We start from the raw sequence: 56,584 nt of genomic DNA, 5'->3' as shown, positions 1-56,584 counted from the left end.
CGCGAACTGGAGGAGGAGGGCCTGCTGCGCGCCGCCCACGGCCGCATCACCGTCCTGAAGCCGGATGCGCTCGGCCAATACGACGCTTGATCGGTGAGGGCTGTATCGGTGACCGCTGTCCGAATTGGCGGCGGATATCAAAGCGCCGACACGCGCAAAGCGCACACAACAGCTTCAGAATAAAGGCAAATGGCCGCCTTGTCTGTCAAGCGTCTTGTTGATCCGCCTTGCTTTTCGTGGAACCCTCCCCACCATAACAATCCGTCGCGGGGAGGCGGCGGGAGAAGTGGCACGTGATGCCGCGATGGGAGGAGAATGGTTTGGCGCAGGCGCATCCTTCGCCCGACACGTTTGCCAAATTCCTGCTGCTGAACGCCGAGCGCTTTCGCGGCCGCCCGGCCATGCGGCACAAGGACTACGGCATCTGGCAGAGCTGGACCTGGGAAGAACAGCTCGAGGAGGTGCGTACCTTTGCCCTCGGGCTGCAGACGGCCGGGCTCAAGCGCGGCGACAAGATCGCCGTCGTCGGCGCCAATCGTCCCCGGCTCTACTGGACCTTCGCCGCGGCCCAGTCGCTCGGCGCGGTGCCGGTGCCGGTCTACGCGGATTCGGTGGCCGAGGAGATGGCCTATGTGCTCGACCATGCGGAGGTGAAATACGCCGTCGTCGAGGACCAGGAGCAGGTGGACAAACTGCTGTCCATCGCCGAGAAGGCGCCGCACCTGAAGGAAATCGTCTATGACGAGCCGCGGGGCCTGGGCGACTACGACCACACGCATCTGCATGCCTATTCAAGCCTTTGCGAGGCCGGGCTGAAACGCCTTTCGCAGGAGCCCGGCGCGGCGGCACTCTGGCTTTCCGAGGTGGAGAAGGGGAGAGGGGCTGACCTTGCCGTCATGCTCTACACCTCCGGCACCACCGGCCGGCCCAAGGGGGTGATGCTGTCGAACGACAATCTCGTGCGCTCGGCGCTCAACGGCAACGCCTTCGACAACCTCACCGAGAACGAGAGCATCATCGCCTACCTGCCGCTCGCCTGGGTGGGCGACCATCTCTTCTCCTACGCCCAGTCCTATACGGCCGGCTTCTCGGTCGCCTGCCCGGAAAGCGCGGAGACGGTGAACGAGGATCGCCGCGAGATCGCGCCGACCTATTTCTTCGCTCCGCCGCGCGTCTTCGAAACCCTGTTGACGGCGATCATGGTGCGCATGGAGGATGCCGGACGGGCGAAGAAGTGGATGTTCGACCACTTCCTGGCGCATGCGCGTGAGGTTGGCGAGCCGCTCCTGAACGGCGAGACCGTCGGCCTTTGGGACCGCACCAAATACGCGCTGGGCGAGTTCCTCGTCTACGGGCCACTCAAGAATCGGCTGGGGCTTTCGCGGATGCGTGTCGGCTACACGGCGGGCGAGGCGATCGGCCCGGAACTCTTCAGCTTCTACCGCTCGATCGGCCTCAACCTGAAGCAGCTCTATGGCCAGACGGAAGCCACGGTCTACATCACCGCCCAACCGGACGGTAGGATCCGGCCGGATACGGTGGGGCTCCCCTCGCCGGAGGTGGAGATCAGGGTCGACGAGAACGGCGAGGTGCTCTACCGCTCGCCCGGCGTCTTCATGGGCTACTACAAGAACGAGGAGGCGACGCGCGATACCAAGACGGCGGACGGCTGGGTGCATACGGGTGACGCAGGCTTCTTCGACCGCGACGGGCAGTTGAAAATCATCGACCGCGCCAAGGATGTCGGCAAATTCGCCTCCGGCGCCCTGTTCGCGCCGAAATACATCGAGAATGCGCTGAAGTTCTTCCCCGACATCAAGGAGGCGGTCGCCTTCGGCCACGGGCGCGACTTCTGCGCCGCCTTCATCAACATCGACCTCGCCGCCGTCGGAAGCTGGGCCGAGCGCAACAATATCGCCTACGCCTCCTATCAGGAGCTTGCCGGCCACGACCGCGTCTACCGGATCATCGCCGCTCACGTGGCGGAGGCCAACCGGCGCCTTGCCGCAGAGCCGCTGATGGCCGCCTCCCAGATTCGCCGCTTCCTCGTCCTCCACAAGGAACTCGACGCCGACGACGGCGAATTGACGCGCACGCAGAAGGTACGCCGCAGCTATATCGCCGAGCGCTACGGCGAATTGATCGAGGCGCTCTACGACGGCTCGACGGAGAAATATGTGGAGACGGAGGTCACCTACGAGGACGGCCGCAAGGGCGTGCTGCGCGCCACGGTGCGCATCGCCGACGCCGAGGTGTTCCCGGCGGCGGCGGAAACCGTGCGGGAGGCGGCGGAATGAACCAGGGGCCGACCCTTTATCGCGTCGTCCCGCTTCCCGTGGTCTCAGGCCGCGTTGCGGACGGAAATCACGATCTCCTTGCCGAGCGCGGTCAGCGCCGTCTCAAGCAAGGGAAGCTTGGTCGGGTGGTCCGGGTCAAGAATGCGATACGGCTCGGTCTCCGGTTTGCCCAGGCGACGGGCGAACTCAACCTTCGAGATGCCTGCCGCATTGAATGCCTCAATGACGGCAAGCTTGAGCGCCGTCCTTGCGTCAACCGGTATCGCATGAAGGCCTTTTCCGCTTGCCGCCGGGGCAGGCAAAGGCAGACCTTTGGCCAGGTAGCCGCGCAGTGCCATGCCGAGAGCGTCTACTGCGCTGGCACGCGCGTCGGCGAGGTTGTCGCCTTGAGTGATCGCTTCCGGCACATCCGGAAAGGTCACGATGTAGCCATCGTCCGGGTCCGCCTGAAACTCGGCGGCGTAGATATAGTCCATGCTCGTCTCCTTCCGCTTTCCCGCCGACATGGAGCGACGTTATTCGATTCCCAACTGTTTCCTGATGAGCGTTACGTAACCCGGCCTCAGTTCTCCCGCCTTTACCGTGGTCTAGCGATCGCCGAAATAGACCCGACAGTGGGATCCCTTGCCGTGACCAGAGATCACCTCAAAGCGCTTGCCAGATCTTCTGGCCAGCCTTCGAAGCTCCCGGATCAGCGCCTCCCGCTTCATCCGCCCGTCCCCCATTCGAGGATGAATATCTCGCATTTTTGCGAGGCAAGCAAGTGTAATCTATACCGGCAAGAAAGGCGTTCTCAGCATGGGGAGGCCCTGCAATGAACGAGCGGCCCGACCACGTGATGCTGACGGCGCCCGACGACGGTATCGCCAGGGGCGACGTGCTCCTGGAGGCCAAGAACATCTCGCTCGCCTTCGGCGGCGTGAAGGCGCTCACGGACATCTCACTGAACATCCTGAAGGGTGAGATCCGGGCCATCATCGGGCCCAATGGCGCCGGCAAAACGTCGATGCTCAACGTCGTCAACGGCTTCTATACGCCGCAGCACGGCTCGATCGTCTTCCGCGGGCGCGAGCGGCGCGCCATGAAGCCGCATCATGCGGTGGGGCAGGGGATCGCCCGCACCTTCCAGAACGTGGCGCTGTTCAAGGGCATGTCGACGCTCGACAACATCATGGCCGGCCGCTCGGTGATGATGAAGCGGCATATCGGCTGGCAGATGCTGTGGCACGGCCCTGCGCTCAGGGAAGAGATCGTCCACCGCGAGACGGTCGAGGAGATCATCGACTTCCTGGAGATCCAGCACATCCGCCACACGCCGGTGGGCAAATTGCCCTACGGCCTGCAAAAGCGTGTGGAGCTCGGCCGGGCGCTCGCCATGGAGCCGAGCCTGCTTCTTCTCGACGAGCCGATGGCCGGCATGAACCTCGAGGAAAAGGAAGACATGAGCCGGTTCATCATCGACGTGAACCAGCAGCGCGGTACCACCATCGCCCTTATCGAGCACGACATGGGCGTGGTGATGGACCTGTCGGACCGGGTGGCGGTTCTGGATTACGGAAAGAAAATTGCTGACGGTACGCCGGATGCGGTGAAGAATGACCAGGGGGTCATCGACGCCTATCTGGGCGTGCCCCATTGAGGAAGGAAGAATGATGTACGATCTCGCCCTTACGCCGCTGGTCTCGCTGATAGCCGGCATCCTCATCCTGATCATGCCGCGGCTTTTGAACTACATCGTCGCCTTCTACCTCATCATCATCGGCCTCATCGGGCTGTTTCCGGGGCTGATGGGGTGAGCGGCCGGATGTCGGGACAGGGAGCCGGGCCATGGATTTTCTGAACGCCATCTTCGTCCAGCCCTTCGCCGACATGGCGGCTGCGCCGGATTTCCTGCTCCAGGTCGTGTGGGAGGGCCTCGTCGGCGGTGTGCTCTACGCGCTCATCGCGCTTGGGTTCGTGCTCATCTACAAGTCCTCGCGCATCTTCAACTTCGCGCAAGGCATCATGGTCGTCTTTGCGGCTCTCACGCTGGTAGGCCTCACCGAGAAGGGCGTGCCGGCGCTTCTCGCCCTGCCGCTCACGCTCCTCGTCATGCTCGTGCTGGCGGTCACCATCGAGCGCGCCGTTCTGCGCCCGTTGGTCAACCAGCCCGACATCATCCTGTTCATGGCCACCATCGGCATCACGCTGTTCCTCATCGGCTTCGGCGAAATCATCTTCGGCGGCGAAAACAAGGTGATGATCACGCGCGAGCTGATGATCCCCACCGACAGTATCACACTGGATCTCTTCGGCGGCTTCGTCTCCATCGAGCAGAAGGACCTCACCTCCGTCATCGGTGCGGTGCTCCTGGTCGCCGCCCTCCTTCTCTTCCTCAACAGGACGAAGACCGGCCGCGCCATCCGGGCGCTCGGCGACGACCATCAGGCAGCGCTTTCGGTCGGCATCTCGCTGTCCACCATCTGGGTGGTGGTCTGGTTCATCGCCGGCGTCATCGCGCTTGCCACCGGCATTGCCTGGGGGGCGCGGGCCGGCGTCTCCTTCGCGCTCGAGGTCATCGCCTACAAGGCGCTGCCCGTGCTCATGCTGGGAGGTCTGGAAAGCGTCATGGGCGCCATCATCGGCGGCCTCGCCATCGGCATTCTGGAAAAGCTGTTCGAGGTCTACTGGGGCCAGCCGCTCATGGGCGGCAACACGGAAGCCTGGTTCGCCTACGTGGTGGCGCTGATCGTGCTCCTGTTCCGGCCGCAGGGGCTGTTCGGCGAGCGCATTATCGAGAGGGTGTGAGGGGATGTCGAGTGTTGCCGCAACGAGCCCCTGTGGCACCGCGCTCGACGGGAGAGGTTAGCCCATGCTCTATCGCACCGCCGGCCAGTTCAAGACCAGCTACGCGGCAGACCACGCGCTCTTCCCCGTGCGCCAGGATGCCATCCTTTTGGGCGTCGTCCTTATCCTCGCCTTCGTCGTCTTCCCGCTGACGGCGAGCGAGTTTGCCTTCCGGGCGCTGCTCATCCCGGTGCTTATCTACGCGCTCGCGGCTCTCGGCCTCAACATCCTCACAGGCTATGCGGGCCAGCTCTCGCTCGGCACCGGCGCCTTCATGGGCGTCGGCGCGTATGCCTGCTATAAGCTCATCACCCTCTTCCCGGAGATGAACATCGTTGTCGCCATCGCGCTGTCGGGCTTCTTCTCCGCCGGCGTCGGCGCCCTCTTCGGCCTGCCCTCGCTGAGGATCAAGGGCTTCTACCTCGCCATCGCCACGCTGGCCGCCCAGTTCTTTCTCGTCTGGCTGTTCCAGAAATGGGACTGGCTCTACAACTACAGCGCCTCCGGCGCCATCCACGTGCCCAATATCAGCATGTTCGGCATCACCGTTGCCGGCCCGCGCGCGGCTGCCATCACCCAGTACTACTTCGTGCTCGCCATTGTCTGCGTCGTCACCTTCTTCGCCATCAACATCACGCGCGGGCGCATCGGGCGCATGTGGAAGGCGGTGCGGGACATGGATATCGCAGCCGAGCTCGTCGGCATCAACCTGATGCGCGCGAAGCTCACGGCCTTTTTCGTGTCGTCCTACATCGTCGGCGTTTCCGGCGCGCTCTTCGTCTTCCTGTGGCGCGGCGCGGCGGAGGCCAACCTGTTCGACATCCCGTTGTCGTTCCGCGTGCTGTTCATCGCCATTATCGGCGGGCTGGGCTCGATCCTCGGCAACTATCTGGGCGCCATCCTCATCGTCGCGCTGCCGGTCATCATCAGCGCCGTCCCGGCCATGCTCGGCTTGCCGCTGGCGTCGGCGACGGTGGAGCATCTTAATGTGATGATCATCGGCGTGCTCATCATCACTTTCCTGATCGTCGAGCCGCACGGGCTGGCGCGGTTCTGGGCGGTCATCAGGGAGAAGCTGATACTATGGCCGTTCCCACACTGAGGAGGCCATAATACCAAAGGGCCGGTTCGCCCTTTCCACAGCGGAAGAACGAACAAGTGGAGGAGACGAAATGAAGAAAATGATGAAGACTGCAGCCTTGTCGGCGGCGCTCGCCGCGGGCGTCGCCCTTGCCCTGCCTGCAAGCGCGCAGGAGGATTCGATCTATATCCCCAACCTGTCGTACCGTACCGGGCCCTTCGCGGCCACGGGCACGCCGCTGATGAACGGCCAGCGCGACTACATCACCTTGCTCAACGAACGCGACGGCGGGCTCAACGGCGTCGAGCTCACCTATGACGAGTGCGAGACCGGCTACAACACCGAGAAGGGGGTGGAGTGCTACGAGAGGACCAAGGAGAATGCCGTCGTCACACAACCCTGGTCCACCGGCATCACCCTGCAGGTGCTGCCGAAGTCCAATGTCGACGAAATCCCCATCCTCGCCCCCGGCTACGGCTTTTCGCCCATGGCCGACGGCAAGGTGTTCCAGTGGGCCTTCAACCCGCCGTCCTCCTACTGGGACGGTGCGTCCATGATCCTCAAGCACATATCCGAAGGCGATCTGGACAATCTCAACGGCAAGAAGATCGCGCTCCTGCATCTCGACCATCCATACGGCAAGGAGCCGATCCCGCTACTTCAAGCATTGGCCGAGCAGCACGGCTTCACGCTCCTGCCCATCCCGGTCGGCCTCACCGAGATGCAGAATCAGTCGGCGCAGTGGCTGCAGATCCGCCGCGAGCGGCCGGATTTCGTGCTCATGTGGGGCTGGGGCGCGATGAATGCCGGCGCTGTCACGGAAGCGGCCAAGACCCGCTATCCGATGGATCAGTTCATCGGCATCTGGTGGTCCGGCCACGATGGCGACCTGAAGCTGATCGGCGAAGAGGGCAAGGGCTACCGCTCCATCTCTTGGAGTGTGCCTGTGCCCGACTCCCAGCTCGTCCAGGACATCAGGCAGTATGTGGTGGAGCCCGGCAAGTCGCTGATCGAGAACGAGAGCGAGCTTGACTCGGTGTTCTACCAGCGCGGCCTGATGATCTCCGCCATGCTGGTCGAGGCCATCCGTGCCGCGCAGGAGGAGTTCGACACGCAGGCGCCGGACGCCGAGCAAGTACGCTGGGGCCTGGAGAACCTCAATATGGACGAGGCCCGCCTCGAAGAACTGGGCGCCACCGGCATGCTGGTGCCCTTCAAGACCTCTTGCGCCGACCACACCGGTCATGGCGGTGCCTGGATGCTGGAGTGGGACGGTGAGAAGTTCGTCAAGGTCTCCGACCTCATCACGCCGGACCGCGAAGCCATCGAGCCGCTGGAAAAGCAGGAGGCCGAAGCCTATGCCGCGGCCAACGCGCCGTGGCCGGTCAACGAAGAGTGCGAGATGTAGGAATGCGGTACATAACCGCCCGTCATCCCGGAAGCCGAAGCGAAGCGGAGGCTGTCCGGGGCCCATTCCGGAACATGGAAGACTCACGGAATGGGTCCCGGCTCGCGGGAGCTAAAGCTCCCTTGGCCGGGATGATTGCGCGTGTGAGGTAGCGAGCGATGATGACCACCTCCGCAGCTGTACCAGCGCAAGAACCCGACAACCTCATCCTCGAGGTCAACAACATCGAGGTCATCTACGACCGCGTCATCCTGGTGCTCAAGGGTGTCTCGCTGTCAGTGCCGAAGGGCGGCATCACCGCCCTTCTCGGCGCCAACGGCGCCGGCAAGACGACCACGCTCAAGGCCATCTCCAATCTGCTTCACGCCGAGCGCGGCGAGGTGACGAAGGGCAACATCGTCTTCGACGGCGCACAGGTGCACAACCTGTCGCCCAACGACCTGGTGCGGCGCGGCTGTATCCAGGTGATGGAGGGGCGGCACTGCTTCGGCCATCTCTCGGTGGAGGACAATCTCCTGACCGGCGCCTTCACTCGCCGCGACGGCCAGACGGCGATCCGCGAGGACCTGGAGCTCGTCTACACCTACTTCCCGCGGCTGAAGGAGCGGCGCGGCAGCCAGGCCGGCTACACCTCGGGCGGCGAGCAGCAGATGACAGCCATCGGCCGGGCGCTGATGAGCCGGCCGAAGATGATCCTGCTCGACGAGCCATCGATGGGGCTTGCCCCGCAGCTCGTCGAAGAGATCTTCGAGATCGTCAAGCAGCTCAACGAGGAGAGGAACGTGTCCTTCCTGCTTGCCGAGCAGAACACAAACGTGGCGCTGCGCTATGCCAAATACGGCTATATCCTCGAATCGGGCCGCATCGTGCTCGACGGCGAGGCGCGGGCGCTGCGCGAGAACGAGGACGTGAAGGAGTTCTATCTCGGCATCGGCGGCGAAGGCCGGCGCTCCTTCCGCAATGTCAAGCACTACAAGCGCAGGAAGCGCTGGCTCTCGTAAGTCTATTCTCGCTCGCCGAAATATTTCGCCCGCAGCGTTTCCAGCGCGCCGCTCTCGTGCTCGCCGATGATCTCCACCGTGAGCGGCCGCGTCAGCTCGCTCGTGTGCTGCAGGCCGAAGCCGTATTTGTCCGGGGCGAAGATGCGGCCGACCACGGTGACCGGCAGATCCGGGTGTTGGAGGGCGTAATATTCCAGCACCGGCGCATCGGCGATCACCGCCTCGATCCTGCCGTCGATGAGCGCCGCCACGGCCCCTTCGATCTCCCGGTAGGAGCGCACGGCGATCCCGTTCTCCTCGGCGTATTCCTCGGCCACGCTGCCGGTGAAGACGCCGACGGTCTTGCCCGGCAGGTCGTCAATACTGTTGATCCGGTTGGTGAGCGACAGCGTCGTCATGACGCTGGTGACCGAGGATGTGAGATAGGCGAGCACGGCAATCCCGCAAACCAGCCACAGGGCCTGCCACACGCGCCCGATCCAGCCGAACAGGTTCTTGCGCGCCGCCGGCTTGCCGGAGGTGGCGACGGACATCACCGAATAGAAGCTCTCGGCCAGCCCGTCGCGCCAGCGGCGCGGGAAGTCCTTGTCGAACAGCCGGTCGAACAGGGTCAGCAGCACCGTGGCAACGACGATGACGAAGGCAAGCCAGGCATAGGCCCTGAGGTGGCCCGATTCCCGCAGGCCGGCGACGACGTCCCAGAAGCCGGCCCCCTGGTCCTCGTTGACCATCAGCCGCAGCCCCGCGTCGTACCAGGGATGGGTGAAGTCGATGCGCTGGGCGCGCCTTTCGGTGATCGTCAGGTTGGTCAGGGCGACGTCGAGATCACCGTCGGCCGTCGCCTGGACGAGATCCCTGATCGTGGGGGTCTCCTCGTAGTCGAACTGGAGATCGAGCCCCGAGGCAACACGCTCCCACAGCTCGACCGCCATGCCTGTGAAACGGTCGCCCTCCTTCATAACAAATGGCGGGCTGACATAGAGACCGACCTTCAGCGGCTGGCGAGACAGCGGTGCGTCTTCCTCCTGAGCGCGCAGGCCGCCGGTCGCCAACAGGCTGACCACGAAGGCCAGTGCGAACACCGCAAGAGTGCTCCTTTGCCATGAAACAAGTGCCGCAGGGTTCACTGTTTCGCCCCTCGTCTTCCAAAACAGGCCAATCAAACCCCGTTCTGCCTGATCAATAAAGACGTGCTGTGGATTCTTTTGTGGGAAGTGAGGAGTGCGATTGAAACCCTGCGCCTACCCGGCCTTCGCCTGCGTGCAGCTCGTAACGATAGCGGAAGCAGATATCTCGTGCTCGCCCGCGACAGAGAATCGAGCTGCCTCCAGATTGCGGCGCAGTTTCTTTTGAAGCTCGATGACGCTGCTGCCGGCGGGCGGTTGGTAGAACAGATACAGCGTTCCTCGCGGCGCCAGTAGGCGTCTCACCACCTCCAGTTCCCGTGCCGGCTTCATCCAGAAGACGTTGACGTTGACGGCGAAGATCTTGCCGAAGCGCTCCTCAAGCCGCAATCCCACCAGCGGCGCCGTCAGGATGCGCGCCCGGCCGGTCTCGACATGGGCGCGGTTCCTCTCAACTGCGCGTTCGGTCATCTTGGTCGAGCGGTCGATAGCGGTGATGTTCGCCGCGGGGCAGGCCTTGCAGATCATCTCCACGGAGACGCCGTTGCCGCAGCCGATTTCCAGGAGCCGGTCGCCGGGCGACAACCCCATCGTCTCGATCACCGGGCGAAACCGATCGCGCCCGGCGGCTTGCCAGCCGGTTGTCGGCTTCGCCATTCAGGCGCCCTCGAAGGTGGGGTTGGGGTAAAGCTCACCGAGCGGCAGGATTTCGACCATCACTTCATCCGCGCTTCCAAACCGTTACATCCAACGTACCAATTTCGCGAGCCAGGACATAGGGTGGCATGCGTCCATGCGGCCCATTGCCCTTGGGCGGCGTTTTCGCTATTCCCCTTGCCAGTCTTCATCCCGAGGGGGTATGCGATGGCAGAGAAACAGCCGGATGGACCGGCAGAAAAGGGTGCGGAAATGGACTACGCGGAACACGAACGCACCTACAGCCTCTTCCTGACGATTGCCAAATACACCTGCCTGGTGGTCGCCGCCACGCTGATTGCGATGGCCTTCGGCTTCTTCACCGCGGCAGGCTTCATCTCCAGCCTCATCCTCTTCATTCTCATCTGCGCGCTCGGCGTCTGGATGCTGCGCTGACGCGCGGCGCGCGGGTCCACCCGCGCTGGGGGATGTCCAACGACAAGGATACGACGGTGGGACAGACGATTTTCGTGCCCAGGGAGGTCGCCGGCAACGAGCCGCGCGTGGCGGTCTCGCCCGACACGGTGAAGCGGCTTGTCGGCCTCGGCTTCGGTGTGACGGTCGAAAAGGACGCCGGCAGCCTCTCGCGCATTCCGGACGAGGATTTCAGACAAGCCGGGGCGGCGATCGGCCAGGCGGCGGACGCCGCCAAGGCCGACGTGGTGCTGAAGCTGCGCCGCCCGACGGCCGCCGAGCTGAAAACCTACAGACAAGGCGCCGTCGTTATCGCCACCATGGATCCCTACGGCAACGAGGCCGAGGTGGCGGCGATGGCGAAAGCCGGCATCACGGCATTTGCCATGGAGTTCATGCCGCGCATAACGCGTGCCCAGTCGATGGACGTCTTGTCGAGCCAGGCGAACCTAGCCGGCTACCGCGCCGTCATCGATGCAGCGGCCGAATACGACCGGGCATTGCCGATGATGATGACGGCCGCGGGCACCGTGCCGGCGGCCAAGGTGTTCGTCATGGGCGCCGGTGTTGCCGGCCTGCAGGCCATTGCCACGGCGCGCCGTCTCGGCGCCGTGGTGACGGCGACCGACGTGCGCGCGGCGGCGGGCGAGCAGGTCGCCTCCCTCGGCGCCAAGTTCATCATGACCGACGCACTGAAGGACGCCTCGGGCGAAGGCGGCTATGCGCGCGAGCTGACGGACGACGAGAAAAAAGCTCAAGCAGAGCTCGTCGCCGACCACATCGCCAAGCAGGACATCGTCATCACCACCGCCCTCATTCCCGGCCGGCCGGCGCCGCGCCTGGTGTCGGCTCAGATGGTGAAGTCCATGCGGCCGGGCTCCGTCGTTGTCGATCTCGCGGTGGAGCGCGGCGGCAACGTCGAGGGCGCGAAGGCCGGCGAGGTCGTCACCACGGCAAACGGTGTCAAGATCCTCGGCCATCTCAACGTGCCGGGCCGTGTCGCCGCTTCCGCCTCGCTGCTCTACGCGCGCAACCTCTTCGCCTTCCTGGAGACGATGGTCGACAAGGAGAAACAAGCGCTCGCCATCGATTTCGAGGACGAGCTGGTGAAGGCCACCATGCTCACCCGTGACGGCGCGGTGGTGCACCCGAACTTTGCCGGCTCTGCCAAGGGTGCCGAGCCGGCACCCAAAGCTGCACCCAAGAAGGCGCCGGCGCGGCGCAAGGCAGCGGCCAAGCCCGCTTCGCCGGAGCTTAAGCAAGGCGAGCCCGCTTCCGGGACGGCCGCTGGCACGGGGGGCGCCAAGCGCACGTCGTCAGCTTCAGCCAGGAAGCCCGCCACGCGCAAATCCGGGGGAGAAGCCTGATGGAAAACACTGTCGAACAGGCGCTCGAGCAGCTCGAGCGCGCCACCGCGGGCGTGCGCGCCGCCTTGGAGAACATGGAAGCGGCCGATGCCGCCGGCGCGCTCGCGCATGGCGCGACGGGCGGGGCCATCGACCCCTTCGTCTTCCGCTTCGCAATTTTCGTGCTGGCAATCTTCGTCGGCTATTATGTCGTGTGGTCCGTGACCCCGGCGCTGCACACACCGCTGATGTCGGTCACCAATGCCATCTCCTCGGTCATCGTCGTCGGCGCGCTTCTGGCAGTCGGCATCTCTGCTTCCGGGCTTGCCACCGGCTTCGGCTTCGTTGCGCTGATGCTTTCAGCAGTCAACATCTTCGGCGGCTTCCTCGTCACCCAGCGGATGCTGGCGATGTACAAGAAGAAGGACAAGTGACGTGAGCGCCAATCTTGCATCCTTCCTCTATCTCGTCTCCGGCATCCTCTTCATCCTGGCGCTGAGGGGGCTCTCGCACCCGACAACCAGCCGCCAGGGCAATTTCTACGGCATGGTTGGCATGGGGATCGCCATCCTGACGACGCTGGCCTTCGCCACGCCGTCGCTAGGCGGCTTTCTGCTCATCGTCCTGGGGCTGGCCATCGGCGGCTCGGTCGGCGCGGTGATCGCCCGGCGAATCCAGATGACGAAGATGCCGCAGCTCGTCGCTGCCTTCCACTCGCTCGTCGGGCTTGCCGCCGTCATGGTTGCGGCCGCCGCGCTCTATTCGCCGGAAAGCTTCGACATCGGCACGCTCGGTGCCATCCATGGGCAGGCGCTGGTCGAGATGTCGCTGGGCGTCGCCATCGGTGCCGTCACCTTCACCGGCTCCATCATCGCTTTCCTGAAGCTCGACGGCCGCATGTCGGGCAAGCCGATCCTTCTGCCCATGCGGCATGCGGTCAATGCCGGCATCGGCATCGCGCTGGTCATTCTTATCGCCATGCTGGTGATGGGGCAGAGCCACACGGTCTTCTGGCTCATCGTTCTTCTGTCGCTGACGCTCGGCGTGCTCATCATCATCCCCATCGGCGGCGCCGATATGCCGGTGGTGGTCTCGATGCTCAACTCCTACTCGGGGTGGGCAGCGGCCGGCATCGGCTTTACGCTCGGCAATTTGGCGCTCATCATCACCGGCGCGCTGGTCGGCTCCTCCGGCGCGATCCTCTCCTACATCATGTGCAAGGGCATGAACCGCTCCTTCATCTCCGTCATCCTCGGCGGCTTTGGCGGCGAGACAGCGGTGGCGGCGGATGACGGTATCGAGCGTACGGTCAAGCAGGGGTCGGCGGACGATGCGGCCTACCTGATGCAGAATGCGCAGAAGGTCATCATCGTGCCCGGCTACGGCATGGCTGTCGCCCAGGCGCAGCACGCGCTGCGCGAGATGGCCGACAAGCTGAAGGCCGCCGGCGTCGAGGTGAAATACGCCATCCACCCGGTGGCCGGTCGCATGCCGGGCCACATGAACGTGCTGCTCGCCGAAGCACAGGTGCCGTACGACGAGGTTTTCGAGCTGGAGGACATCAACTCCGAGTTCGCCCAGGCCGACGTCGCCTATGTCATCGGCGCCAACGACGTGACGAACCCGGCGGCCCGCGACGACAAGACCTCGCCCATCTACGGCATGCCGATCCTGGAAGTTGACAAGGCCCGCACCTGCCTCTTCGTCAAGCGCTCGCTCGGCTCCGGCTACGCCGGCATCGACAACACGCTGTTCTACAAGGACGGCACGATGATGCTCCTGGGCGACGCCAAGAAGATGACGGAAGACATCGTCAAGGCGCTGGAGAGCTGAGTGCGGCTCAAACAGGATTGAAAGCCCGGCCGTTGCGGCCGGGCTTTTTTGTTGACATCGCCGCTTCCTGATATACATATGAAAAATGTATATCAATGGAGGTCGGACATGCGTGTTTCCAAATGGGGCAACAGTCTTGCCATCCGCCTTCCTTCCTCGGTGGTCCAGCTTTTGGAGTTGAAGGAAGGTGACGAGATAGATCTCCATGCGGAGGGCCTGCGCTCTCTGGCAATAGCCAAGAAGCCCGACCGCAAGGCGCTCCTGCAGCGCCTTCAGCAGTTTCGCGGACGTCTGCCTGCCGACTTTCGCTTCGACCGGGACGAATTGAATGCTCGGTAGAGCAGACAAGAGCCCGTCTGCTTTCATCGATACCAACGTAATCCTCTATCTCGCCTCCGATGACCGCCAAAAGGCGCAGCGGGCGGAAGATATCGTCGGCCGTGGCGGTGTCATTAGCATTCAAGTGCTGAACGAGATCGCCAATGCGGGGCGGCGTAAGATGCGTTTGAGCTGGGATGAGGTGCAACTGTTCATCGAGAGCGTACGGGGCCTTTTGCAGGTCGAGGATTTAACGCTGCGCATTCACCAGAATGGGTTGGAGCTGGCACAACGCTACGGATTATCTGTCTATGACGGGCTTATCGTAGCGTCGGCGCTCGACAGCGGTTGTTCCGTTCTGTGGTCGGAAGACATGCAGGATGGTCTGCATGTCGAAGGTCTGCTGCGTGTCACCAACCCCTTCCGGGGGCTGTGAGGCACATCCCACCGCCGGCGGCGGGGAAGCCGCCGGTCCCCTATCAATGTCTACAACGCCGTCGAGCGCAACTGGAACTCGCTGACGCCGACCGCCAGGTTCAGACCAGTCTGCGCCTGCAGGCTCAGTGGCTGCAGGATCAGGTTCTTGTAGGTTCCGCTCCACAGCGCGTTGGCGCCGCCGCCGATGCCTGCGGTAACCTCGGCGCTTGCGCCCACATAGTCGTCTTCAAGCGCGCCGGGCGCGTATGGGTCGGTCGTGGTGGGCGCCATCACCAGCCAGCGCATCACGCGCTCGCCCGTGACCCCAGCCTCGAGGCCGAACCTGTTGACGACGCCGACATAGCTCTCCGGCGGGCGGGTATCGTCCGCCGGCTGGAAGGTGCAGGAAAGCTCCTTGGAGGTCACAATCGCGATATCCATGCCGCCTTCGATGATGCAGTCGAGGATGCCGACCTCGGTGCGTTGGGCGGCGGCAGGCAAGGCGCTCGCCGACACGGCGAAGACCGCGGCGAGCGCCGCAAGTGCGCGTTTCTTCATTGCTCGAATTCCCGTTCCGTTTCTGGGGCCAAAACAGAACGGAAGCGGGAATGGTTCCCAGTGGTGCGATCCTGACAGATGGTACCCATCTGTCAGGATCACTAGGCGCGTCAGGCGGATCCGCGCGTGCGCGCCACACCCTCACGGGCCGGTACATATTCAGGGTCGAGCTGCAGGGCGCGCGCATAGGAACGTGCCGCCCGATCGTTCTCGCCTCGCCGCTCGAAAATCAGCGCCTGGTTGGCCCAGCTTTCGGCAACGCTCTCGTCCAGCCGGATGGCGGTGTTGAAGTCGGAGAAGGCGTTCTCCTCGTCGCCGAGGGCAAGATAGGAAAGGCCGCGTCCGTTGTAGCCGTAGGGCTCGCCGGGGGCGAGCGAGATGGCCATGGCGAAGTCCTCCAGCGCGAACTGGTGCTGGCCGCTCGCCTGGTAGAGCAGGCCGCGCCGGTGATAGGCGCGCGGGTCGGTGGTGTCGAGCTGGATGGCCTGCTCGAAGTCGCGGAAGGCCTCGCTCGTACGGCCTGCCTGGCGGTAGATCTCGCCGCGGCCGATATAGGCGGTATCGTAGCGCGGGTTGAGCTCGATCGCCTTGTTGTAGTCGGCCAGCGCCTTCCCCTGGTCGCCCATGTACCGGTGGATCAGCGCCCGGTTGGCGTAGGCCTGGTGCGAGTTCGGGGCAAGCGCGATCGCCTGGTCGAAGTCCTTCAGCGCCTCGCGGTAGCGCCCGGCCCGGCCATAAGCGGCGCCGCGCACGTTGTAGGCGTCGGGATCGTTCGGCGTGCGCTCGATGACGGCCGTCAGCGAGCCGATATTCTCGGCCGAACCCTGCGCGGTGTCGATCTGGGCAAGACTGTCCACCGCGTCGCCAGCCGACTGGCAGGCGGCGAGCGGCAGGAGTGCCGCCAGTGCCAGTGCCGCCAGTCCCCTGTGGCGCGTCATTCTGCTCAAGATCATCACATCAGCCATCGATTCCGCTGTCCGTTCCTGCTCGGGCGCGGCCGCATCGCCGCAATAAAAAAGGCGGCGGCGATCTCTCCATCGCGCCACCTTCGCATTCAAGCGGGGAAAAGGACGAAATTAAGGGCACTCAGCGTGCCGCTACCCGTCCGCCCCCGATGATGCCTTCACGCTGTGCGCGCTTGCGCGCCAGCTTGCGCGCGCGGCGCACAGCCTCGGCCTTTTCACGCGCGCGCTTCTCCGAAGGCTTCTCATAATGCCCGCGCATCTTCATCTCGCGGAAAATACCTTCGCGCTGCATCTTCTTCTTCAGCGCGCGAAGCGCCTGGTCAACATTGTTGTCGCGGACGAGTACCTGCACTTGGGCTTCCTGTCAAAAACGTTGATATATAGCGGCATCGAACCTCTTGGCGCTTGCCAGGCTCAATACCCAATCCCCCGCGGCAGACATCTCCCGCAGGATGCGGGCTGATAGCAGAATATCCGCGGCTTGTCGAGTGACTTTGTGGCGAAGTGTAGATCCGCGGGGAGGGCGGCCGCGGGCAAGCGGCCGCCGCCGAATGACGTTTACGTCCGGTTGATCGACACGCCGCCGTCGGCCAGCATGGCGGCCCCCGTAACGAAGCTTGCGGCATCCGAAGCGAGGAAGAGCGCGGCACGGGCGATCTCCTCCGGCCTCGCCACGCGCTTCAGCGCGTGCAGCCCTTCCACGAACGCCCATTCCTCGGGCGTCTTGAAGGTCGCCGCCGGCGTGTCGGTGCCGCCCGGCAGCAGCGCGTTGACGCGGATGCCGCTCGGCCCGTGCTCCGCCGCAAGGGCCTGCGTCAGGCCGACCAGCCCCGCCTTGGACGCGGCGTAGGCCGTCATGCCGGGCATGCCGACCGTATGGCCGACGAAGCTCGAGGTGAAGATCAGCGCACCACCGCTACGCTCCAGCATGGCTGGAATCTGATGCTTGGCGGCGAGAAAGGCGGCGGTGAGGTTGACGTTCAGCACCTCCTCCCAGTCCGCGCGCGCAAGCTCCGGCGCGGGCGCCATCCGCCCGACGATGCCTGCATTGTTGAAGGCGATGTCGAGCCCGCCGAAGCGCGCAACCGCATGCGCCACCAGCGCCGCCGCATGGGCCTCGTCGGCCACGTCGCCGGGCAGGGCCTCGGCCTCGCCGCCTGCCTCGCGGATCTCCGCCACCAGCGAGCCGAGCTCGGCCTTGCGCCGCGCGCTGGCGACCACCTTCGCGCCTTCCTCGGCGAAGAGCTTTGCCGCCGCCCGGCCGATGCCGGAGCTGGCGCCGGTGACGATGGCAACCTTGTCGGTCAGTGAAAACATGGTTCATCCTTTCGCGGTTTCCGTGCCGGGCCTGGCGCCGGCACGGCGGCTTGCTCGCAAAAGACAGAGGGTGCAGCCACCCGAAACCGGATGAGCCGTCACGCCGCAAAACGGCAAACGCCGTCGCAATCAGCGCAAGGCGGCGGGGCCACTTTCGCTAGGGGTAGACTTCGGTTAAGGGGCATGTCGGTCGCCAACGAGGGAAGCGCATGCGCAAATATTCCGTCTTCGCCATCGCACGCGAGGCGCTGCGCGGCCACAAGGGCTGGCCCGAGCAATGGGGCTCGCCCGAGCCGAAGAAGGCCTATGACGTCGTCATCGTCGGCGCCGGCGGCCATGGGCTGGCCACTGCCTATTATCTCGCCAAGGAGCACGGCATCACCAATGTCGCGGTGCTCGAAAAAGGCTGGCTCGGCGGCGGCAACACCGGCCGCAACACCACCATCATCCGCTCCAACTATCTCTACGACGAGAGCGCCGGCATCTACGATCACGCCGTGAAACTGTGGGAAGGGCTCTCACAGGAGCTCAACTACAACGTCATGTTCTCGCAGCGCGGCGTGATGATGCTCGCCCACAACGTGCACGACGTGCAGGTCTTCAAACGCCACATCCACGCCAACCGGCTGAACGGCGTCGACAACGAATGGCTGACGCCCGAGGAGGCCAAGGCCTACTGCCCGCCGCTCAATATTTCCCGCGACGCGCGCTACCCGGTCGTGGGCGCCGCGCTGCAGCGCCGCGGCGGCACGGCACGGCACGATGCGGTCGCCTGGGGCTACGCGCGCGGCGCCTCGGCGCGCGGCGTCGACATCATCCAGAACTGCGAAGTCACCGCCATCCGCCGCGGTCCGGACGGCGCGGTGACGGGCGTGGAGACGACGCGCGGACCCATTCAGGCAAAGAAGATCGGCGTCGTTGCCGCCGGTCATTCCTCCGTGCTCATGCAGATGGCGGATGTCTCCGTACCGCTCGAATCCTACCCCCTCCAGGCGCTGGTCTCGGAGCCGGTGAAGCCCGTCTTCCCCTGCGTCGTCATGTCCAACACCGTCCATGCCTACATCTCCCAATCCGACAAGGGCGAACTCGTCATCGGTGCCGGCACGGACCAGTACACCTCCTATTCCCAGACCGGCGGCCTGCACATTGTCCAGCACACGCTCGACGCCATCTGCGAGATGTTCCCCATCTTCACGCGCATGAAGATGCTGCGTTCCTGGGGCGGTATCGTCGACGTCACGCCCGACCGCTCGCCCATCCTCGCCAAGACGCCGGTCAAGGGGCTCTACGTCAATTGCGGCTGGGGCACGGGCGGCTTCAAGGCCACGCCCGGCTCGGGCCACGTCTTCGCCCACACCATCGCCCGCGATGAGCCGCACAGGATCAACGCGCCCTTCACGCTCGAGCGCTTCCGGGGCGGGCGGCTCATCGACGAGGCGGCGGCGGCCGCGGTCGCGCACTGAGGTCCTCCATGCTTCTCATTCACTGCCCCTATTGCGAAGAAGAGAGGCCGGAACTGGAGTTCCGCCACGCCGGCGAGGCGCATATCGCGCGGCCGGAGAACATCGCCGAGATCGCCGACGAGGCGTTCCAGCGCTACTTCTTCATCCGCGCCAACCCCAAGGGCGTCACCTTCGAGCGCTGGCGGCACATCCACGGCTGCGGGCGGTTCTTCAACGCGGCGCGGGATACGGTGAGCGACCGGTTCCTGATGACGTACAGGGTAGGCGAGCCGAAGCCGGATTTGAGGAAGATCGATCGGAAATGATAAGCCGAGCCCTACGTTGCCCCCCTCTGTCCTGCCGGACATCTCCCCCACGAGGGGGGAGATTGTGCCGGCCGCTTGCTTCGGCGCTTCGTCTGCGACGTTGCCGATTGGCGAAAGCCTTTGTGACGGCCGATCTCCCCCCTCGTGGGGGAGATGTCCGGCAGGACAGAGGGGCGCGCGAAGGGGCGGTGACCTCGGCGGGAATATTGTCATGACCCAGCCCTTCCGCCTCCCAACCGCCGGCCGTCTCGATGCCGCAGGAACCGTCAGCTTCACCTTCGACGGCAAGGCCCACGCCGGCCTTGCCGGCGATACGCTCGCCTCCGCGCTGCTCGCCAACGGCGTCCACCTCGTCGGCCGCTCTTTCAAGTACCACCGCCCGCGCGGCATCCTTTCGGCAGGGGCGGAAGAGCCCAACGCTCTCGTCGGCATCCACCGCGACCCCGCCCGCAAGACGCCCAACGTCCGCGCCACGGTGCAGGAGCTCTACGACGGCCTTGCCGCCGTGTCGCAAAACCGTTGGCCCTCGCTCGCCTTCGACGTCGGCGCGCTCAACGATCTCGGGGCTCCCTTCTTCTCCGCCGGCTTCTACTACAAGACCTTCATGTGGCCGCGCGCGGCATGGGAGCGGCTTTACGAACCCGTCATCCGCCGCGCCGCAGGCCTCGGCACCGCGCCCGACCAGCCCGATCCCGACCGCTACTCCAACCGCTTCGCCCATTGCGACGTGCTTGTCGTTGGCGGGGGTGCCGCCGGCCTTGCCGCCGCGCTCGCGGCTTCCGAGGCGGGCGCCCGCGTCATCCTCGCCGACGAGCAGGCCGAGCCTGGCGGCAGCTTGCGCTTCGAAGACGGCGCCTTCATCGACGGCAAGCCGGGATGGGAATGGGCACAGCAGACGGCGGCGCAGCTCGCCGCGCGCGACAATGTGCGGCTTCTCACCCGCACCACCGGCTTCGGCTACTACGCCCAGAACATGCTCGGCCTTGTCGAGTGCCTGACCGACCACCTCGCCGCCCCCGACCCGGAGGCCCCGCGCGAGCGTCTGTGGCAGGTGCGGGCGAAGCGTGTCGTGCTCGCCACCGGCGCTATCGAGCGGCACATGGTGTTCCCGGACAATGACCGGCCGGGCATCATGCTGGCCTCGGCCGCGCGCGCATATCTCAACCATTTCGGCGTCGCCGTCGGCCGCAGGGTTGCCGTCTACACGGCCGACGATTCTGCCTATGCCGCCGCCATCGACCTGAAGGAGAAGGGCGTCGAGATCGCCGCCCTTGTCGATCTTCGCCCCGCGCCGCAAGGCGCTCACGTGGATGAGGCCCGCGCGCTGGGTATCGAGGTGCTGGCAGGCCATGCCGTCACCGGCACGGAGGGCCGGCTGCGCGTGCACCGCGTCAACGTCGCGCCCGTCAATGGCGGCGCGCCCCGCCGGATCGAAGCGGATGCGCTCGTCACGTCCTCCGGCTGGACGCCCGCCGTCCACCTCTTCTCCCAGTCGCGCGGCAAGCTCGCGTTCAATGAGGCGACCCAGCGCTTCCTGCCCGGCCAATACGTCCAGGATGCCGTCTCCGTCGGCGCCGGCAACGGTACGACCGGACTCGGAGAGGCAATCGCGGAAGCCCTTCAGGCCGGCGGGAAGGCGGCGAAGGAGGCGGGCGTTTCAAAGGCCAGGGCAAAGGTGCCTAACCTCGAGGCCGGCTCCACCGAGAGGTGGTCCTCCGGTATGGCCGGTGCCGCCCCTGGTGCAGAAGCGGGCAGGAAGGCGATGGCCTTCGTCGACTTCCAGAACGACGTCACGGCAAAGGACATCCGCCAGGCCGTGCAGGAGGGCATGCGCTCCATCGAGCACGTCAAGCGCTTCACCACCACCGGCATGGCTACCGACCAGGGCAAGACGTCCAACCTGCACGCCCTCACCATCGCCTCGGAGATGCTGGGAAAACCCATCCCCGAAGTGGGACTCACCACCTTCCGCCCGCCCTATACGCCCGTCACCTTCGGCGCCCTCGTCGGCCACGGACGCGGCGCCCTGTTCGAGCCGACGCGGCGCACGCCCATTCACGCCTGGGCCGAGGCCCACGGCGCCGTCTTCGAGGACGTCGGCCAGTGGAAGCGGGCCTGGTATTTCCCGAGCGGCGGCGAGGACATGCACGCGGCGGTCGCCCGCGAATGCCGCACCGTGCGCCAGTCTGCCGGCATCTTCGACGCCTCCACGCTGGGCAAGATCGAGGTCGTCGGCCCGGACGCCGCCCGCTTCATGGAGCTGATGTACACGAACCCGTGGCAGAAGCTCGCCGTCGGGCGCTGCCGCTACGGCATCATGCTGCGCGAGGACGGTTTCATCTACGATGACGGCGTGGTCGGCCGGCTTGCCGAAGACCGCTTCCATGTGACAACCACCACCGGCGGCGCGCCGCGCGTGCTCCACCACATGGAGGACTATCTCCAGACCGAGTTTCCCGACTTGAAAGTCTGGCTCACCTCCACATCGGAGCAATGGGCTACAATCGCCGTGCAGGGGCCGAAGAGCCGCGACATCGTCGCCCCGCTCGTCGAGGGTATCGACCTCTCCGACGAGGCGATGCCGCACATGTCCGTCCGCGAGGGGAGGGTATGCGGCGTGCCGGCACGGCTCTTCCGCATCTCGTTCACCGGCGAGCGCGGCTTCGAGATCAACGTGCCGGCCGATTACGGCCTCTCCGTCTGGGAGGCGGTGTGGGCGGAGGGCGGGAAGCACGGCGCGTGCGCCTATGGCACGGAGACCATGCACGTGCTGCGCGCCGAAAAAGGCTTCATCATCGTCGGCCAGGACACCGACGGCACGGTGACGCCGGATGACGCCGGCCTTGCCTGGGCCATCGGCAGGAAGAAGACGGATTTCGTCGGCATCCGGGGGCTGAAGCGGCCGGACCTGACGGCGCCGGGGCGCCGCCAACTCGTCGGCCTGAAGACATTCGATCCGAAAACCGTCCTGGAGGAGGGGGCACAGATCGTCGCCGACCCGAACCAGCCCGTGCCGATGAAGATGATCGGCTTCGTCACTTCCTCCTACTGGTCGGAAAATTGCGGCCGTTCCATCGCCTTGGCGCTGGTGGAAAACGGGAGCCATCGCATGGGCGAGCGCCTCCACGTGCCCATGGAGGACGGCGCGATCGAAGTCGAGGTGGTGCCGACGGTCTTCTTCGACGAAAAGGGGGAGCGTACGAATGGCTGAGATCGCCCGCCGCATGTCCGCTCTCGAAGGCCGCGCCTACGAGGGCCCCGGCATTGCGCTTACTCCCGATCCCCCGGCCAGCCGCCTGTCGCTGCGTGCCCCCGAGGCTTCGCTTTCCGCGCTCTCGAAGGCGCTCGGCCTTACTTTGCCGGACAAGCCCAAGACGGCAGCCGCCGACGGCAGCCGCGCAGCCCTGTGGCTCGGCCCCGACGAATGGCTCGTCATCGATGAAGAATGCGCGGACCTCGCCGCGCTTTGCGCCAGCGTCTCCGCCCTTCATTCCGCCGTCGACATCTCGCATCGCAACACCGCCATCCTCGTTACCGGGGAGCGCGCCGAGGATGTGCTCGGCGCCGGTTGCCCACAGGACCTCTCACCCACGCGCTTTCCGGTTGGCGCCGCCTCGCGCACCGTCTTCGGCAAGGCCGAGATCGTCTTGTGGCGCATCGGCGAGGAAGCGTTTAGGATCGAGTGCTGGCGCTCCTTCTCCGACTACGTCTTCTCGCTGCTGGAGAAGGCGGCGCGGGAAGCCTGAGGGCTCTGCGGGAACCGGGAGAAGCCCCGCTGCGTTTCCCTTCGGTAGAAAGGATGCGATGCCCATGCTGCCTGAAAAGAAGAAGAAAGGCGTCTCGCCCGAAGATCTGGAAGAAGAGTTGGAGGAGGGGCTGGAACAGACCTTTCCCGCCAGCGATCCCGTCTCCGCTACACGCGCCTCCCGCACCGGCGCTCCCGGCGAATTCGCGACCAAGAAACCCAAGGAAGACACTGCCCACGCCCATGACGAGGAACTGGACGAGGGACTGGCGAATACATTCCCAGCCAGCGATCCCGTCTCGGTGACCTCAACCACCCATGCCGGCGGGCCGGACAGGAAAAGGTAGGGCGGCCGCATCTCCTCTTGCCGCGCCGGGCCCTTCCGCTTAACCCCGCGCCACCCTCCAGACCGCGGCGGCACCCAGTGCGGCGATCGGCACGAAGGCGGCGAACACCCATACCGCGACGTCTTCCATCGCCTCGCCGCCACCTTGGGCAAAGCCCGCCATGTTGGCGACGATACCGGAAAGGGCCGCGCCCAGGGCGAAGGCCATCTGCTGGGTGGTCGGCATGGCTGCAGAAGCCTGGTCGAGCTCGGCATCGCCTGCGGCCGCCACCACGCGGCGTATGAGGAAGCCCCATAGCATGCCGAAGCCGGCCCCTTGCGCAACGGCCATCAGCACGATCGCCCACAAGGGCCCTTCCGCCATCAACGGCCCCAGGGCGGCGATCGCAAACATCACTATCACCGCGCCGGTGCGCATGACGAGCCGTTCCGCCGCCTCACCGACGCCGGCGAACAACACCGCCGTGACGCTCCAGGCCACCGATTCGGCGGCGATGATATAGCCCGCGCCGAGGGCGGAGACGCCGTGAAGCCGGTTCAGCAAGAAGGGGCCATAGACGGTGAAGGATATGCCCCCGACGCCGAGCGCCAGATTGGCGACGAAGCCTGCGCCGAGCCGGCTGCGCATGTCGAAGGCGCGGGCGGGGAACATCCTGTCCGCCGTCCGGCGCGCGTCGCTTGCCAGGAACAGCGCGAAGAAGACGGCGCCCGCCGCCATCATGGGCAGCGCGGTCAGCGCCCTGCCGTCGACACCGGCGCCGGCCACCAGAAGCACGGCGATTGAAAGCAGCGCCAGCCGCTTCAACGGAAAGCGCTGCGGCGTGATCGCCCCGCCCGGCCGCATGAAGGCCGGCACGAGCACCGCAAGCAGCACGGCCTGGAGAGCAAAGCTCCAGAAGCCCCAGCGCCACAGGCCGAGATCGGCGAAGAAGCCGCCGATGAGCGGTCCGCAGAAGGCCGATACGCCCCACACCGCCGACATCAGCGCGATCAGCCGCGGCCACATCTCGCGCGGGAAGACCCGCTGGATCGCCACATAGGTGAGCGCCACCAGGAGCCCGCCGCCCAGCCCCTGCGCCAGGCGGCCGGCCAGCATGACGATCATCTCCGGCGCCATGGCGCTCGTCGCGCAGCCGGCAGCGTAGACGAGGGCGGCGACGATAAAGGCGCGCCTGAGGCCGACGGCGCTCGCCGCGAGCGCGGCCGCGGCGCCGGAAAGGATGGAGCCGAGCAGATAAAGCGACAGCGTCCAGCTCACCAGCCGATCGCCGCCGATCTCGGCCACCGCCGCCGGCATGGCCGTGGCCACCAGCAGCGAATCGGCCGCATGCAGCCAGATTCCAAGGCACAGAAGCGCGAATTGCGGCAGGTGCCCGGTGCGGACGATCTCCGCCCATCCGGCGTTTCCCGGCGTGGCGCTGGGCTCGGCGCTCATGCGTTCCTCCCGTCGTGCTCTATGCGATAGGCGCAGCGCCGCGCGCCAGTCAGGATATGGTCCGTGCGCGAGACCCGCACATTGCGGCCAAGCACGGCGCGGAAGACGGCAAGCTCGGAGCGGCAGAGGCCTTGGCAGGCGGTGGCCGCCGCGCAGATCGGGCAGTGGTTCTCGATCAGAAGCAGCGCGCCGTCGTCGAGCTTCTCCACCTCGGCCATATAGCCCTCGCGTCGGCGCTGGCGGGCAAGCGCTGCCACGCGGTCCTCCAGCCCGTCGCGGTCTTCAATCATTGCGCCATAGGTGGCGCGTGCGGTCTCCTCGCGTGCGGTAATCAGCCGGTCGAGCCCTTCTTCGCCGAAGACGCGGCGGATAGAGGCGATTAACTCCAGCGTCAGCTCGGAATGGCTGTCGGGAAAGCGGCCATGGCCCTCCGCCGTCAGCCGCCACAGGCGCTCGGGCCGGCCCCGCCCCTCGGTCACCTCCCGGTAGGCGACAAGCCCCGCCTCCTCCAGCCGGCCAAGCTGCTTGCGCGCGGCGACCACCGATACGTCCAGCTTTCCGGCAAGATGCTGTGCGGTCATCGCCCCCTTGGTCTTGAGAACGAAAAGGACGCGCTCGTCGGCTTTTGTCGCAGGATGGGTCGTCGTCATGGGAGGCCTCCTGCTATTAAAGAAATCATTTGGTTTCTTTAATGTCAATCCACTCCGGCACCATCCACTTCGCAAATGCCTCTTGCCAAATCGGCACTTCACATGCAGGTATTCACGCGGGGCGCTGCCATCGGACTTACAGTTCGTGAACTATTTTTCTACGGTAATCGCCACCCGGGACTTGGCGAGCGAAGGCTACGTATTCGAGCCGGCCCGCCGGGCTGCGCTGGAGCACTTCGGCGACTTCGCCCTTGCCTATTCGGTGGCGTTTCAGCCGGGACTGCTGCGCTTCGGCGACGGCGACGGCTTTCTGTCATACCGTATGGTCGGCCGCACGGCCTTCGTGCTGGCCGACCCGCTGGCCCCGCGCGAGCGCTGGGAGGCGCTGGTCGATGCTTTCGTGGCGGAAAAGCAGGACGTCACCTTCTGGCAGGTCTCCCACGCCATGGCGGAGCTGCTTTCGGCGCGCGGTTTTGCGGTCAACGAATTGGGGCTGGAAAGCTGGATCGAGCTTGACGGCTACGATTTCGCCGGTCCGAAGAGGCGCAGCTTCCGCACCGCCGAGAACCGCTTCTCGCGCAGCGGCCATCGCGTGGCGGAGGTGCCGCTTTCCACGCTCGACCCGGCCCGGGTGGACGCCATCTCGCGCGGCTGGCGCCGCACGCGCACGACCAAGAGGCGCGAGCTTTCCTTCCTCGTGCGCCCCGTCGTGCTCGACGACGAGCCGGGCGTGCGCAAGTTCTTCCTCCTCGACGCGGAAGAAAGGCCGGTGGCCTTCGCCTTTTTCGACCCGCTCTACGAGGATGGCCGCATCGTCGGCTACCTCTCGGCGACGCGCCGCTGGCTGCCGGACGCCGATCCGCTTGCAGCCTATTTCCTGGTGCGCCGCGCCATCGAGACGTTCCAGCGCGAAGGCGTGCCGCGCCTTTATTTCGGCCTCATGCCCTTCCACCGCATCGAGGACAAGGAGTTTACCAAGGACTGGCTCACCCGCCGCGCCTTCCGCTTCATCTACACCAATGGCATTGCCCAGCGCCTCGTCTACCCGACGCAGACGCTGGCCAAGCACAAGGAGAGTTACGGTGGGAAGAGCCGGCAGACCTATTGCGCCATGAACACCCAGCCTTCGCTGCCGCGCCTTTTGAAGCTCGTGCGCGCCTGCGGCGTTGTTTGAAAATGAGAAGGGCTTCCACGTCGCGGAAATTCATCCGCCTTCGTAGGCAGCCTCCAGCCCGGCGACGTCCAGCTTCACCATCTTGAGCATGGCCTCTGTAACACGCTTCACTTTCTCCGTATCCGGATCGCTCATCAGTTCGCCGAGCCGCTTGGGTACGATCTGCCAGCTCAGGCCCCAGCGGTCCCGGAGCCAGCCGCATTGCTCGATCGAGCCGCCCTCCTGCAGCGCCTCCCAGAGCCTGTCGACCTCGGCCTGGTCGTCGCATTCCACCATGATCGAGAAGCTGTGGTTGAACGGGTCGAGGGGTCCCGCCTCGATCGCCATGTAGCGCTGGTCGCCTAGGGTGAAGGCGGCGATCTTGACGCTGCCCGGAGGCCCGGATGGGGTTTCGGCAGGAAGTGTGGAGGTCCACTCGGCCGACGAACCGGGAATGAGAGAGGTGTAGAAGCGGATCGCCGCTTCCATGTCCTGTGCAAACCAAAGATGCTGCGTGACTTTCATCGGGGTCCTCCGTTTCCTTGAAAGTGCCGGCGAAGCCGGGCGTCCCAGTAGGGAACGCATTTCAAGGACGTATGAGGATGCCCGTTTCCGACTCCCTCCGCCGATGTTTAGATTCAATCGCCTACAGCGTCAGGTCGCCGTTATCCCCCCGTCGACGGCAAGAGCCTGGCCGGTCATGAAGCTGTTGCCGGGATCGGCGGCAAAGAGGATGACCTTCACCACCTCGTCCACCTCCGCCAGCCTCCGCATGGGCACGCCGCGCGTCAGGCCGGCCTCGGCCTTGTCGGTCCTGGCAGGCGTCATCTTCAGCGTTTCCGTCACCATATCCGTACGCGAGAAGGAGGGGCAGACGGCGTTCACACGGATGCCCTTGGTGGCGTATTCGGCAGCAGCGGCGCGGGTCAGGCCGATGACGCCGTGCTTGGCGGCGGTATAGGCGGCAAGGCGCGGCGCGCCGGCCAGCCCGGCGACCGAGGCGACGTTGACGATGGCGCTCTTGCGCCCGGAGGCGCGGTGCCGGCGCTCCATGGCCAGAAGCTGGTGCTTCATGGCGTAGAAGACGCCCATCAGGTCGACGTCGACGACACGGCGCGCCTCATCGGAGGGGATGAGGTGGAATTTGACGAAGGTCTGGGCGATGCCGGCGTTGTTGATGGCGATGTCGAGGCCGCCGAAGCGCTCCCGCGCCAACGCCACCAGCCGTTCCGACAGGCTCTCGTCGGTGATGTCGCCGGCCAGAAGCGCCGTCTCCGCGTCGAGCGAGGCAGCCAGCGCCTCGAGCGGCGCATCCTCAAGGTCCGACAGGACGAGGCGTGCGCCTTCGGCGGCGAGCTTGTCGGCAAGGCGTTTGCCGAACCCCCCTGTGGCGCCGGTCAAAAGCACCGTCAGACCGTCAAAACGCCTCATTCAATGTCCCCTCTCCACGTTGCGCTTTTCCCCCGGCTTACGTGAAACGAATGCGGTCATCCGCAACAGTTATCATTTGCCGCTTTGTATCCCTCACGCGGCGAGAATATGGTGGATGACAGTTTTGGCACGAATCTCATTGCCTTTTCCCGGTTTGAGATGGCGCCGTCAAGCCGGCGTCGACGTCCTTTTGGGGGCTACAGCGCCGGGCGTCCTTTAAGACGCACAAAGGGCACTGTAGGTTATTGAACCTACGCATCGTGCTTTCCGAAAACCGATTCCGATTTTCGCGCCGATGCGTTAGACCGGTTCATCGTTTCGAGGAATCGATGAACCGATCTAACTCCTTGTTTTTTCGCAATTCCGGACGGAAAACCGGTTTCCACTTTTCCTGGAATTGCTCTAGAGGCAACGGGGAGAAAAGACGCCGCCCTCACGTGGCGGTCTCGCCTGGACGGTCCGGCATGGCGAGCGTCAGCCAGCGTGCCGTCAACGCAGGCTTGAGGTTGTTCTCGATCTCGACAGTTACATCATAATGGCACTCGACGATGCCCGACGGACGCACCTTCAGTTGCGCCAGCATGAAGTGGGCGCGGATGCGCGCGCCGGATTTGACGGGATTGAGAAAGCGGACGCGGTCGAAGCCGAAATTCACGCCGGCGCTGGTTCCCTCAAGCTTCGGCACGGCCTCGAAGATCATGGTGGAAAGCAGCGACAGCGACAGGAAACCATGGGCGATGGTGCCGCCATAGGGCGTTTCGCGGGCGGCCCGCTCCGGGTCGGTGTGGATGAACTGGTGATCGTCGGTCGCCGCCGCAAACTGGTCGATCATCTCCTGCGAGACGGTGCGCCAGTTGGAAACGCCCACTTCCTCGCCCACAAGCGCCTTGGCTTCATCGATCGCAATGGTGTCGCTACGCAACAGCCGTAATCCCCTTTTTCCGGCTGGCCTCAATCCCTGAACAGCTTCATGCCGTGCTGGGCCGACTGGCCGCCGTCGATAGGCAAGATGGCACCCGTGACATAGCTGCCGGCCCGCCCGCACAGATACAGTGTCGCGCCGGCAATGTCATCCGGGGCGCCGATCCTTCCCAGGGGAACGCGCGCGCCAACCTTGGCCGCCTTCTCCTCGGTGCCGGTGGCAAACGCGGTCATGCGGCTCTGGAAGGGGCCGGGGGCCAGTGCGTTGACGGTGATGCGTTTTGCCGCGAACTCGTTTGCCAGCGTGCGCGTCAAGTGATGCACGGCCGCCTTGGAAGCGGTGTAGGAGTAGGCGCCGTCGGCGATCGGCTGGCTGCCCATGACGGAGCCGAGATTGACGACACGGGCGGGATCTTCCTCGCTCGCCGCCTTCTCAAGAAGCGGAAGCAGTTCACGCGTGAGATGGAAGAGGCCGGTGACGTTGATATTCAGCACCCGCGCCCAGGCGTGGTAGGGGAAACTTTCCAGCCGTTCGCCCCAGCTCGCGCCGGCGTTGTTGAACAGGATATCGAGCCTGTCGGTACGCTCGCCGACGGCGGCGGCAAGCTGCGTCACGCCCTCTTCGGAACCCACATCGCCGGCAAAGCCTTCGGCCGAGCCGGGGACGTCCAGCTCGTTCAGTTCCCTGGCCATGGCGGCGCACTGCTCGCCGCGGCGCGAGGCGATCATGACATGGGCGCCGGCGCGCACCATCGCGCTCGCCGCCATGCGGCCGATGCCGGAGGCTCCCCCCGTGACCAATGCTGTTTTGCCGGCGAGCGAAAAAAGCTCTTCGAAGATCGTCATCCCACCCTCTTCCTGGCGCAGCGCAAAGCCGGCGCACAGTCTGTCTACCCAGCACGTTTTGTAAAGTCCCGCACTACCGGGATTCGGGGGCAGAGGTGGATGCAGCGTGGGTGAGCTCGCGCTCGAGGCGGGCTTCCTCCTCCACCTTGGGGGTGATGAAGCGGCCGAGAAGCAGATAGGCCACCGGCGTGAGGTAGAGTGTGGAGAGCGCCGAGAGCCCCAGCCCGCCGACGATCACCCAGCCGAGCGCAATGCGTGCCTCGGCGCCCGCGCCGGTCGCCAGCACCAGAGGCACGCCGCCGACCACGGTACAGATCATGGTCATGGCTACCGGCCGCAGGCGGATGAGGGAGGCCTGCTCGATCGCCTCGCGTACGTTCAGTCCGCGATCGCGCAGCTGGTTGGCGAACTCGACGATGAGGATGCCGTTCTTGGCCATGATGCCAACAAGCAGCACCAGGCCGATCTGGCTGTAGACGTTGAGGCTCGTGCCGGACAGGAGCAGGGCGAAGACCGCGCACGCGAGCCCCAGCGGCACCGTGGCCATGATGATGAAGGCGCTGACGAAGCTCTCGAACTGGGCTGCCAGGACGAGCAGGATGATGACCACGGCAAAGCCGAAGATGGTCAGCATGCTGTTGGCCGTTTCGCCCAGCGTCGCGGCTTCGGCCAGCGGGATGATGCGGGCGCCCGGCGGCAGGTGTGGTTCGGCGATCTCTTTCGCCGTCTCCAGGGCGGCGCCGAGCGGAAAGTCGTCGGCCAGTCCGGAGGTCACCTGCACGACGCGCATCTGCTCCTCGCGCGTGAGGGAGGGCGGCACCGCTTCCTCGCGCAGCGACGTGATGGTTGAAACGGGAACGAAGCGCCCGTCGCCCGTCCTGACGAAGATATTCTCGAGATCCGTCGGATCGTTGATCGGATCCGTCGTCGACAGGAGCTTCACGTCGAAGCTCTTGTCGTCGATGAAGAGGGAGCCGATCTCGCGCCCGTCGAGCAGGGCCTGGATGGACTCGCCCAAGCCTGCGATCTCGATGCCGAGATCGGAGGCGCGCTGGCGGTCGATCTCCACCTTCAACTGCGGCTGGGTGGCATCCTGCGACAGGCGCGGGCTGTCGAAGCGAGGATCCTCCTCCATGTCCGCGACGATGGCCATGGCCGCCTCGGTCAGGCGGTCGTAGTTGTACCCCGCCACGGCAAATTGCAGGCCGCTGCCTGAGCCGCGGATGCCGAGGCTATTGGGCTGGAAGGCGAAGGCGCGCACGCCGGGCACGCGGGCCGCCAGCGCGTTCACCTCGTCCAGGATCTCCTGCTGGCTGCGCTCGCGCTCCTCCCACGGGGCTAACGCCAGCACGAGAAAGCCGCGATTGGAGCCACCCATGCCGACGATGGAGAAGGTGCTGCGGATTTCGCCGCGCTCGCGCAGCGGCTCGATCAGCGTTTCGATCCGGCGCATGTTCCCGGTCAGATAGTCGAGGCTCACCCCTTGCGGCGCGGAAACGCGCATGAAGGCCACCGACCGGTCCTCGCTCGGCGTGAGTTCGGATTTGACGGAGCCGAACAGGCCATAGGCGGCGGCCGCGAAAAGCACGGAGACGAGCAGGATCACGGCCGGCGCGTCGAGGCAGAAATGCAAAGTCCTCGCGTAAAGCCGGGAGAGACCCTCGCCGAAGCGCGCCATGGGGCTCGGCGGTGCTGCCTCGTGCTCGGTGCTGCGCTCGCCCGAGGCGAGCATGCGCGAGGCGAGCATCGGGCATAGCGACAGTGCGACGATGGACGACAGGAAGACGGCGATCGCCAGCACGAAACCGAACTCGCGAAACAGGCCGCCGGCCTGGCCGGGCAGGAAGGAGAGCGGCACGAAGACCGCCACCAGCACGGCCGTGGTGGCGACGACGGCGAAGAACACCTCCTGCGTGCCGAGCACGGCGGCCGCGCGCGGGCCCATGCCCTGGTTGCGCCGGCGCACGATGTTTTCCAGGACGACGATGGCGTCGTCGACGACGAGGCCGGTGGCGAGCACGAGCGCGAGCAGGGTGAGGATGTTGATGGAAAAGCCCGTCAGGTAGATGGCCGCCACCGTGCCGATCAAGGCCACGGGAATGGCGACGCCGGGAATGATGGTGGCGCGCACGTCGCGCAGGAACAGGTAGATGACGAGAAGCACGATCGTCACGGCGATGCCGAGCGCGATCTCCACCTCGTGGATGGCGCCGTTGATGAAGATGGCGTCGTCGCTGGTGACGGCGATCTCCATGCCCTCGGGCAGGATCGGCTTGATCTCCTCCACCGCTTGGCGCACGCCGGAGGAGATGTCGAGCGTGTTCGACTGGGCCTGGCGGACGATGCCGAGCCCGATGCCCGTCCTGCCGTTGGAGCGCAGCCGACTTTCGCCCAGGTCGGGACCAAGTGTAACGACGGCGACGTCGCCCAGGTGCACGTTGCGCGAAAGCTGGATGGCCTCGAGGTCCTCCGGCGTGGTGATGGACGCCGTTGCCCGCACGATCAGGTCCTGGGTGCTGCTGGTCAGCGACCCGGCGGGGCTGTCGAAAGCCACGGTCGACAGCGCGTTGCCGATGTCGCCGATGGTCATGCCGAGGCTGGCAAGCCGCGCCTGGTCGATGTCGACGCGGAAGATCTTGTCGCGGTCGCCGTAGACCTGCACGTCGGCGACGCCGGACACGGTGGCGAGCTTGTCGACGATCTCGTCCTCGACGAAGACCGTCATGTCCTCGACCGACATCTCTTCGGAGGTGACCGCCAGCCGCATGACCGCCTGCGCGTCGTCGTCGGCCTTGACGATGGTCGGCGCGTCGGCATCGTCGGGCAGCTGGTTCTGGACGCGGCCCACCGCATCGCGCACGTCCGAAGCGGCGGCGTTGATGTCGACGCTCTCGCGGAACTCGATGGTCACCCGGCTGCGGCCGAAGGAGGACGAGGAGGAGATGGTCGAAACACCGGCGATGCGCGTTACCGCGCTCTCGAGGACGGCGGTGATCTCGCGGTCGATGGTCTCGGCCGCGGCGCCGTCGAAACGTGTCGTGACGGAGATCACCGGGCGGTCGACATCCGGCAATTCGCGCACCTCGACGCCGTAGAGCGCAGCAAGGCCGGCGACCGCAATCAGCGTATTGATGACGAAGGCGAAAACGGGGCGGCGCACGAAGAGTGCGGTGATGCCGCCGCCGGCCTGCGCCATCTTTCCCTCGCTCATGGAGTCGTTCCCCCGTTTCCTCAAGAGCCGCGCGGCCGGGTTTCGTTGCCGGCGATCGATACGCCCTGGCCCTCGCGCACCGCGTGCACGCCCTCGACGACCGCCTGGTCGCCGTCTGCGAACTCGCCGTCGACAAGGATGCTGTCGGAATTGCGCTGGATGATGCGCACCGGAGTGCGCCGCGCCATGCCGTCGCGCACCACCCAGACATAGGCCCCCTCGGTGCCCCACTGGACGGCGAGCGGATCCACTGCCGGGTAGGTTTCGCCGGCGAACGCCATGCTTACGCGGAAGGCCATGCCGGAGCGCAGGGTGTCGGCCGGATTATCGATGCGGCCCTGGACGCGCAGCGTCCGGCTTTCCTGGTCGACCATGTTGTCGATAGCGCGGATGGTGCCGGTATAGCTCTCGTCGGGGCGGGCGATGGATCGGGCGGTGAGCGGCATGCCGATTGCCAGTGAGCCTGCATAACGCTCCGGCACCCAGAAATCGACGAGGATCTGCGAGCGGTCGGCAATGGAGGCGATGTCGTCCGAGGAAGTCACATAATCTCCCTCGGCAACCGGCAGAATGCCGACGAAGCCGCCAATGGGGGCTACGATTTCGCGCCGTTCGAGCGCCAGGCGCGCCTCGCGCAGGGCGAGCTCGGCGTTGCGTACTTCCAGTTCCACCTCGGTCTGCTGGACGGCGGTGGCGGCGTTGGAGGAACGCAGGGCGGTGATGCGCTCGAGGCGTGCGCGCGCATCGTCCAGCGCCAACTCCGCACGGTCGACGGCGATGCTCTCGGTTTCCGAATCCATGCGCGCGATGACCTCACCGGCACTGACCTCGGCACCGGGCTCCACGAGAACCTCGGTAAGACGACCCGACGTGAACGGCCGCACGGCGACCGTGCGCAGCGCACTGCCGGTACCGATTGCGGTGAGCCGGTCGTTGATGGTGGCGGTGGTTACCGCTGTGGCGACCACCGGGCTCTGCATGCCGCCTCCGCGCCGGCCGGCCCCGCCGCGGGGTGCCTCATTGGCGGGAGCTGTTGCGGCAGGCGCCTCGCCGATGCCCCATTCGGCGGCCATATCCGCCGCTCCCGGAAAGAAACGGTACCAGATCACGGCGGCGGCCCCCAGGAGCAGGAGGCACAAAAGGACCTGTTTCCACCACGTCATCCGTTTCTCCGGAATAGGCTGCACGCTCAAATGGACCTCGGTCGGCGCAGCGCGTACGACCGGATATCCCCCAGTATCTACCGTCCTTGTACGGCAAGAGTGAGCGCGGTTCACCCATTATACTATTAAATTACTGTAAGGATTAGGGCCTCAGGCCGTCGTTCCCCGCCGCGTGCGACCGACATTGGTGGCGATCTCGGTGTAGGCGGCGGTGCTACCGGGAATCCTGCGCCTGTTGGCCTCGCGCAGAAAGCGCAAGGGAAACAGGACGGCCTCGACATTGGCCGGCGAGAGCTGATCCGGGCGCAGCCGGTCGGCGGCCAGCGCCGTTTCAGCCTCGGCAAGGGCGGCATCAATCTCGTCCGCCTCGGCCAGGCCCTTCTCGCGCATCAGCGAGCAAAGGGCCGACACGGCCATCAGCATGCCTTCCATCTGCAGGTTTGCGGTGTTCATTGTCGGCCTCCCTCGGGGTTTGCCTCATGGTGGAGCGCGGGCTGCCTGCCGGGCGCTTCGCCGGCGTTCATTTCGGCGCGGAAGCGCGGCAGCGTATGCGGATAGTTGTCGGCCAGGAATGCGATGAGCTGTTCGCGGATGTCGCACCTCAGCGAGAAGACATCGCCGGAATCGGCGCCGCTCGCCAGAACGCGGATCTCCATCGTCGTCTCGCGCAGGTCGGTGACCTGGAGGGCGAACGTCTCGCCGTCCCACAACGACGATGCGCGTACGATCTCCTCGGCCTTCTCGCGCAGCACGGCGACAGGGACAGAAAAATCGACATAGAGCAGCACCACGCCGATGAGCGCCGTCTCGTCCCGCGTCCAGTTCTGGAACGGGCGCTCCATGAAGTAGTTGAGCGGGATGATGAGGCGCCGGCGGTCCCAGGCGCGGATGACGACATAGGTCGAGGTGATCTCCTCCACGTTGCCGTACTCGCCCTCGATGATCAGCGCGTCGTCGATGCGGATCGGCTGGGTGATCGCGAGCTGGATGCCGGCGAAGAGGTTCTTCAGCATCGGCTGCAGCGCCAGGCCGACGACGATGCCGGCCGCGCCCGCAGATGCGAGCAGGCTGATGCCGTACTGGCGCACGGTATCGAAGGTCATCAGCATGGCGCCGATGCCGAGGATCAGGATCAGCGTGCCGGCGATGCGCTGCAGGATGCGCATCTGGGTGACGTGCTTCCGCGCCAGGAGGTCGTCCTCCGCGCCAAGCTTGAAGCGCCTCAGATGCAGCGTGGTGAAGATGTGCATGGCCAGCTGTGCCAGCCGCATCATTATGGCGATGAAGCCGATCAGCAGCACATGATAGAGCAATCCGGCGACGTTTTCCGGCAAAGGCGCCAGCGGTGCGGCCAGCGCCAGCCCGCCCACTGCGAAGGCAAGCCGCGAGGCATTGGCGGTGCGCACCACCAGCGATCGCCAGAAGAGGTCGCGTGGCGCGACGAAGCGTACGAGAAACCGCTGGAGTAGCCAGTGCAGTACGAGGGCGGCGGCCAGCGCCAGGGACAGGATGAGGAAGGCGACCAAAAAATCCGGCGTCGCCTCCTCCAGCGCTTCCATCTGCGCCACCCCTTCGTTCAGAAGTTCGTCCATGCCTCCCTCATATCATATCGCGGCTCTTCTTGCCCGCCGGCAGCTTCGCCGCGCCTCGATTTTTCCGAAGCCTTTTCGGCAAGAGCTTACCCGACCGGGCTCAAGGGCGAATGGTAGGGCGAACGATGATGCAATGGGAAAGGGCCGACAAGGCGCAGGCCATGCGCAAAGCCTCACCCTACTTCATGGAGAAGTCGAGGAAAATCTTCTAAACATATGATTTAAGGGGGTAGATGGTGGGCGTGACAGGGATTGAACCTGTGACCCCTTCGATGTCAACGAAGTGCTCTCCCGCTGAGCTACACGCCCATCCGACGCGCGCATACACCACATATTCGCGGGCGCCGTCAATAGGAAGGTTTCAGGCTGCCTGCAACAGCTTCTCCACCTCGTTGACGAGGTCGCGCAGGTGGAAGGGTTTCGAAAGAACCTTGGCGTCGCGCGGGGCGTTGGAATCGGGGTTGAGCGCCACGGCGGCGAAGCCGGTGATGAACATGACCTTGAGGTCGGGATCGATCTCCGTGGCGCGGCGGGCAAGCTCGATACCGTCCATCTCCGGCATGACGATGTCGGTCAGAAGCAGCGAGAACGGCTCCTCGCGCAGCCGTTCGTATGCGCCGGCGCCGTTGTCGAAATCGATTACCTCGTAGCCGGCGCGTTCCAGCGCCTTGACGAGGAAACGCCGCATGTCGTCGTCGTCTTCCGCGAGAAGGATTCGTGCCATCTTAACTTCCGAAACAGACCCCGAGCGCCCGATACGGCGGGCGACCGCCATATATCACGCTATATGATTCCGGCATGGTAAATATCAAGTGAATGATGGCAGTGGAAGAGTGCCGCGGCAAGCTTGCACTCTGGACAGGGGACCGTCTGGGTGGCAGGCTTCAAAGGGGCAAGATGCAAGGTTTTCAAAGGGCTCAAGACCCAGATGAGTGCACAGGCGGACTTTTCCCACATTCCAGCCTTCCAGGTGCAGACGGCAGGCGAGCAGCGCATCCCGTTCGTTTTCAACTCGCCGCATAGCGGGCGTCACTATCCGCCCCGCTTTTTGGCGATGAGCCGGCTCGACGCCGCCACTATCCGGCGTTCCGAGGATTGTTATGTGGACGAACTGTTCTCCGTCGCCGCCTCTCTCGGCGCACCGCTGCTCAGCGCCAACTTCCCGCGCGCTTATCTCGACGTGAACCGCGAGCCGTGGGAACTCGACCCGCGCATGTTCCGCGAGCCGGTACCCTCCTTCGCCAATATCCGCTCGCCGCGGGTGGCCGGCGGGCTCGGCACCATCCCGAAGCTGGTGGGCGAGGGGCTCGATATCTATCGCGAACGCCTGCCGCTCAGCGAGGCGCTGTCGCGCATCGAGCATATCTACCGTCCCTACCACGCCTGCCTCGCGGAGCTTCTGCAGCGGACGCGGGACACCTTCGGCTACGCCGTCCTGATCGACTGCCACTCGATGCCGGCCAATATCCGCGTCGGCGACGGGTCGCTGCGGCCGGACTTCATCATTGGAGATCGTTTCGGCTCTTCCGCCGCGCCAGGGCTGACCGAGCACGCCATTTCGCTGCTCGCCGCCAGGGGTTATGCCGTGGCGCACAACAAGCCCTATGCCGGCGGTTTCATCACCGAGCACTACGGCAGGCCGGCCGAGCAGGTCCACGCCCTGCAGATCGAGATCAACCGCGGGCTCTACATGAACGAGCGGACGCTGCAGCGCATGGAGGGCTTTGGCGTGCTCGCCGACGACCTGGCCGAATTCGTACGAACGCTGACGATGATCCCGGACCAGTATTTCCTCACCGTGCCCATGGCCGCGGAATGACAGGGCGCACGTCTGCACGGCCGCTCTGCCCGGCCGGCGGCGGGGGTAAAAAAGAGACCGTATCGTTTACACGACACGGCCATGAGTCTAGGGAGGAAACGCCCAAGGAGGGCATAGATAGAATCAACTATCCGAATCAAATTCTATGTTGCGCTGCACAATTGTCAAGCCCTGAGCCCGAAATTGCGCACAAAAGAACTGGATAACCGCGTCACCGCGGGGGAATCCGATGCTTGAGACCCATCCCACACCCGATTTCATGCGCCGCCTCGCCGCTGCCGCAGCCGCCGAGACCCTGCCGCGATTCCGCAAGGGCGGCGATGTCGCCAACAAGCACGCCGCCGGCTTCGACCCGGTGACGGAGGCCGACCGCGCCGCCGAGACGGCCATTCGGGCGCTCATCCGCGAGCATTTTCCCAGCCACGGGATCATCGGCGAGGAGTTTGGCACGGAGGGGGCCGACAACAGCCACGTCTGGGTGATCGACCCGATCGACGGCACCCGCGCCTTTATCTCGGGCCTGCCGCTATGGGGCACGCTGGTGGGGCTTACCATCGACGGCAAGGCGGTGGCCGGCATGATGTCGCAGCCCTTTACGGGGGAGCTTTATTATGCCGACGGCGACGGCGCGCATTACGAGGGACCGGGAGGCGGGCGGCGTCTCGCCACGCGCGGCACTAAGCACCTTTCCGAGGCGACCCTTTGCACCACCACGCCGGCGCTCTTCGACGCGCCACGCAGGGCGCTCTACGACCGGGTGGAAACGGCCGTCCGCCTGCCGCGCTACGGCACCGACTGCTATGCCTATGCCATGGTGGCGGCCGGCCATGTCGACCTGGTGATCGAGTGCGACCTCAATCCGTACGACATCGTGGCACTCATTCCCATCGTCGAGCAGGCCGGCGGTGTCGTCACCACCTGGGACGGCGCCCGTGCGGAGGCCGGCGGAGACATCGTCGCCGCCGCCACGCCGGCGCTGCATGAAAGGGCGTTGGCGCTGTTGAAGGGCTAAGCGGAAGACGGGGCGCCGGCATATCCCTTACCAATCCTGAGCCCTGAGCCCTGAGCTCGGAGTGAAGGCATCCTCAAGCACCACCACCCACCCCTTCAATCGCCACCGGCCGTGCAAAGGCTTCGAAGGCGGCGAGAGCTTGCTCGCGGTAGAAGTCGGCTTCCTGGAGGACCTCGTGGCGCGCGCCGTCGATGGTCAGCACTTTTGCCGAGCGCAGGCCTCTGGCATAGCGCTCTATCGCAGGGGTGGAGACCACCTGGTCGGCGCCGGCGGCGAGAAACAGGATGGGCAGACGCACACCGGCCATGAAATCCGGCGCGCGCACTCGCTCCATGGCCGTGAAGGCGGCGCGCAGCCAAGCTGTGGAGAGATTGGCGAGGCCGAGTTCGGGATGGGCGCGCAGCAGCGCCTGATTGCGTGCGTAGCGGGCGGGATCGCTGGTCAGCCGGTTGGCTTCGAACGGTATCTCGATGCCGCGCCGGCTGGTGCCGGGGGCGGGACGGCTCCCCAGGCCGACGGCGAAATAGGCGCTGGTAAGCGCCTTCACCAGGGACAGCGGCAGGGGCGCCGTGAAGGCGAGGAGGGGCGCGAGGAGCACCATGCGGCTGACGCGGCTGGCAAGGTGTGGGCTCGCCAGAAGGGCGACCAGCGCACCGGTGGAGTGGGCGAACACCGTATAGGGCGGGCGGCAGTCCGGCAGCACGATCTCCGTGAAGAACCGGTCGAGATCGGCAACGTAGTCGTCAAAGGTCTCGATATGCCCGCGCCGCGGGTCGGGCAAAAGGCGGTCGGAGCCGCCCTGGCCGCGCCAGTCCAGTGATGCGGCGGCAAAGCCGTGCTTGGCGAGGTCGCCTACCGTCTCGAAATATTTCTCGATGCTTTCGTTGCGCCCCTGCAGCAGCACGACGGTGCCGTTCTCGGCGCGGGAGGGGAAGCGGGCATAGCGGATGCGCACCCCGTCATCCGCCGTCATCATGCCCGCCACGGCGCCCTTCGGCACTGGATTTTCGGGGATTTCGCGCAGCAGGTCGGACATGGGTCGGGTTCGCCGCTTTCGGGCGGGTGGCACCTAGTGGTCTGACCCAAACAGATGGTACCCATCCGTTTGGAAAAGTCAGCCCACAAGCTATTAATCCGGTGGGGCGATTTGTCCTGACAGATGGGCACCATCTGTCAGGATCGCACCACTAGCCACCGTGATAGAGACGAGGCCTGCCAAAAGCAAAGGATTTCATGAGGGGCGTGCTGTCCGTCGTACGCCGGGGATGGCGCGAGGACACCATCCCCGGCTCCCCGGAACACATGGAAGGGACGGTTGCATGTGCCCCGGGAAGTACGATGGGTGAAAGGTAAAACCGCGTGTGTGAACGTAAGGCAAAGGGTTCGTTCAGGCTGCGTTCATCTTTCGCTTTTCGCGGAGGTTGGGCGCTGTCCTCCTCGATCTTGAATGGCACGCGAAAAATACCCAAATCTGGCATGCGGCCGCCGTGAATGGGGCCGCTGGCCAGGAAAAGGGAACGCCGAGACGGGTTTCCGGCAGTGGCCAAACGCAAACTTGTTGCTCAACAGGAGGACAGACCATGCGTCATGTCGATTTTTCCCCGCTTTACCGTTCGACGGTCGGCTTCGACCGGCTTTTCACCATGCTCGATTCGCTTGGCCAGCTTGATGGCGGCCAGCAGACCTACCCGCCCTACAATATCGAGCGCACGGGCGAGGACGCCTACCGCATCTCGATGGCCGTCGCCGGCTTCTCCGAGAGCGACATCTCGGTCGAGGCGCACCGCAACGTGCTGACGATCAAGGGCGAGAAGCGTGATGAGCAGAAGGACGAAGGTGCCGAGTTGCTCTATCGCGGCATCGCCTCGCGCACTTTCGAGCGGCGCTTCCAGCTCGCCGACCATGTCGAGGTGCAGGGCGCAACGCTGAAGGACGGCCTCTTGCACATCGATCTCGTCCGCAACATCCCCGAGGAGATGAAGCCGCGCAAGATCGCGATCACCTCCTCGAAGGAGAAGTCGAAGCAGATCGAATCCAAGGCCGCGTAAGGCCTTCGGTCTTCATCGAGGCGACAGAGCGGCGCCTTCCGGGCGCCGCTTTTGCTATCGGGCGAACCGCGCAAGGAGGTGATCGGCCGACGCCTTGCCCGGCCCCCATGCCATGATGGCGAGTGCCATCGCCGCCCAGGTGAGATGCACGGGCCAGCCGCTCGGCACCGTAAGCTGGACGACGATCGTCATGACCAAGAGGCCAAGGGCGGAAAGCCGTGTCGCCAGCCCGACGACGAGCAGCAGTGGAAGCAGGATTTCGGCCGAGCCCGCGAGGAAGGCGACGACGCCAGGCGCTGGAAAGCCGTAAGGCCCACCGGGCAGGTGCAGCTTGAATTCCTGGGCAAAGAGCAACACCGCCACCTCGTTGAGATCCAGGAAGCCGTCCCATTTGTTGACGCCCGAGCGCCAGAAGGGGACGGCAAGCGCCAGCCGCAGCGCAAGTTGCGTCAGCGAGGGAAAGGCGATCGCCCTGACGAGCGCGTTTGCCCGCTCGACCAGCTTCGAAAGCACGCGTTTGCCTGCGTAACCGGCATCTTGCGTATCGGTCATCGTCTTCCCCCTTCGGATACCGCCACCGCCGTGAATGCGCCCGCTTCAAGCATCCCGGCGATATTGGCGGCCGGGTCGAACCTTTCGTCGTCTTCCAATGCCACGGCTACCGCCTTGCCAAGCGGCTTGCCCGCCATCAGGCTTTCCAGGAACACGGCGCCGCCAGGCGGCAGGCGGCGCACGAAGACCTCCAGCTGCGGACGCGTCACCAGGCCGTCCTCCGGCTCGGCGGTCTCCAGCCGGCCGACGGGTCCGTCCTGTCGGTTCAGCGCGAATATGGTGACGGCGGGAAAGCGGGAGCGCACGACCCTTGCCGCCGGGTGGGCGGCGAAGGTCGCCTGCCCAAGCCTTTCCGGCGGGATCGAGGCGAGCGCATCCGGCTTCAGCGGCGCGGCGTCGGCGGCGTGATAGGCGTCGAGCCAGACGCGCTCCATGCGCGCGACGTCGGCCAGATAGGGAAGCGCGCGCGCGTGCTCGAAGCCTTCGATGAAATCCGCGAAACCGCGCCCGTATTCGAACAGCAGCGGCGACGCCGGCGGGCTCTGCCGCACATGGATCCTGGCCATGGCGCGGAAGAACTCTTCGCCGACGATGCGCTGCGTCGCTGGAAACGTGTCCGCCAGCGCGTTGATGAGGCTCACCGTCACGTTGTTGCGGTAGACGTTGTAGCGTTTCTTCGCCGCCTTGCCATTCGGCCCGGCGATCAGTCCGGGCTCCTCGACCTCGGGGTCGAGCAGCGGCGGCGTGAACGCTGCCGCATAGGCGAGGCCGCCAAGCCGCCGTTTCGCCATGGAGACAACCAGCTCAGCCATGCGCCGCGCCTCGTATCTGGGATACCGCGTGGCGGTCGAGGATTTCCTGAGCGGCCTGGGCCTCGGCCTTCAATACGGGCCACCCGGGAATGTCGCTGTCCCATTCGACAAGCGTTGGAATGGGACCTCGGCGGCCGATCACGATCTCGTAGAGCTTCCACACGGCATCCGTCACCGGCCCGTCGTGGCTGTCGATCAACAGAAGCGCGCCTTCATCGTCCTCCTGCTCGGCGTGGCCGGCCAGATGGATTTCGCCGACATGTTCGAGCGGGAAGTCGGCAAGATACTCCAGCGCCGAATAGCCATGGTTGGTGGCGGAGACGAAGACGTTGTTGACGTCGAGCAGCAGGCCGCAACCCGTGCGCCGGACAAGCGCGCGCAGGAATTCCGTCTCGGCAAGCATCGATTCCTTGAAGACGACGTAGGTCGAAGGATTTTCGAGCAGGATCGGCCGGCCGATCGCTTCCTGCATCTCCTCGATATGCTCGGCCACGCGGTCAAGCGTCGCCGGCGTATAGGGCAGCGGCAGCAGGTCGTTGAAATAGGTCGTCTCGTGGGTCGACCAGGCGAGGTGTTCCGACACCAGCGCCGGCTCGTAGCGGTCGACCAGGGATTTGAAGCGTTTGAGATGATCCTTGTCGAGCGGCTGCGGGCCGCCGATGGACATGCATACGCCGTGGAGCGATACCGGCCACCGCTCGCGGATGGCGGCAAGGGCCGCGTGGGGCGGGCCGCCGGCGCCCATGTAGTTTTCCGCATGGATCTCGAAGAAGCCGACCGGGGCCGGGTCGGCGTGGATGGCTGCAAGGTGCTCCGGCTTCAGGCTCGCCCCGGCAGCCCCGCCCACGGGGAATGCCGGAAAGCGGGCCGCCTCGACGCGGTTGACGATAGGCATACCGGCCATGGGTGCCTCCCTTTCCGGCAGTTTTCGATCAGGACGGGATGTCGCGGTCGAGCGCTTCGGGCGAGCCCATGCGGTCGCCGGGAAGCTCCATCGTCTCGCAGGTGCCTCCGGCGACGAACTTCCAGGCATTGCCCTGATAGTCCACGGTCGAGGTGCCCTGGCAGGTGGTGCCGGGGCCGGCCGCGCAGTCGTTCTGGCCGGCAAGCGCGACGCCGTAGCACTTCTCCATACCGGCATCCATCGCCGCCTTGACTTCGGCCTCGCTCAGCGGAGCGGCGGCGGCGCCGGTCGCCAGCGCGGCGGTGACGGCACTCGCCAGGTAAGCGGCGCCAATAAGGGTCTTCGTGGACATGAACTCTCTCCTCTTGGGGTTCAAAAAGAAGCCGGTCAATCACCGGCCGCTCCCTTCTCCCAAAGGAGGCAGTCACTTGGAAATCAACGCCGCGCGATGAAACTCTAACAAGCCGATGACGCCAACGTGAAGGTGGAACAGGTCAGCTTCCAAACTGTTATTCACCTTACGATTGCGAAAAATTTCATATAATGCAACCTGTCCGTATGGCGGTTAGCCATTGACCACCGATTTCAGCAACATTTTTCCGAAGAGGGTTCGGTATTGAAGTCCTTGCTCATCTCGGGTGCACTGGCATCCGTGGCTTTTCTCTCGTCATTTGCCCCAGCCTTGGCGGCGGACACGATCCACGATCCGTGGCGAGGCCGTATCATCGATTACCGTTCCACCCAGGGGAGCATCGGGGACGACGACCTGAGGATCTCCGTGGGCGCCGGGTATTTCAACGTCCGCGCCAATGAATATGTCTATTTTGAAGGATCGACCATCAGCAGGCTGATCTGGGACGTCACCTCGGCGGCCGCGATCGAGGCGCGGGCGGAGTATGATCTCACGCCGAGGTGGACGGTCTTCGGGTCGGCGACGGTGGGGATCCACCATGATGCGTTCATGGCTGATTACGACTGGTCCTGGGACCCCGGGTCGGGCGAGTGGACAGACCGGTCCCGGCACCCCGATACCCGCTTGGATCACTACTTCGCGTTCGATGTTGGCGCCAGCTACGCTGTATGGAGAAGGCAAGGCCTTGCGCTGAAGTTGCTCGGCGGTGCCCGTTGTACGGATCTGAAGATGACTGCCTACGGCGGAGACTTCGTCTATTCCTCCGAGGACGGTTTTCGTGATTATGTCGGTGTATCCCCTGACGGGGAGCGGGTCATCACCTATCAGCAGCGGTTCCCGGTCCTATACGGAGGCGTCGGCACCTCTGCCAAGCTTGGCGTGATCTCTTTCGACGCCGAAGTCTTGGGAGGTGTCACGGTGCGCGCGGGCGACCGTGACAAGCACTGGCAGCGATCCATCTTATTCCAGGAGGATTTCCACTCCAGCCCTTATCTGGGACTGCAGTTTCGGGCATCGGCGCCGGTTTCGCGTGCGGGCGATGCGTTCCTCTTCGCCCGGTATGAGAACCACTTCAAGATGAAGGGCGATATTCGCGCTCTGGACCACAGTACAGGAGACAGCGCCTATGCCGAGGATGCGGCCGGCGCGTCCTTGCGGACGCTGACGCTTGGCCTCGGCGCGCGCATCCGCTTCTAGTGGTCCGACCCAACCGGATGGTACCCATCCGTTTGGGTAAGCCAGCCCACAAGCTATTGATCTGGTGGGGCGATTTGTCCTGACAGATGGGTACCATCTGTCAGGACCGCATCATTGCGACATGGGCATGCGGCTCGCTTCAGGCGATCATGCCTCCGAACCGGTCCACCTCCTCCTCGGCGGTGGCGAAGCTGGTCACGAAGCGGCCGAGCATCTCGCCTTCGCCGATCAGCCCTTCGTGCGGCGCCTGCCAGGGATGGAAGATGACGCCGGCCGCCTTGAACTCCTCGGCCGTCGACGAGGCCATGATGGCGAAGACCTCGTTGGCGGCGGGCTGCCAGGCGAGCCGCAGCCTCGATGACTTCCCGATGTGGCCGGCGAGCCGCACGGCCATCGCGTTGGCATGGCGGGCGTTCTTCAGCCACAGGTCATCGCGGAAATAGGCGTCGAACTGGGCGGCGATGAAGCGCGATTTGGAGAAGAGGTGGGCGGCGCGCTTGCGCAGGAAGGGCATGTCGCGGGCTTGTGTGGGGTCCATCACGACGATCGCCTCGGCGCACCAGCAGCCGTTCTTGGTGGCGCCGAAGGAGACGATGTCGACGCCGCGTTTCCAGGTCATCTCCGCCGGCGTGGTGTCGAGGGCTGCGAGCGCATTGGCGAAGCGGGCGCCGTCCATGTGCAGCGGCAGTCCATGGGCGCGGCAGGTCTGTGAGATGGCGGCGATCTCGTCCAGCGAATAGACCGTGCCGATTTCCGTCGCCTGGGTGATGGAGACGGCCATGGGCTGGCCCATATGCACGAATTCCGCGGGGAATTGCTGAATGGCCTTCCCCAGCGCCCCGGTCCCCACACGGCCGAGCGCGCCCTCCACGCCGTGCGTCCTGGCACCGCCTGTCAGATATTCCGGCGCTCCGCCCTCGTCCTCCAGCATGTGCGCATGCGCGTGGCAGAAGATGACGCCGCCCGGCCGGTTCACAAGCGCCATGGAGAGCGAATTGGCCGCCGTGCCGGTGGCGACGAAGAAGACCGCCACTTCGCGCTCGAAAATCTCGCAGAAGCGCCCCTCCACCGCGCGGTCGAGGTCGCTCAGGCCGTAGGCCGTGGCAAAGCCGCCCGATTGCTCGGTCAGCGCTTGCGCGATGGCGGGATGGGCGCCGGCCCAGTTGTCGGAAGCAAAATTGATCGGCATCGGGGTGACCTTTTAGTTGCGGGCGCACCCTTGCGTGTTGCCGGCGCGGATTCAAGAATTAAGTAAGGCGGGTGGCGCGGCAGCCTGTGGACGCTAGTGGTGCGATCCTGACAGATGGTACCCATCTGTCAGGACAAATCGCCCCACCAGATTAATAGCTTGTGGGCTGACTTTTCCAAACAGATGGGTACCATCTGTTTGGGTCAGACCACTAGCGAACTTGCCGAAGCGACGCAAATACCGCAACTTTGTTGCTCCGCCGGAGTGGTTTTTTTACATTTTCGTCTTGTGCGGCGCGCCGTTTTCTGGCATGTGAGGAAATAGGACAGGAGTGCTGTCTTATTTATCCGCTGTTCGCGGGCCGGTTTGCGCTATAATAGCGGCACCGAGGCACCAGAAGAATGCGCGGATATGGTGGGGCACAGGAGGGGATCCTGCGCATCGCCTATTAGAAGAAGCGCGCCGTGGGAGAGACGGCAAAGCGTTCTTCCGGCTTTTCGCAAGATACGCCGACCGACCAACCGGGATGCGCCGTCGACACGAGGGCCGCCCGAAATAGACCCGACGCCCCGGAGGGCCGAACGCGGAGGATGAAGCGATGACGGACATGACGCCATCTGTATCGACCGGGCAGGTGCCCGCCGTGCGGACCCGGACGGCTGCCGCCAAACGTACCGCTTTTCCCGCCGGCCTGCCGTCCGCGCGCGGCCTTTACGACCCGCGCAACGAGCACGATTCGTGCGGCGTCGGCTTCGTCGCGCATATGAAGGGTGCCAAGTCGCACTCCATCATCGAAGACGGCTTGGCGATGCTGGAGAACCTGACGCACCGCGGTGCGGTGGGCGCGGACCCGCTGGTGGGCGACGGCGCCGGCATGCTGGTGCAGATTCCCGACCGCTTCTTCCGCGAGGAGATGGCGAAAGAGGGCGTCGAACTGCCGGAGGCCGGCAGCTATGGCGTCGGCCATCTGTTCATGCCGCAGGACGCCGAACTCAGGGCGCATATCGAGGAGATCATCGCCGAGGTCACGCGCGCCGAGGGGCAGGTGCTTCTGGGCTTCCGCGACGTGCCGGTGGACAATTCCTGCCTTTCCAAGGCGCCGGAGATCGTCGCTTCGGAACCGGTGCATCGCCAGGTCTTCATCGGCCGCGGCCAGAGCATCGCCGACGAAGAGGATTTCGAGCGTCGCCTCTATATCCTGCGCAAGGTGGTTTCCGGGCGCATCCATGAAGAGACGGAGGGGCGCGACGACGGCTTCTACAATGTCTCTTTGTCGGCACGCACCGTCGTCTACAAGGGCATGTTCCTGGCCTATCAGCTCGGCGCCTATTACCGGGATTTGAAGGATCCGCGCTTCGAGTCGGCGCTGGCGCTGGTGCACCAGCGCTTCTCCACCAACACCTTCCCCTCCTGGAAGCTGGCGCACCCCTACCGCATGGTCGCCCACAACGGCGAGATCAACACGCTGCGCGGCAACGTCAATTGGATGGCGGCGCGCCAGGCGTCGGTGGATTCGGAGCTTTTCGGCAACGATATCTCCAAGCTGTGGCCGATCTCCTACGAAGGGCAGTCTGACACGGCGTGTTTCGACAACGCGCTGGAGTTCCTCAATCAGGGCGGCTACCCGATGGTGCACGCCATGATGATGCTCATCCCGGAGGCCTGGGCCGGCAACAAGCTGATGAGCCCCGAGCGGCAGGCCTTCTACGAGTATCACGCAGCCCTCATGGAGCCGTGGGACGGCCCGGCGGCGGTGGCCTTCACGGACGGCCGGCAGATCGGTGCCACGCTCGACCGCAACGGCCTCAGGCCCGCACGCTACCTCGTCACCGGCGATGACCGCGTCATCATGGCGTCGGAGGCCGGCGCGCTGACGGTGCCAGAGGAGAATGTCGTCGCCAAGTGGCGGCTGCAGCCCGGCCGCATGCTGCTCCTCGACCTTGATGAAGGGCGCATCATCTCCGACGACGAGTTGAAGGCGCAGATCGCCACCAAGCATCCCTTCCGCGAGTGGCTGAACAACACACAGCTCATCCTGGAGGAGCTGAAGCCCGTGGCGCCGCGCGAACTCAGGCAGGATGTCTCGCAGCTCGACCGGCAGCAGGCCTTCGGCTACACGCAGGAAGACGTCAGGATGCTGATGCCGCCCATGGCCACCACCGGCCAGGAGGGTATCGGCTCCATGGGCACCGACACGCCGATCTCGGCGATGTCGGACAAGTCGAAGCTGCTCTACACCTATTTCAAGCAGAACTTCGCCCAGGTCACCAACCCGCCGATCGACCCGATCCGCGAGGAGCTGGTGATGAGCCTGGTCTCCTTCATCGGCCCACGGCCCAACATCTTCGACCTCGTCGGCAACTCGCGCCGTAAGCGGCTCGAAGTGCGTCAGCCGATCCTGACCAACGGCGACCTCGAGAAGATCCGCTCCATCGGCCACACCGAAGACCGCTTCGACACCAAGACGCTGGACATCACCTATTCGGCGCTCGAAGGGGCGGCGGGCATGATCGGCGCGCTCGACCGGCTGTGCGACCGCGCGGAAGCGGCGGTGGCCGGCGGCTACAACATCATCATCCTGTCGGACCGGCAGATCGGCCCCGACCGCATCGCCATTCCCATGCTGCTCGCCACCGCGGCGGTGCACCATCACCTGATCCGCAAGGGTCTCAGGACCTCCGTCGGCCTCGTCGTGGAATCGGGAGAGCCGCGCGAGGTGCATCATTTCTGCTGTCTGGCGGGCTACGGCGCCGAGGCCATCAACCCTTACCTCGCCTTCGACACGCTGCTCGACATGCATGCCAAGGGCGAGTTCCCGCCCGAGGTCGACCCGAACGAAGTGGTGAAGCGCTACATCAAGTCCATCGGCAAGGGCATCCTGAAGGTGATGTCCAAGATGGGCATCTCCACCTACCAGTCCTATTGCGGCGCGCAGATTTTCGATGCGGTGGGTCTCAGGTCCGACTTCGTCGAGCAGTATTTCACCGGCACTGCCACGACGATCGAGGGCGTGGGGCTGGAGGAGATCGCGGCGGAGACGGTTTCCCGCCATGCGGCCGCTTTCAGCGACGATCCGGTGCTCCGCAACTTCCTGGACGTGGGCGGCGAGTACAACTACCGCATCCGCGGCGAGGAACATGCGTGGTCGCCGGATGCCGTGGCCACGCTGCAGCACGCCGTGCGCAAGAGGTCGTGGGAGAACTATCAGGAGTTCGCCGAACTCATCAACGGCGAGACGGCCAGGGCCAAGACCATTCGCGGCCTGTTCGAGATCAGGACCGCCGAGAAGGCCGGGCGCAAGCCGGTATCCGTCGACGAGGTCGAACCGGCGGCGGAGATCGTCAAGCGCTTCTCCACCGGCGCCATCTCCTTCGGCGCCATCAGCCGCGAAGCGCACACCACGCTGGCGCGCGCCATGAACGCCATCGGCGGCAAGTCGAACACCGGCGAGGGCGGCGAGGAGGCGGATCGCTTCATGCCGTTGCCCGACGGCACGATGAACCCCGAGCGCTCGGCCATCAAGCAGGTGGCGAGCGGGCGCTTCGGCGTGACCACCGAGTATCTCGTCAACTCCGACATGATGCAGATCAAGGTGGCGCAGGGCGCCAAGCCCGGCGAGGGCGGCCAGCTTCCCGGCCACAAGGTGGACGCGACCATCGCCAAGGTGCGCCATTCGACGCCGGGCGTCGGCCTCATCTCGCCGCCGCCGCACCACGACATCTATTCCATCGAGGACCTGGCGCAGCTCATCTTCGACCTGAAGAACGTCAACCCGACGGGCGGCGTGTCGGTCAAGCTCGTCTCGGAAGTCGGCGTCGGCACGGTGGCGGCGGGCGTCGCCAAGGCGCGTGCCGACCACATCACCATCGCCGGCTATGACGGCGGCACGGGCGCCTCGCCGCTCACCTCCATCAAACATGCCGGCAGCCCCTGGGAGATGGGTCTCGCCGAGACGCACCAGACGCTCGTCCTGAACGGCCTGCGCAGCAGAATTGCGTTGCAGGTCGACGGCGGCTTGCGCACCGGGCGCGACGTGATCGTCGGCGCGCTTCTGGGGGCCGACGAGTTCGGCTTCTCCACCGCGCCGCTGATCGCGGCCGGCTGCATCATGATGCGCAAGTGCCACTTGAACACCTGCCCGGTGGGCGTCGCCACCCAGGATCCGGTGCTCCGCAAGCGCTTCAAGGGCACGCCCGAGCACGTCATCAACTACTTCTTCTACGTTGCGGAGGAAGTGCGCGCCCTTCTGGCGGAGATGGGCTTCACCAGGCTCGACGACATCATCGGCCAGTCCGACCTTCTGGAAAAGCGGGCGATGATCGACCATTGGAAGGCCAAGGGGCTCGACTTCTCCCGCGTCTTCTTCAAGCCCGAGGCGCCGCGCGAGGCGATCCGTTGGAGCGAGCGGCAGAAGCACCCGATCGAGGACATCCTCGACCGCAAGCTGATCGCGGCAGCCCAGCCGGCGCTTGAGCGCAAGGAGCCGGTCACCTTCGAGACCGATATCTGCAACATAGACCGCACCACGGGCGCCATGCTCTCGGGCGAGGTGGCCAGGCGTTACGGCCACAAGGGGCTCAAGGACGACACCATTTCCGTGCGGCTTACCGGCACGGCGGGCCAGTCCTTCGGCGCCTTCCTGGCGCGCGGCATCTCCTTCGATCTCGAGGGTGACGCCAACGATTATGTCGGCAAGGGGCTGTCGGGCGGACGCATCGTCATCCGGCCTTCCGCCAAATCCGCCATCGTGCCGGAGCGCTCCATCATCGTCGGCAACACGGTGCTCTACGGCGCCATCGAAGGCGAGTGCTACTTCCGCGGCGTAGCGGGCGAACGCTTCGCCGTGCGCAACTCCGGCGCGGTTGCAGTCGTTGAAGGCGTGGGCGACCACGGCTGCGAATACATGACGGGCGGCCTCGTCGTCGTGCTCGGCCAGACCGGCCGCAACTTCGCGGCCGGCATGTCGGGCGGCGTTGCCTATGTGCTGGACGAGGCGGGCGATTTCGCCGAGCGCTGCAACATGGCCATGGTCGAGCTGGAGCCGGTGCCGGAAGAGGACGAGATCCTCGAAAAGCTGCACCACCACGGTGGCGACATCGCCCATATGGGCCGCGTCGACGTGTCCGGCGACATGACCCGCCACGACGAGGAGCGCCTGGCGCATCTCATCTCCAACCACTTCCGCTACACGGGTTCGGAACGGGCCCGGGCGATCCTCGACAACTGGGCCGACTACCGGCCCAAGTTCCGCAAGGTCATGCCGGTCGAGTACCGCAGGGCGCTGGAGGAGATGGAGCGCATGCGGATGGGATTGGCGGCGGAGTAATCCCTCTCGCATTTGAAAACTAGCTGCGGGCCTGAGCAGGCCGTCAGGGACAAGGAATGAGTATGGGCAAGGTTACAGGCTTTCTTGAGATCGACCGGCAGGAGAACAAGTACCAGCCGGCGTCAGACCGGATTCGGCATTTCCGCGAATTCACGCTGCCGATGTCGGACAAGGAGGTCGAGAAACAGGCTGCGCGATGCATGGATTGCGGCATTCCCTTCTGCCATGGGCCGATGGGCTGCCCCGTGCACAACCAGATTCCCGACTGGAACGACCTCGTCTATCGCGGCGACTGGGAGACGGCGATCCGCAATCTCCACTCCACCAACAACTTCCCGGAGTGGACCGGCCGCATCTGCCCGGCACCCTGCGAGGAAGCGTGCACACTGAACCTCGAAGACGTTCCCGTCGCCATCAAGACCGTCGAGCAGGCGATCGGCGACAAGGCCTATGAGCTGGGCTACATCCGTCCGCAGCCGGCGGAGAAGAAGACGGGCAAGCGGGTGGCCGTCATCGGCTCCGGCCCAGCCGGCATGGCGGCGGCCCAGCAGCTGGGCCGCGCCGGCCACGATGTGCATGTCTACGAGCGCGAGAGCCGGCCCGGCGGGCTGATGCGCTATGGCATCCCCGACTTCAAGATCGAAAAGCGCTATATCGACCGCCGTGTCGAGCAGATGCAGGGCGAGGGCGTGACCTTCCATTGCGGCGTTAATGTCGGCGTCGACAAGCCCGTGGCCAAGCTTCTGGCCGAGCATGACGCCGTGCTCTACTGCGGCGGCTCGGAGAAGCCGCGCCCGGCCGGCATCCCCGGCGTCGAGCTTAACGGCGTGCACGACGCCATGCCCTATCTGGTGCAGCAGAACCGGCGCATCGGCGGCGAGGATATCCAGTCCGTCGCCTGGCCGTCCGAGCCCATCCTTGCCGGCGGCAAGCATGTCGTCGTCGTCGGCGGCGGCGATACGGCGTCGGACTGCGTGGGCACCTCCTTCCGCCAGGGCGCCGTGCGTGTCACCCAGCTCGACATCCGCCCCAGGCCGCCGGAGAAGGAAGACAAGCTTGCCGTCTGGCCCTACTGGGCGACGAAGATGCGCACCTCCTCATCCCAGGCGGAAGGCGCGCAACGGGAGTTCCAGGTCGCCACGCTCGAATTTGTCGGCGAGGACGGGGAGCTGACCGGCGTCAAGTGCTGCGAGGTGGACGAGAGGCGCAAGCCCATCGCCGGTACGGAGTTCATCATCAAGGCCGATCTCGCCTTCATCGCCATCGGCTTTGCCGGGCCGGTCGAAACGGGCGTCCTGAGCGAAATGGGCGACAAGCTGACGATCGACGTCGATCGACGCAACTCCACCAACGTGGCGGCGGACGACAAGGACTACCGCACCACCATCGACCGCCTCTTCGCCGCCGGCGACGTGCGGCGCGGCCAGTCGCTGGTGGTCTGGGCCATCCGCGAAGGCCGCCAGGCGGCGCGCGCCATCGACGAGTTCCTGATGGGAACCACGGTGCTGCCGCGGTAGTTACGGTTACGATTTACCGCCACGCCCCTTCGCGCCCCCCTCTGTCCTGCCGGACATCTCCCCCACACGGGGGGAGATCATCTCTTCATCGATATTTCGCCCCTCCTGCAGCGTTGGAAGGTTGGCGAAAGCGACATGACAGCCAATCTCCCCCCGTGTGGGGGAGATGTCCGGCAGGACAGAGGGGGGCGCGAAGGGGCACCGGTGTTACCGGTCTTCCGGTTCCACCTGAATGCATCCCGCTTCAAGGTCCCGAGGTCGTCGTCTCTTCCACCGGCGCTTCGCGCCTCTGGCGCAGCGAGAAATTGTCGGCGCGGCCGGGCTGGGTCTCCGGTGTCGGGCGATCCGACGCGGCCGACGGCGGGGGCGTGGCGCCAAGCAACTCGCTGCTGCCGCCGAGATCGGGACCGGCGAGCGAGATCGGACCGGTGCGGCCGCTGTCGGCCGGCTCGCCCAGCGCAACCCCCGGTTCGGGCAGGTTCTCGATATCGAGCTGTTCGATGCCGGGCGCGACGGCGCCGCCCAGAAGCTTGCCCAGCGGCTTCTCCACATAGAAGGCGACCTTGCGCTTGGCGGACCGCGTCAGATTGATGCCGTCGCTGCCGCGCAGGCGCACCGGCTGCCCGTTCATGTCCGGTCCGGTGAAGACGAAGGCGCCGTTCTCGTCCACGAAACCTTCCCAGATGTCGACGAAGGTGCCGCCGACGGCCTCCGCCGCCTGCTTGTGGATGTCGTTGAAGGCCAGCATATCCGACGACATGGATGAAGATTTGAATGGCGGGAGCCCGGTCCAGACGAGGGGCACTTCCGCGGTTTCGGCCGCCTCGGCGAAAGCCGTCACCCGGCGTGTGTACTCCTTGAGCCACGGTTCGCTCTGCGGGTCCTCGCGCTGGCCGTTCACGACAAGCTGTTGGCGGTCGTTGGAGCCGATCATGACGACCAACACGTCCGGCTCCACCTCCTCAAGGATCGGCGTGATCTCGCCGTTCCAATCATAAAAATCGTCGCGCACGAGGCCGGACGAGCCGTTGCTGCGGTCGACGATGCGCACGCCCGGCGATTCGGCGTAGGCCGCTTCGAGCCCCTCGGCCAGCCCGCCGGCGAGAAAGTCGCCGACCACGAGGACGACGCGGGCGTTTTCCAGCTTCTCGATCACCGGCTCGGGGGGTGCTGCGGGCGCGGTGCGGGCGGGCTGTCGCGGCGTGGCGGCGGGCGCTGCGCTTCGCTGCCGGGTAGCGCCGGGTGCTTCGGGAAATACGCGCTGCGGTTGGCGGACCGGAGGCAGTTGCTCTCGCCGTGGCGGGCCGAAGAAGAGATCGAGGATACCGCGCCTGCGGATCACTTCCTGCGCAAAGGCGCCATCCTGGAAGGAGGGCAGGGCGGTAAAGAAGACGGCAAGGCCGAGCACGGCCAGCACCAGCGGCGGGAAGCGGGGAGCGGTGCGCGCGCCTGCCGTCATTGGCTGTCTCCTACCTGCCTCGCAGCCGTTTCAGCACTTCCTTGCTCGGATGCCCGTCCTGCGCAAGGCCCATGCGCTCCTGAAACGCCTTGATGGCGCTGCGCGAGCCGGAGCCGATCTTGCCGTCGATCGGACCTTCGTAATAGCCGAGCGCGCCGAGGCGCTTCTGCAATTCTTCCGTCTCCCGGTCGGACAGCCGCTCGAAGGGGCGGTTCCAGTCCTGCACCAGTCCACTGTAGCCGGCAATCTGGTCGGCCAGAAGCCCGACCGCAAGGGCATATTTGTCGGAGTTGTTGTAACGCTTGATAACAAAGAAATTCTTGGTCGCCAGAAAGGCCGGTCCGGCGCGGCCGTCGGGCACCTTCAACTCCGCATTGTCGGAGGGACGCGGAAAGGGCTTGCCGTTGGCGCGCACGACGCCGATCCCGGCCCAGCGGCTGAGCGACATCGTGCCGGCGGGGAACTTGCGGCCCCCCGGCAGAACCACCTCGTAGCCCCAGGTCTCCCCACTCCGCCAGCCGTTCTGGCGCAGGAGGTTGGCCGCCGTCGCCAGCGCGTCGGGCACCGAGTTCCAGATGTCGCGCCGGCCGTCGCCGTCCATGTCGACCGCATAGGCCTGGTAGCTGGTGGGGATGAACTGGGTGTGGCCCATGGCGCCGGCCCAGGAGCTGGTGAGCTGGTTGGCGGAGATATCGCCGCGCTCGACGATTTTAAGCGCGGCGATGAGCTGGCTTCGGGCGAACTTCGCCCGTCGGCTGTCGGCATAGGCAAGGGTGGCAAGCGAGCGCGGCAGGCTGCGCATGACGCTGTCGTTCTTCAGCACCTCGCCATAGTTGGATTCGATCGACCAGATGGCCAAAAGGATGTGCTGGCTGACGCCGAACTGGCTTTCGATCCGATCGAGCCACGGTTTCCACTGGCGGGCAAGCTGGCGGCCGGTCCGGATAGTCCTTTCCTGCAGGCGGTTGTCGAAATATTCCCAGGCCTCGGACCGGAACTCGGGCTGATAGCGCGCCTTTTCCAAAACCTCCGGATCGGGCGCCGTAACGCCGCTGAAGGCCCTGTCATAGGTGGCACCCGAAATACCGTTTTGAAGGGCGACATTGCGGAATTCTGCGATCCAGCGCTGGAACCCGGCATCGGCAAGCGCCGGCCCGGCGGTGAACGCAACGAAGACGGCGGCCATGAAAAGCGTGGCTGCGGTGAGGCCAGTGGCGGCTCTCTTTGCAAACATTCCAACCTCCATCGGAACAACCAGGCCGTCTTTATCGCCGATTGCGGTTAGGAAAGGGTTTACCATATAACCGGGCCGAAGCGGGGCGAGGCGTATAGAATTCACCTTTCGGTCCAGGAACGAACAACCCTGCTTCAGCATTGTCCGGTGGTTGCCGGACGTCAAGATATTGAGGGATTTGCCGCATGAAGAGAATACGCAAAGCTGTATTTCCTGTCGCAGGCCTCGGAACCCGCTTCCTGCCCGCCACCAAGGCGATACCGAAGGAAATGCTTACGGTGGTGGACAGGCCCGTCATCCAATACGTGGTGGAGGAGGCGCGCGAGGCCGGCATCGAGCATTTCATCTTCGTGACCGGGCGCAACAAGACAGCCCTCGAAGATCACTTCGATGTGCAGGTGGAGCTTTACGAGACCCTTTCGCGGCGCGGCAAGACCGACGTCCTGGAGCGCCTGAAGGCGATGCAACCGCAACCGGGCGAGACGAGCTATACGCGCCAACAGGAGCCGCTGGGGCTGGGGCATGCGGTATGGTGCGCGCGCGAGCTTGTGGGCGGAGAGCCTTTCGCGCTGCTTCTGCCCGACATGATCATGCAGTCGGAGAAGGGCTGCCTGAAGCAGATGGTCGCGCTTTACGAGGAGACCGGCGGCAATGTGCTGGGGGTGGAGGAGTGCGATCCGTCAGAGACGCATAAATACGGCATCGTCGGGCGCGGCAAAGCCACCCATACGGGCTTCGAGATCACCGCCATGGTGGAAAAGCCGAAGCCGGAAGACGCGCCGTCCAACTTCTTCATCAACGGCCGCTACATCCTGCAGCCGGAGATTTTCTCGCTCCTGGAAAATCAGGAGACCGGCGCCGGCGGCGAGATCCAGATTACCGACGCCATGCTGCGGCTGCACGCGAAACAGCCTTTTTACGCGTATATTTACGAGGGGCTTACGTTCGACTGCGGCTCGCCGGAAGGCTTCGTGGAAGCCAACCTCGCCTTCGCCCTCAAGCGCGAGGAAATGCGCCCGCGCCTGAGGCGGCTGATGAAGGAAATTTTGGGCGAAGAATAGGCGCCCTTTCGCGCCCCCCTCTGTCCTGCCGGACATCTCCCCCGCAAGGGGGGAGATTGCGCCGGCCGCCTGCTCCGGCACTTGTTCTGCAACGCTAGAGCACGTCCTGTTTAATCCGGGTCATATCCTGCGGCCCTGAAGTAGTTGGCGCATTCGGCCGGCGTGAAGAGGTCGATGATA

Annotated in this window: 53 protein-coding genes and 1 tRNA gene (1 of these 54 cut by a window edge); 27 read left to right on the top strand and 27 right to left on the bottom strand. The window is 65.2% G+C overall.

Going from position 1 to position 56,584, the window contains the following annotated elements; all coding sequences use genetic code 11:
• Positions 1-90 carry the 3' end of a Crp/Fnr family transcriptional regulator gene (locus GM910_RS14825; RefSeq protein WP_159588513.1) on the top strand. It extends 585 nt beyond the left edge of the window, so only the last 90 of its 675 coding nucleotides appear in the window; its start codon lies off the left edge, out of view; the stop codon is at positions 88-90.
• Between the two features lie 206 nt (positions 91-296).
• The gene (locus GM910_RS14820; protein WP_246226156.1) at positions 297-2,297 is read left to right on the top strand and encodes an AMP-dependent synthetase/ligase; all 2,001 of its coding nucleotides are present in this window, start codon (positions 297-299) and stop codon (positions 2,295-2,297) included.
• 44 nt (positions 2,298-2,341) lie between these two features.
• Here GM910_RS14820 and GM910_RS14815 read toward each other — a convergent pair whose 3' ends face one another.
• Positions 2,342-2,773 (bottom strand): type II toxin-antitoxin system HicB family antitoxin, encoded by a 432-nt coding sequence (locus GM910_RS14815; RefSeq protein WP_159588511.1) that lies wholly within the window; start codon positions 2,771-2,773, stop codon positions 2,342-2,344.
• A 338-nt stretch (positions 2,774-3,111) separates the two neighbouring features.
• On the opposite strand from GM910_RS14815, the gene GM910_RS14810 reads away from it, so the two are divergent.
• The 6 genes from GM910_RS14810 to GM910_RS14785 all read left to right on the top strand — a co-directional run bounded on the left by GM910_RS14810 (position 3,112) and on the right by GM910_RS14785 (position 8,613).
• Positions 3,112-3,936: an ABC transporter ATP-binding protein gene (locus tag GM910_RS14810; RefSeq protein WP_159588509.1), complete on the top strand. Its 825-nt coding sequence runs from the start codon at positions 3,112-3,114 to the stop codon at positions 3,934-3,936.
• 10 nt (positions 3,937-3,946) lie between these two features.
• The gene (locus tag GM910_RS14805) at positions 3,947-4,093 is read left to right on the top strand and encodes a DUF3096 domain-containing protein (RefSeq protein ID WP_159588507.1); all 147 of its coding nucleotides are present in this window, start codon (positions 3,947-3,949) and stop codon (positions 4,091-4,093) included.
• 31 nt (positions 4,094-4,124) lie between these two features.
• The gene (locus GM910_RS14800; RefSeq protein WP_159588505.1) at positions 4,125-5,084 is read left to right on the top strand and encodes a branched-chain amino acid ABC transporter permease; all 960 of its coding nucleotides are present in this window, start codon (positions 4,125-4,127) and stop codon (positions 5,082-5,084) included.
• 64 nt (positions 5,085-5,148) lie between these two features.
• Positions 5,149-6,225: a branched-chain amino acid ABC transporter permease gene (locus GM910_RS14795; RefSeq protein WP_159588503.1), complete on the top strand. Its 1,077-nt coding sequence runs from the start codon at positions 5,149-5,151 to the stop codon at positions 6,223-6,225.
• A 70-nt stretch (positions 6,226-6,295) separates the two neighbouring features.
• On the top strand, positions 6,296-7,612 hold the full coding sequence (locus tag GM910_RS14790) for an ABC transporter substrate-binding protein (RefSeq protein WP_159588501.1): 1,317 nt from the start codon (positions 6,296-6,298) through the stop codon (positions 7,610-7,612).
• Positions 7,613-7,770: 158 nt separating this feature from the next.
• Positions 7,771-8,613, top strand: coding sequence for an ABC transporter ATP-binding protein (locus GM910_RS14785; RefSeq protein WP_159588499.1), 843 nt, complete (start codon positions 7,771-7,773; stop codon positions 8,611-8,613).
• A 2-nt stretch (positions 8,614-8,615) separates the two neighbouring features.
• Here GM910_RS14785 and GM910_RS14780 read toward each other — a convergent pair whose 3' ends face one another.
• Together GM910_RS14780 and GM910_RS14775 are read right to left on the bottom strand one after the other, a co-directional pair.
• Positions 8,616-9,695 (bottom strand): transporter substrate-binding domain-containing protein, encoded by a 1,080-nt coding sequence (locus tag GM910_RS14780; protein ID WP_159588497.1) that lies wholly within the window; start codon positions 9,693-9,695, stop codon positions 8,616-8,618.
• A 159-nt stretch (positions 9,696-9,854) separates the two neighbouring features.
• The gene (locus GM910_RS14775; RefSeq protein WP_159588495.1) at positions 9,855-10,394 is read right to left on the bottom strand and encodes an SAM-dependent methyltransferase; all 540 of its coding nucleotides are present in this window, start codon (positions 10,392-10,394) and stop codon (positions 9,855-9,857) included.
• Positions 10,395-10,601: 207 nt separating this feature from the next.
• Between GM910_RS14775 and GM910_RS14770 the strand changes: the two genes are divergently transcribed.
• The 6 genes from GM910_RS14770 (at position 10,602) to GM910_RS14745 (ending at position 14,780) form a co-directional block, all read left to right on the top strand.
• Positions 10,602-10,829: an aa3-type cytochrome c oxidase subunit IV gene (locus GM910_RS14770; protein ID WP_159588493.1), complete on the top strand. Its 228-nt coding sequence runs from the start codon at positions 10,602-10,604 to the stop codon at positions 10,827-10,829.
• A gap of 56 nt (positions 10,830-10,885) precedes the next feature.
• Positions 10,886-12,214 (top strand): Re/Si-specific NAD(P)(+) transhydrogenase subunit alpha, encoded by a 1,329-nt coding sequence (locus GM910_RS14765; RefSeq protein WP_159588491.1) that lies wholly within the window; start codon positions 10,886-10,888, stop codon positions 12,212-12,214.
• The gene (locus tag GM910_RS14760) at positions 12,214-12,627 is read left to right on the top strand and encodes an NAD(P) transhydrogenase subunit alpha part 2 (protein WP_159588489.1); all 414 of its coding nucleotides are present in this window, start codon (positions 12,214-12,216) and stop codon (positions 12,625-12,627) included. Before GM910_RS14765 ends, GM910_RS14760 begins: the two co-directional genes overlap by 1 nt.
• Position 12,628: 1 nt before the next feature.
• On the top strand, positions 12,629-14,026 hold the full coding sequence (locus GM910_RS14755; RefSeq protein WP_159588487.1) for an NAD(P)(+) transhydrogenase (Re/Si-specific) subunit beta: 1,398 nt from the start codon (positions 12,629-12,631) through the stop codon (positions 14,024-14,026).
• 108 nt (positions 14,027-14,134) lie between these two features.
• Positions 14,135-14,365 (top strand): AbrB/MazE/SpoVT family DNA-binding domain-containing protein, encoded by a 231-nt coding sequence (locus tag GM910_RS14750; protein WP_159588485.1) that lies wholly within the window; start codon positions 14,135-14,137, stop codon positions 14,363-14,365.
• The gene (locus GM910_RS14745) at positions 14,355-14,780 is read left to right on the top strand and encodes a PIN domain-containing protein (protein ID WP_159588483.1); all 426 of its coding nucleotides are present in this window, start codon (positions 14,355-14,357) and stop codon (positions 14,778-14,780) included. Before GM910_RS14750 ends, GM910_RS14745 begins: the two co-directional genes overlap by 11 nt.
• Positions 14,781-14,830: 50 nt before the next feature.
• On the opposite strand, the gene GM910_RS14740 is transcribed toward GM910_RS14745, so the two are convergent.
• The 4 genes from GM910_RS14740 to GM910_RS14725 form a co-directional block, all read right to left on the bottom strand.
• Positions 14,831-15,319 carry a DUF992 domain-containing protein gene (locus GM910_RS14740; RefSeq protein WP_159588481.1) on the bottom strand — a complete coding sequence of 163 codons (489 nt, stop codon included), beginning with the start codon at positions 15,317-15,319 and terminating at the stop codon, positions 14,831-14,833.
• Between the two features lie 110 nt (positions 15,320-15,429).
• Positions 15,430-16,257 (bottom strand): tetratricopeptide repeat protein, encoded by an 828-nt coding sequence (locus GM910_RS14735; protein ID WP_159588576.1) that lies wholly within the window; start codon positions 16,255-16,257, stop codon positions 15,430-15,432.
• A 148-nt stretch (positions 16,258-16,405) separates the two neighbouring features.
• Positions 16,406-16,636, bottom strand: coding sequence for a 30S ribosomal protein S21 (gene rpsU / locus GM910_RS14730; RefSeq protein ID WP_159588479.1), 231 nt, complete (start codon positions 16,634-16,636; stop codon positions 16,406-16,408).
• Positions 16,637-16,842: 206 nt separating this feature from the next.
• Positions 16,843-17,601, bottom strand: coding sequence for an SDR family oxidoreductase (locus tag GM910_RS14725; protein ID WP_159588477.1), 759 nt, complete (start codon positions 17,599-17,601; stop codon positions 16,843-16,845).
• A gap of 209 nt (positions 17,602-17,810) precedes the next feature.
• Here GM910_RS14725 and GM910_RS14720 point away from each other — a divergent pair, with 209 nt between their 5' ends.
• From GM910_RS14720 to GM910_RS14700, 5 genes are all read left to right on the top strand, one after another.
• Positions 17,811-19,064: a sarcosine oxidase subunit beta gene (locus tag GM910_RS14720; RefSeq protein WP_159588475.1), complete on the top strand. Its 1,254-nt coding sequence runs from the start codon at positions 17,811-17,813 to the stop codon at positions 19,062-19,064.
• Between the two features lie 8 nt (positions 19,065-19,072).
• Positions 19,073-19,369 carry a sarcosine oxidase subunit delta gene (locus GM910_RS14715; RefSeq protein WP_159588473.1) on the top strand — a complete coding sequence of 99 codons (297 nt, stop codon included), beginning with the start codon at positions 19,073-19,075 and terminating at the stop codon, positions 19,367-19,369.
• 211 nt (positions 19,370-19,580) lie between these two features.
• Positions 19,581-22,580, top strand: coding sequence for a sarcosine oxidase subunit alpha (locus GM910_RS14710; RefSeq protein WP_159588471.1), 3,000 nt, complete (start codon positions 19,581-19,583; stop codon positions 22,578-22,580).
• A complete protein-coding gene (locus tag GM910_RS14705; protein WP_159588469.1) occupies positions 22,573-23,115 on the top strand; it encodes a sarcosine oxidase subunit gamma in 543 nt (180 codons plus the stop codon). Before GM910_RS14710 ends, GM910_RS14705 begins: the two co-directional genes overlap by 8 nt.
• Before the next feature lie 64 nt (positions 23,116-23,179).
• On the top strand, positions 23,180-23,461 hold the full coding sequence (locus GM910_RS14700; protein ID WP_159588467.1) for a hypothetical protein: 282 nt from the start codon (positions 23,180-23,182) through the stop codon (positions 23,459-23,461).
• 39 nt (positions 23,462-23,500) lie between these two features.
• Here the strand turns inward: GM910_RS14700 and GM910_RS14695 are convergent, their stop codons facing one another.
• Positions 23,501-24,895: an MFS transporter gene (locus tag GM910_RS14695; protein WP_159588465.1), complete on the bottom strand. Its 1,395-nt coding sequence runs from the start codon at positions 24,893-24,895 to the stop codon at positions 23,501-23,503.
• Positions 24,892-25,545 (bottom strand): helix-turn-helix transcriptional regulator, encoded by a 654-nt coding sequence (locus tag GM910_RS14690; RefSeq protein ID WP_159588463.1) that lies wholly within the window; start codon positions 25,543-25,545, stop codon positions 24,892-24,894. Before GM910_RS14690 ends, GM910_RS14695 begins: the two co-directional genes overlap by 4 nt.
• 145 nt (positions 25,546-25,690) lie before the next feature.
• On the opposite strand from GM910_RS14690, the gene GM910_RS14685 reads away from it, so the two are divergent.
• Positions 25,691-26,719 (top strand): DUF2156 domain-containing protein, encoded by a 1,029-nt coding sequence (locus GM910_RS14685; protein ID WP_246226148.1) that lies wholly within the window; start codon positions 25,691-25,693, stop codon positions 26,717-26,719.
• Between the two features lie 30 nt (positions 26,720-26,749).
• Here GM910_RS14685 and GM910_RS14680 read toward each other — a convergent pair whose 3' ends face one another.
• The 10 genes from GM910_RS14680 to cpdR form a co-directional block, all read right to left on the bottom strand.
• The gene (locus GM910_RS14680; RefSeq protein WP_159588459.1) at positions 26,750-27,223 is read right to left on the bottom strand and encodes a VOC family protein; all 474 of its coding nucleotides are present in this window, start codon (positions 27,221-27,223) and stop codon (positions 26,750-26,752) included.
• 129 nt (positions 27,224-27,352) lie between these two features.
• Positions 27,353-28,129, bottom strand: a complete 777-nt coding sequence (locus tag GM910_RS14675) for an SDR family NAD(P)-dependent oxidoreductase (RefSeq protein WP_159588457.1) — start codon at positions 28,127-28,129, stop codon at positions 27,353-27,355.
• 433 nt (positions 28,130-28,562) lie between these two features.
• Complete coding sequence (locus GM910_RS14670; RefSeq protein WP_159588455.1) at positions 28,563-29,051, bottom strand: MaoC family dehydratase; 489 nt, start codon at positions 29,049-29,051, stop codon at positions 28,563-28,565.
• 29 nt (positions 29,052-29,080) lie between these two features.
• The gene (locus GM910_RS14665) at positions 29,081-29,896 is read right to left on the bottom strand and encodes an SDR family oxidoreductase (RefSeq protein ID WP_159588453.1); all 816 of its coding nucleotides are present in this window, start codon (positions 29,894-29,896) and stop codon (positions 29,081-29,083) included.
• A 73-nt stretch (positions 29,897-29,969) separates the two neighbouring features.
• Entirely contained in the window at positions 29,970-33,107 is a 3,138-nt protein-coding gene (locus GM910_RS14660) for an efflux RND transporter permease subunit (RefSeq protein ID WP_159588451.1), read from the bottom strand.
• A 20-nt stretch (positions 33,108-33,127) separates the two neighbouring features.
• On the bottom strand, positions 33,128-34,270 hold the full coding sequence (locus GM910_RS14655) for an efflux RND transporter periplasmic adaptor subunit (RefSeq protein WP_159588449.1): 1,143 nt from the start codon (positions 34,268-34,270) through the stop codon (positions 33,128-33,130).
• A gap of 150 nt (positions 34,271-34,420) precedes the next feature.
• The gene (locus GM910_RS14650; RefSeq protein WP_159588447.1) at positions 34,421-34,723 is read right to left on the bottom strand and encodes a hypothetical protein; all 303 of its coding nucleotides are present in this window, start codon (positions 34,721-34,723) and stop codon (positions 34,421-34,423) included.
• Entirely contained in the window at positions 34,720-35,862 is a 1,143-nt protein-coding gene (locus tag GM910_RS14645) for a mechanosensitive ion channel family protein (protein ID WP_159588445.1), read from the bottom strand. Before GM910_RS14645 ends, GM910_RS14650 begins: the two co-directional genes overlap by 4 nt.
• A 234-nt stretch (positions 35,863-36,096) precedes the next feature.
• Positions 36,097-36,171 (bottom strand) — tRNA-Val (locus GM910_RS14640).
• Positions 36,172-36,223: 52 nt separating this feature from the next.
• On the bottom strand, positions 36,224-36,586 hold the full coding sequence (cpdR, locus tag GM910_RS14635) for a cell cycle two-component system response regulator CpdR (RefSeq protein ID WP_159588443.1): 363 nt from the start codon (positions 36,584-36,586) through the stop codon (positions 36,224-36,226).
• 204 nt (positions 36,587-36,790) lie between these two features.
• On the opposite strand from cpdR, the gene GM910_RS14630 reads away from it, so the two are divergent.
• Positions 36,791-37,681, top strand: coding sequence for an N-formylglutamate amidohydrolase (locus GM910_RS14630; protein ID WP_159588441.1), 891 nt, complete (start codon positions 36,791-36,793; stop codon positions 37,679-37,681).
• A 229-nt stretch (positions 37,682-37,910) separates the two neighbouring features.
• Positions 37,911-38,693, top strand: a complete 783-nt coding sequence (gene hisN / locus GM910_RS14625; RefSeq protein ID WP_159588439.1) for a histidinol-phosphatase — start codon at positions 37,911-37,913, stop codon at positions 38,691-38,693.
• A gap of 73 nt (positions 38,694-38,766) precedes the next feature.
• Here hisN and GM910_RS14620 read toward each other — a convergent pair whose 3' ends face one another.
• Positions 38,767-39,729, bottom strand: a complete 963-nt coding sequence (locus GM910_RS14620; RefSeq protein WP_159588437.1) for an alpha/beta fold hydrolase — start codon at positions 39,727-39,729, stop codon at positions 38,767-38,769.
• Between the two features lie 544 nt (positions 39,730-40,273).
• On the opposite strand from GM910_RS14620, the gene GM910_RS14615 reads away from it, so the two are divergent.
• Positions 40,274-40,741 carry an Hsp20 family protein gene (locus GM910_RS14615; protein ID WP_159588435.1) on the top strand — a complete coding sequence of 156 codons (468 nt, stop codon included), beginning with the start codon at positions 40,274-40,276 and terminating at the stop codon, positions 40,739-40,741.
• A gap of 54 nt (positions 40,742-40,795) precedes the next feature.
• Here the strand turns inward: GM910_RS14615 and GM910_RS14610 are convergent, their stop codons facing one another.
• From GM910_RS14610 to GM910_RS14595, 4 genes are read right to left on the bottom strand one after another with little or no spacing between them, the layout of a single operon-like run.
• Positions 40,796-41,293, bottom strand: a complete 498-nt coding sequence (locus GM910_RS14610; RefSeq protein WP_159588433.1) for a DoxX family protein — start codon at positions 41,291-41,293, stop codon at positions 40,796-40,798.
• The gene (locus GM910_RS14605; protein ID WP_246226146.1) at positions 41,290-42,105 is read right to left on the bottom strand and encodes an HvfC/BufC N-terminal domain-containing protein; all 816 of its coding nucleotides are present in this window, start codon (positions 42,103-42,105) and stop codon (positions 41,290-41,292) included. Before GM910_RS14605 ends, GM910_RS14610 begins: the two co-directional genes overlap by 4 nt.
• Positions 42,098-43,009 (bottom strand): MNIO family bufferin maturase, encoded by a 912-nt coding sequence (gene bufB / locus GM910_RS14600; RefSeq protein WP_159588431.1) that lies wholly within the window; start codon positions 43,007-43,009, stop codon positions 42,098-42,100. Before bufB ends, GM910_RS14605 begins: the two co-directional genes overlap by 8 nt.
• A 28-nt stretch (positions 43,010-43,037) precedes the next feature.
• Complete coding sequence (locus GM910_RS14595) at positions 43,038-43,361, bottom strand: BufA1 family periplasmic bufferin-type metallophore (protein WP_159588429.1); 324 nt, start codon at positions 43,359-43,361, stop codon at positions 43,038-43,040.
• Between the two features lie 264 nt (positions 43,362-43,625).
• Here GM910_RS14595 and GM910_RS14590 point away from each other — a divergent pair, with 264 nt between their 5' ends.
• Positions 43,626-44,618: an omptin family outer membrane protease gene (locus tag GM910_RS14590; protein WP_159588427.1), complete on the top strand. Its 993-nt coding sequence runs from the start codon at positions 43,626-43,628 to the stop codon at positions 44,616-44,618.
• A gap of 139 nt (positions 44,619-44,757) precedes the next feature.
• Here the strand turns inward: GM910_RS14590 and GM910_RS14585 are convergent, their stop codons facing one another.
• Positions 44,758-45,801 (bottom strand): threonine aldolase family protein, encoded by a 1,044-nt coding sequence (locus tag GM910_RS14585; RefSeq protein WP_159588572.1) that lies wholly within the window; start codon positions 45,799-45,801, stop codon positions 44,758-44,760.
• Between the two features lie 604 nt (positions 45,802-46,405).
• Between GM910_RS14585 and gltB the strand changes: the two genes are divergently transcribed.
• Positions 46,406-51,133 carry a glutamate synthase large subunit gene (gene gltB / locus GM910_RS14580; RefSeq protein ID WP_159588425.1) on the top strand — a complete coding sequence of 1,576 codons (4,728 nt, stop codon included), beginning with the start codon at positions 46,406-46,408 and terminating at the stop codon, positions 51,131-51,133.
• A gap of 62 nt (positions 51,134-51,195) precedes the next feature.
• Entirely contained in the window at positions 51,196-52,650 is a 1,455-nt protein-coding gene (locus GM910_RS14575; protein ID WP_159588423.1) for a glutamate synthase subunit beta, read from the top strand.
• A 244-nt stretch (positions 52,651-52,894) separates the two neighbouring features.
• Here the strand turns inward: GM910_RS14575 and GM910_RS14570 are convergent, their stop codons facing one another.
• Both GM910_RS14570 and GM910_RS14565 read right to left on the bottom strand, forming a co-directional pair.
• Entirely contained in the window at positions 52,895-54,109 is a 1,215-nt protein-coding gene (locus GM910_RS14570) for an SGNH/GDSL hydrolase family protein (RefSeq protein ID WP_159588421.1), read from the bottom strand.
• A gap of 10 nt (positions 54,110-54,119) precedes the next feature.
• On the bottom strand, positions 54,120-55,343 hold the full coding sequence (locus GM910_RS14565) for a lytic murein transglycosylase (RefSeq protein ID WP_246226144.1): 1,224 nt from the start codon (positions 55,341-55,343) through the stop codon (positions 54,120-54,122).
• Positions 55,344-55,528: 185 nt separating this feature from the next.
• Here GM910_RS14565 and galU point away from each other — a divergent pair, with 185 nt between their 5' ends.
• A complete protein-coding gene (galU, locus tag GM910_RS14560; protein ID WP_159588417.1) occupies positions 55,529-56,404 on the top strand; it encodes a UTP--glucose-1-phosphate uridylyltransferase GalU in 876 nt (291 codons plus the stop codon).
• Positions 56,405-56,584 lie beyond the last annotated feature (180 nt).

Origin of the sequence: Chelativorans xinjiangensis, from assembly GCF_009812055.1 — a bacterium.
Lineage (GTDB): Bacteria > Pseudomonadota > Alphaproteobacteria > Rhizobiales > Rhizobiaceae > Chelativorans > Chelativorans xinjiangense.
Note: the sequence above shows the minus strand (reverse complement) of the source record. Positions and strands in the feature narration are given on the sequence as shown.

Bases quoted from the DNA above. Each gene is read 5' to 3' on its own strand.
- GM910_RS14680 (WP_159588459.1), bottom strand. From the start codon at position 27,223: ATGAAAGTCACGCAGCATCTTTGGTTTGCACAGGACATGGAAGCGGCG.
- GM910_RS14695 (WP_159588465.1), bottom strand. From the start codon at position 24,895: ATGAGCGCCGAGCCCAGCGCCACGCCGGGAAACGCCGGATGGGCGGAG.
- GM910_RS14710 (WP_159588471.1), top strand. From the start codon at position 19,581: ATGACCCAGCCCTTCCGCCTCCCAACCGCCGGCCGTCTCGATGCCGCA.
- GM910_RS14615 (WP_159588435.1), top strand. From the start codon at position 40,274: ATGCGTCATGTCGATTTTTCCCCGCTTTACCGTTCGACGGTCGGCTTC.
- GM910_RS14795 (WP_159588503.1), top strand. From the start codon at position 5,149: ATGCTCTATCGCACCGCCGGCCAGTTCAAGACCAGCTACGCGGCAGAC.
- GM910_RS14705 (WP_159588469.1), top strand. From the start codon at position 22,573: ATGGCTGAGATCGCCCGCCGCATGTCCGCTCTCGAAGGCCGCGCCTAC.
- GM910_RS14675 (WP_159588457.1), bottom strand. From the start codon at position 28,129: ATGAGGCGTTTTGACGGTCTGACGGTGCTTTTGACCGGCGCCACAGGG.
- GM910_RS14630 (WP_159588441.1), top strand. From the start codon at position 36,791: ATGAGTGCACAGGCGGACTTTTCCCACATTCCAGCCTTCCAGGTGCAG.
- GM910_RS14690 (WP_159588463.1), bottom strand. From the start codon at position 25,545: ATGACGACGACCCATCCTGCGACAAAAGCCGACGAGCGCGTCCTTTTC.
- GM910_RS14735 (WP_159588576.1), bottom strand. From the start codon at position 16,257: ATGACGCGCCACAGGGGACTGGCGGCACTGGCACTGGCGGCACTCCTG.
- galU (WP_159588417.1), top strand. From the start codon at position 55,529: ATGAAGAGAATACGCAAAGCTGTATTTCCTGTCGCAGGCCTCGGAACC.
- GM910_RS14725 (WP_159588477.1), bottom strand. From the start codon at position 17,601: ATGTTTTCACTGACCGACAAGGTTGCCATCGTCACCGGCGCCAGCTCC.
- GM910_RS14770 (WP_159588493.1), top strand. From the start codon at position 10,602: ATGGCAGAGAAACAGCCGGATGGACCGGCAGAAAAGGGTGCGGAAATG.
- GM910_RS14785 (WP_159588499.1), top strand. From the start codon at position 7,771: ATGATGACCACCTCCGCAGCTGTACCAGCGCAAGAACCCGACAACCTC.
- GM910_RS14800 (WP_159588505.1), top strand. From the start codon at position 4,125: ATGGATTTTCTGAACGCCATCTTCGTCCAGCCCTTCGCCGACATGGCG.
- GM910_RS14565 (WP_246226144.1), bottom strand. From the start codon at position 55,343: ATGTTTGCAAAGAGAGCCGCCACTGGCCTCACCGCAGCCACGCTTTTC.
- GM910_RS14715 (WP_159588473.1), top strand. From the start codon at position 19,073: ATGCTTCTCATTCACTGCCCCTATTGCGAAGAAGAGAGGCCGGAACTG.
- GM910_RS14595 (WP_159588429.1), bottom strand. From the start codon at position 43,361: ATGTCCACGAAGACCCTTATTGGCGCCGCTTACCTGGCGAGTGCCGTC.
- GM910_RS14740 (WP_159588481.1), bottom strand. From the start codon at position 15,319: ATGAAGAAACGCGCACTTGCGGCGCTCGCCGCGGTCTTCGCCGTGTCG.
- bufB (WP_159588431.1), bottom strand. From the start codon at position 43,009: ATGGCCGGTATGCCTATCGTCAACCGCGTCGAGGCGGCCCGCTTTCCG.
- GM910_RS14665 (WP_159588453.1), bottom strand. From the start codon at position 29,896: ATGACGATCTTCGAAGAGCTTTTTTCGCTCGCCGGCAAAACAGCATTG.
- GM910_RS14575 (WP_159588423.1), top strand. From the start codon at position 51,196: ATGGGCAAGGTTACAGGCTTTCTTGAGATCGACCGGCAGGAGAACAAG.
- GM910_RS14645 (WP_159588445.1), bottom strand. From the start codon at position 35,862: ATGGACGAACTTCTGAACGAAGGGGTGGCGCAGATGGAAGCGCTGGAG.
- GM910_RS14810 (WP_159588509.1), top strand. From the start codon at position 3,112: ATGAACGAGCGGCCCGACCACGTGATGCTGACGGCGCCCGACGACGGT.
- GM910_RS14570 (WP_159588421.1), bottom strand. From the start codon at position 54,109: ATGACGGCAGGCGCGCGCACCGCTCCCCGCTTCCCGCCGCTGGTGCTG.
- hisN (WP_159588439.1), top strand. From the start codon at position 37,911: ATGCTTGAGACCCATCCCACACCCGATTTCATGCGCCGCCTCGCCGCT.
- GM910_RS14610 (WP_159588433.1), bottom strand. From the start codon at position 41,293: ATGACCGATACGCAAGATGCCGGTTACGCAGGCAAACGCGTGCTTTCG.
- GM910_RS14605 (WP_246226146.1), bottom strand. From the start codon at position 42,105: ATGGCTGAGCTGGTTGTCTCCATGGCGAAACGGCGGCTTGGCGGCCTC.
- GM910_RS14620 (WP_159588437.1), bottom strand. From the start codon at position 39,729: ATGTCCGACCTGCTGCGCGAAATCCCCGAAAATCCAGTGCCGAAGGGC.
- GM910_RS14700 (WP_159588467.1), top strand. From the start codon at position 23,180: ATGCTGCCTGAAAAGAAGAAGAAAGGCGTCTCGCCCGAAGATCTGGAA.
- GM910_RS14775 (WP_159588495.1), bottom strand. From the start codon at position 10,394: ATGGCGAAGCCGACAACCGGCTGGCAAGCCGCCGGGCGCGATCGGTTT.
- GM910_RS14745 (WP_159588483.1), top strand. From the start codon at position 14,355: ATGCTCGGTAGAGCAGACAAGAGCCCGTCTGCTTTCATCGATACCAAC.
- GM910_RS14790 (WP_159588501.1), top strand. From the start codon at position 6,296: ATGAAGAAAATGATGAAGACTGCAGCCTTGTCGGCGGCGCTCGCCGCG.
- GM910_RS14760 (WP_159588489.1), top strand. From the start codon at position 12,214: ATGGAAAACACTGTCGAACAGGCGCTCGAGCAGCTCGAGCGCGCCACC.
- GM910_RS14805 (WP_159588507.1), top strand. From the start codon at position 3,947: ATGATGTACGATCTCGCCCTTACGCCGCTGGTCTCGCTGATAGCCGGC.
- GM910_RS14660 (WP_159588451.1), bottom strand. From the start codon at position 33,107: ATGAGCGAGGGAAAGATGGCGCAGGCCGGCGGCGGCATCACCGCACTC.
- GM910_RS14720 (WP_159588475.1), top strand. From the start codon at position 17,811: ATGCGCAAATATTCCGTCTTCGCCATCGCACGCGAGGCGCTGCGCGGC.
- cpdR (WP_159588443.1), bottom strand. From the start codon at position 36,586: ATGGCACGAATCCTTCTCGCGGAAGACGACGACGACATGCGGCGTTTC.
- GM910_RS14750 (WP_159588485.1), top strand. From the start codon at position 14,135: ATGCGTGTTTCCAAATGGGGCAACAGTCTTGCCATCCGCCTTCCTTCC.
- GM910_RS14655 (WP_159588449.1), bottom strand. From the start codon at position 34,270: ATGACGTGGTGGAAACAGGTCCTTTTGTGCCTCCTGCTCCTGGGGGCC.
- gltB (WP_159588425.1), top strand. From the start codon at position 46,406: ATGACGGACATGACGCCATCTGTATCGACCGGGCAGGTGCCCGCCGTG.
- GM910_RS14820 (WP_246226156.1), top strand. From the start codon at position 297: ATGCCGCGATGGGAGGAGAATGGTTTGGCGCAGGCGCATCCTTCGCCC.
- GM910_RS14650 (WP_159588447.1), bottom strand. From the start codon at position 34,723: ATGAACACCGCAAACCTGCAGATGGAAGGCATGCTGATGGCCGTGTCG.
- GM910_RS14815 (WP_159588511.1), bottom strand. From the start codon at position 2,773: ATGGACTATATCTACGCCGCCGAGTTTCAGGCGGACCCGGACGATGGC.